53 protein-coding genes, 1 tRNA gene and 2 rRNA genes (2 of these 56 cut by a window edge) are annotated in these 57,526 nt (G+C 60.6%); 16 read left to right on the top strand and 40 right to left on the bottom strand.

What is annotated here, in order from left to right; genetic code table 11:
* The 10 genes from M9924_11015 to M9924_10970 form a co-directional block, all read right to left on the bottom strand.
* On the bottom strand, positions 1–803 hold the 5' portion of the coding sequence (locus tag M9924_11015) for a branched-chain amino acid ABC transporter permease (GenBank protein ID MCO5064928.1). It extends 157 nt beyond the left edge of the window; only the first 803 of its 960 coding nucleotides appear in the window; its start codon is at positions 801–803; its stop codon lies off the left edge, out of view.
* A gap of 2 nt (positions 804–805) precedes the next feature.
* On the bottom strand, positions 806–955 hold the full coding sequence (locus M9924_11010; GenBank protein MCO5064927.1) for a DUF3096 domain-containing protein: 150 nt from the start codon (positions 953–955) through the stop codon (positions 806–808).
* A gap of 9 nt (positions 956–964) precedes the next feature.
* The gene (locus M9924_11005) at positions 965–1,792 is read right to left on the bottom strand and encodes an ABC transporter ATP-binding protein (GenBank protein MCO5064926.1); all 828 of its coding nucleotides are present in this window, start codon (positions 1,790–1,792) and stop codon (positions 965–967) included.
* The gene (locus tag M9924_11000) at positions 1,789–3,774 is read right to left on the bottom strand and encodes an AMP-binding protein (GenBank protein ID MCO5064925.1); all 1,986 of its coding nucleotides are present in this window, start codon (positions 3,772–3,774) and stop codon (positions 1,789–1,791) included. The genes M9924_11005 and M9924_11000 overlap by 4 nt, the downstream gene beginning before the upstream one ends.
* Positions 3,775–3,954: 180 nt before the next feature.
* The gene (locus tag M9924_10995) at positions 3,955–4,644 is read right to left on the bottom strand and encodes a Crp/Fnr family transcriptional regulator (protein ID MCO5064924.1); all 690 of its coding nucleotides are present in this window, start codon (positions 4,642–4,644) and stop codon (positions 3,955–3,957) included.
* A gap of 26 nt (positions 4,645–4,670) precedes the next feature.
* Positions 4,671–5,441: a hypothetical protein gene (locus tag M9924_10990; GenBank protein MCO5064923.1), complete on the bottom strand. Its 771-nt coding sequence runs from the start codon at positions 5,439–5,441 to the stop codon at positions 4,671–4,673.
* 139 nt (positions 5,442–5,580) lie between these two features.
* Positions 5,581–7,896, bottom strand: a complete 2,316-nt coding sequence (locus tag M9924_10985; GenBank protein MCO5064922.1) for an EAL domain-containing protein — start codon at positions 7,894–7,896, stop codon at positions 5,581–5,583.
* Positions 7,897–7,951: 55 nt separating this feature from the next.
* Positions 7,952–11,440, bottom strand: coding sequence for an indolepyruvate ferredoxin oxidoreductase family protein (locus M9924_10980; GenBank protein ID MCO5064921.1), 3,489 nt, complete (start codon positions 11,438–11,440; stop codon positions 7,952–7,954).
* A 112-nt stretch (positions 11,441–11,552) separates the two neighbouring features.
* Entirely contained in the window at positions 11,553–12,047 is a 495-nt protein-coding gene (locus tag M9924_10975) for a hypothetical protein (GenBank protein MCO5064920.1), read from the bottom strand.
* A 7-nt stretch (positions 12,048–12,054) separates the two neighbouring features.
* Positions 12,055–12,657: a CGNR zinc finger domain-containing protein gene (locus tag M9924_10970; GenBank protein MCO5064919.1), complete on the bottom strand. Its 603-nt coding sequence runs from the start codon at positions 12,655–12,657 to the stop codon at positions 12,055–12,057.
* A 66-nt stretch (positions 12,658–12,723) separates the two neighbouring features.
* Here M9924_10970 and M9924_10965 point away from each other — a divergent pair, with 66 nt between their 5' ends.
* Positions 12,724–13,602: a branched-chain amino acid ABC transporter permease gene (locus M9924_10965; GenBank protein ID MCO5064918.1), complete on the top strand. Its 879-nt coding sequence runs from the start codon at positions 12,724–12,726 to the stop codon at positions 13,600–13,602.
* Positions 13,603–13,664: 62 nt separating this feature from the next.
* Here the strand turns inward: M9924_10965 and M9924_10960 are convergent, their stop codons facing one another.
* Positions 13,665–14,771 carry a TRAP transporter substrate-binding protein gene (locus M9924_10960; GenBank protein MCO5064917.1) on the bottom strand — a complete coding sequence of 369 codons (1,107 nt, stop codon included), beginning with the start codon at positions 14,769–14,771 and terminating at the stop codon, positions 13,665–13,667.
* A 277-nt stretch (positions 14,772–15,048) separates the two neighbouring features.
* Here M9924_10960 and M9924_10955 point away from each other — a divergent pair, with 277 nt between their 5' ends.
* Complete coding sequence (locus M9924_10955; GenBank protein ID MCO5064916.1) at positions 15,049–15,822, top strand: gamma-glutamyl-gamma-aminobutyrate hydrolase family protein; 774 nt, start codon at positions 15,049–15,051, stop codon at positions 15,820–15,822.
* 18 nt (positions 15,823–15,840) lie between these two features.
* On the opposite strand, the gene M9924_10950 is transcribed toward M9924_10955, so the two are convergent.
* The 5 genes from M9924_10950 to M9924_10930 all read right to left on the bottom strand — a co-directional run bounded on the left by M9924_10950 (position 15,841) and on the right by M9924_10930 (position 19,993).
* Positions 15,841–16,269 carry a hypothetical protein gene (locus M9924_10950; protein MCO5064915.1) on the bottom strand — a complete coding sequence of 143 codons (429 nt, stop codon included), beginning with the start codon at positions 16,267–16,269 and terminating at the stop codon, positions 15,841–15,843.
* A gap of 78 nt (positions 16,270–16,347) precedes the next feature.
* Positions 16,348–17,328, bottom strand: coding sequence for a 2-hydroxyacid dehydrogenase (locus M9924_10945; protein ID MCO5064914.1), 981 nt, complete (start codon positions 17,326–17,328; stop codon positions 16,348–16,350).
* Positions 17,329–17,345: 17 nt separating this feature from the next.
* On the bottom strand, positions 17,346–18,368 hold the full coding sequence (locus M9924_10940) for a LacI family transcriptional regulator (protein ID MCO5064913.1): 1,023 nt from the start codon (positions 18,366–18,368) through the stop codon (positions 17,346–17,348).
* An 86-nt stretch (positions 18,369–18,454) separates the two neighbouring features.
* Entirely contained in the window at positions 18,455–19,393 is a 939-nt protein-coding gene (locus M9924_10935; protein ID MCO5064912.1) for a DMT family transporter, read from the bottom strand.
* An 84-nt stretch (positions 19,394–19,477) separates the two neighbouring features.
* Positions 19,478–19,993, bottom strand: a complete 516-nt coding sequence (locus M9924_10930; protein ID MCO5064911.1) for a MarR family transcriptional regulator — start codon at positions 19,991–19,993, stop codon at positions 19,478–19,480.
* Positions 19,994–20,153: 160 nt separating this feature from the next.
* Between M9924_10930 and M9924_10925 the strand changes: the two genes are divergently transcribed.
* Positions 20,154–21,251, top strand: a complete 1,098-nt coding sequence (locus M9924_10925; protein MCO5064910.1) for a GTP-binding protein — start codon at positions 20,154–20,156, stop codon at positions 21,249–21,251.
* Positions 21,252–21,267: 16 nt separating this feature from the next.
* On the top strand, positions 21,268–22,242 hold the full coding sequence (locus M9924_10920) for a WD40 repeat domain-containing protein (protein ID MCO5064909.1): 975 nt from the start codon (positions 21,268–21,270) through the stop codon (positions 22,240–22,242).
* On the opposite strand, the gene M9924_10915 is transcribed toward M9924_10920, so the two are convergent.
* The gene (locus M9924_10915; GenBank protein MCO5064908.1) at positions 22,239–22,727 is read right to left on the bottom strand and encodes a GNAT family N-acetyltransferase; all 489 of its coding nucleotides are present in this window, start codon (positions 22,725–22,727) and stop codon (positions 22,239–22,241) included. The two genes, M9924_10920 and M9924_10915, sit on opposite strands and share 4 nt — an antisense overlap.
* 100 nt (positions 22,728–22,827) lie before the next feature.
* Between M9924_10915 and M9924_10910 the strand changes: the two genes are divergently transcribed.
* Together M9924_10910 and M9924_10905 are read left to right on the top strand one after the other, a co-directional pair.
* On the top strand, positions 22,828–24,183 hold the full coding sequence (locus tag M9924_10910) for an aspartate aminotransferase family protein (GenBank protein ID MCO5064907.1): 1,356 nt from the start codon (positions 22,828–22,830) through the stop codon (positions 24,181–24,183).
* 36 nt (positions 24,184–24,219) lie between these two features.
* A complete protein-coding gene (locus tag M9924_10905; protein ID MCO5064906.1) occupies positions 24,220–25,608 on the top strand; it encodes a glutamine synthetase family protein in 1,389 nt (462 codons plus the stop codon).
* Positions 25,609–25,631: 23 nt separating this feature from the next.
* On the opposite strand, the gene M9924_10900 is transcribed toward M9924_10905, so the two are convergent.
* The 4 genes from M9924_10900 to M9924_10885 form a co-directional block, all read right to left on the bottom strand.
* Positions 25,632–26,894 (bottom strand): glycerate kinase, encoded by a 1,263-nt coding sequence (locus tag M9924_10900; protein MCO5064905.1) that lies wholly within the window; start codon positions 26,892–26,894, stop codon positions 25,632–25,634.
* Between the two features lie 3 nt (positions 26,895–26,897).
* Positions 26,898–27,395, bottom strand: a complete 498-nt coding sequence (locus M9924_10895) for a heme-degrading domain-containing protein (GenBank protein ID MCO5064904.1) — start codon at positions 27,393–27,395, stop codon at positions 26,898–26,900.
* Positions 27,396–27,457: 62 nt separating this feature from the next.
* Positions 27,458–28,774: a guanine deaminase gene (gene guaD, locus M9924_10890; protein MCO5064903.1), complete on the bottom strand. Its 1,317-nt coding sequence runs from the start codon at positions 28,772–28,774 to the stop codon at positions 27,458–27,460.
* Positions 28,771–29,985 (bottom strand): urate hydroxylase PuuD, encoded by a 1,215-nt coding sequence (locus tag M9924_10885; protein MCO5064902.1) that lies wholly within the window; start codon positions 29,983–29,985, stop codon positions 28,771–28,773. The genes guaD and M9924_10885 overlap by 4 nt, the downstream gene beginning before the upstream one ends.
* Before the next feature lie 148 nt (positions 29,986–30,133).
* On the opposite strand from M9924_10885, the gene M9924_10880 reads away from it, so the two are divergent.
* Positions 30,134–31,054, top strand: a complete 921-nt coding sequence (locus M9924_10880; protein MCO5064901.1) for a LysR family transcriptional regulator — start codon at positions 30,134–30,136, stop codon at positions 31,052–31,054.
* A gap of 110 nt (positions 31,055–31,164) precedes the next feature.
* Positions 31,165–31,650 carry a DNA starvation/stationary phase protection protein Dps gene (gene dps, locus M9924_10875; GenBank protein ID MCO5064900.1) on the top strand — a complete coding sequence of 162 codons (486 nt, stop codon included), beginning with the start codon at positions 31,165–31,167 and terminating at the stop codon, positions 31,648–31,650.
* 10 nt (positions 31,651–31,660) lie between these two features.
* Here the strand turns inward: dps and xdhC are convergent, their stop codons facing one another.
* From xdhC to uraH, 4 genes are read right to left on the bottom strand one after another with little or no spacing between them, the layout of a single operon-like run.
* Positions 31,661–32,506, bottom strand: a complete 846-nt coding sequence (xdhC, locus tag M9924_10870) for a xanthine dehydrogenase accessory protein XdhC (protein MCO5064899.1) — start codon at positions 32,504–32,506, stop codon at positions 31,661–31,663.
* Positions 32,507–32,518: 12 nt separating this feature from the next.
* Positions 32,519–34,864, bottom strand: coding sequence for a xanthine dehydrogenase molybdopterin binding subunit (xdhB, locus tag M9924_10865; protein MCO5064898.1), 2,346 nt, complete (start codon positions 34,862–34,864; stop codon positions 32,519–32,521).
* Positions 34,864–36,336 carry a xanthine dehydrogenase small subunit gene (gene xdhA, locus M9924_10860; GenBank protein ID MCO5064897.1) on the bottom strand — a complete coding sequence of 491 codons (1,473 nt, stop codon included), beginning with the start codon at positions 36,334–36,336 and terminating at the stop codon, positions 34,864–34,866. Before xdhA ends, xdhB begins: the two co-directional genes overlap by 1 nt.
* 55 nt (positions 36,337–36,391) lie before the next feature.
* Positions 36,392–36,745, bottom strand: a complete 354-nt coding sequence (gene uraH / locus M9924_10855) for a hydroxyisourate hydrolase (protein MCO5064896.1) — start codon at positions 36,743–36,745, stop codon at positions 36,392–36,394.
* A gap of 232 nt (positions 36,746–36,977) precedes the next feature.
* On the opposite strand from uraH, the gene puuE reads away from it, so the two are divergent.
* Genes puuE through M9924_10835 form a run of 4 tightly spaced genes read left to right on the top strand, consistent with a single transcriptional unit; the run spans position 36,978 to position 40,352 of the window.
* The gene (gene puuE / locus M9924_10850; protein ID MCO5064895.1) at positions 36,978–38,411 is read left to right on the top strand and encodes an allantoinase PuuE; all 1,434 of its coding nucleotides are present in this window, start codon (positions 36,978–36,980) and stop codon (positions 38,409–38,411) included.
* Between the two features lie 14 nt (positions 38,412–38,425).
* A complete protein-coding gene (locus M9924_10845) occupies positions 38,426–39,259 on the top strand; it encodes a bifunctional allantoicase/(S)-ureidoglycine aminohydrolase (protein ID MCO5064894.1) in 834 nt (277 codons plus the stop codon).
* Positions 39,260–39,264: 5 nt separating this feature from the next.
* Positions 39,265–39,759 carry an ureidoglycolate lyase gene (locus M9924_10840; GenBank protein ID MCO5064893.1) on the top strand — a complete coding sequence of 165 codons (495 nt, stop codon included), beginning with the start codon at positions 39,265–39,267 and terminating at the stop codon, positions 39,757–39,759.
* Positions 39,756–40,352, top strand: a complete 597-nt coding sequence (locus tag M9924_10835) for a nucleoside deaminase (protein MCO5064892.1) — start codon at positions 39,756–39,758, stop codon at positions 40,350–40,352. Before M9924_10840 ends, M9924_10835 begins: the two co-directional genes overlap by 4 nt.
* Here M9924_10835 and M9924_10830 read toward each other — a convergent pair.
* The 4 genes from M9924_10830 to M9924_10815 form a co-directional block, all read right to left on the bottom strand.
* Positions 40,349–40,582: a hypothetical protein gene (locus M9924_10830; protein MCO5064891.1), complete on the bottom strand. Its 234-nt coding sequence runs from the start codon at positions 40,580–40,582 to the stop codon at positions 40,349–40,351. The genes M9924_10835 and M9924_10830 overlap by 4 nt on opposite strands.
* Positions 40,583–40,696: 114 nt before the next feature.
* Positions 40,697–42,007: a xylose isomerase gene (xylA, locus tag M9924_10825; GenBank protein MCO5064890.1), complete on the bottom strand. Its 1,311-nt coding sequence runs from the start codon at positions 42,005–42,007 to the stop codon at positions 40,697–40,699.
* A complete protein-coding gene (xylB, locus tag M9924_10820; GenBank protein ID MCO5064889.1) occupies positions 42,004–43,458 on the bottom strand; it encodes a xylulokinase in 1,455 nt (484 codons plus the stop codon). Before xylB ends, xylA begins: the two co-directional genes overlap by 4 nt.
* A 121-nt stretch (positions 43,459–43,579) precedes the next feature.
* Positions 43,580–44,203 (bottom strand): LysE family translocator, encoded by a 624-nt coding sequence (locus tag M9924_10815; protein MCO5064888.1) that lies wholly within the window; start codon positions 44,201–44,203, stop codon positions 43,580–43,582.
* A gap of 459 nt (positions 44,204–44,662) precedes the next feature.
* On the opposite strand from M9924_10815, the gene M9924_10810 reads away from it, so the two are divergent.
* Positions 44,663–45,388 (top strand): L,D-transpeptidase, encoded by a 726-nt coding sequence (locus M9924_10810; GenBank protein MCO5064887.1) that lies wholly within the window; start codon positions 44,663–44,665, stop codon positions 45,386–45,388.
* Between the two features lie 86 nt (positions 45,389–45,474).
* The gene (locus M9924_10805) at positions 45,475–46,641 is read left to right on the top strand and encodes a diphosphate--fructose-6-phosphate 1-phosphotransferase (protein MCO5064886.1); all 1,167 of its coding nucleotides are present in this window, start codon (positions 45,475–45,477) and stop codon (positions 46,639–46,641) included.
* 5 nt (positions 46,642–46,646) lie between these two features.
* Here the strand turns inward: M9924_10805 and purU are convergent, their stop codons facing one another.
* The 8 genes from purU to M9924_10765 form a co-directional block, all read right to left on the bottom strand.
* On the bottom strand, positions 46,647–47,537 hold the full coding sequence (purU, locus tag M9924_10800) for a formyltetrahydrofolate deformylase (protein ID MCO5064885.1): 891 nt from the start codon (positions 47,535–47,537) through the stop codon (positions 46,647–46,649).
* 144 nt (positions 47,538–47,681) lie between these two features.
* Positions 47,682–48,101, bottom strand: a complete 420-nt coding sequence (gene hpxZ, locus M9924_10795; protein MCO5064884.1) for an oxalurate catabolism protein HpxZ — start codon at positions 48,099–48,101, stop codon at positions 47,682–47,684.
* 32 nt (positions 48,102–48,133) lie between these two features.
* On the bottom strand, positions 48,134–48,817 hold the full coding sequence (locus tag M9924_10790; protein MCO5064883.1) for a cysteine hydrolase: 684 nt from the start codon (positions 48,815–48,817) through the stop codon (positions 48,134–48,136).
* Positions 48,818–48,819: 2 nt separating this feature from the next.
* On the bottom strand, positions 48,820–50,298 hold the full coding sequence (locus M9924_10785; protein MCO5064882.1) for an ABC transporter ATP-binding protein: 1,479 nt from the start codon (positions 50,296–50,298) through the stop codon (positions 48,820–48,822).
* 65 nt (positions 50,299–50,363) lie between these two features.
* A complete protein-coding gene (locus M9924_10780; protein ID MCO5064881.1) occupies positions 50,364–51,086 on the bottom strand; it encodes a cysteine hydrolase in 723 nt (240 codons plus the stop codon).
* Between the two features lie 7 nt (positions 51,087–51,093).
* Positions 51,094–52,014 carry an ABC transporter permease gene (locus tag M9924_10775; GenBank protein MCO5064880.1) on the bottom strand — a complete coding sequence of 307 codons (921 nt, stop codon included), beginning with the start codon at positions 52,012–52,014 and terminating at the stop codon, positions 51,094–51,096.
* On the bottom strand, positions 52,011–53,120 hold the full coding sequence (locus M9924_10770; protein ID MCO5064879.1) for an ABC transporter permease: 1,110 nt from the start codon (positions 53,118–53,120) through the stop codon (positions 52,011–52,013). The genes M9924_10775 and M9924_10770 overlap by 4 nt, the downstream gene beginning before the upstream one ends.
* Positions 53,121–53,222: 102 nt before the next feature.
* Positions 53,223–54,329 carry a BMP family ABC transporter substrate-binding protein gene (locus M9924_10765; protein MCO5064878.1) on the bottom strand — a complete coding sequence of 369 codons (1,107 nt, stop codon included), beginning with the start codon at positions 54,327–54,329 and terminating at the stop codon, positions 53,223–53,225.
* Between the two features lie 324 nt (positions 54,330–54,653).
* Here M9924_10765 and M9924_10760 point away from each other — a divergent pair, with 324 nt between their 5' ends.
* A complete protein-coding gene (locus tag M9924_10760; GenBank protein MCO5064877.1) occupies positions 54,654–55,559 on the top strand; it encodes a LysR family transcriptional regulator in 906 nt (301 codons plus the stop codon).
* 84 nt (positions 55,560–55,643) lie between these two features.
* Here M9924_10760 and M9924_10755 read toward each other — a convergent pair.
* Positions 55,644–55,720 (bottom strand) — tRNA-Met (locus M9924_10755).
* Positions 55,721–55,827: 107 nt separating this feature from the next.
* Positions 55,828–55,942, bottom strand: a 5S ribosomal RNA gene (gene rrf, locus M9924_10750).
* 12 nt (positions 55,943–55,954) lie between these two features.
* Between rrf and M9924_10745 the strand changes: the two genes are divergently transcribed.
* On the top strand, positions 55,955–56,092 hold the full coding sequence (locus M9924_10745; GenBank protein MCO5064876.1) for a hypothetical protein: 138 nt from the start codon (positions 55,955–55,957) through the stop codon (positions 56,090–56,092).
* Between the two features lie 150 nt (positions 56,093–56,242).
* On the opposite strand, the gene M9924_10740 is transcribed toward M9924_10745, so the two are convergent.
* A 23S ribosomal RNA gene (locus M9924_10740) occupies positions 56,243–57,526 on the bottom strand; it runs 1,513 nt beyond the window's last position.

Below are 57,526 nucleotides of genomic sequence, written 5' to 3'. Positions count from 1 at the left end.
AGTCCGCCGATGATGGCGCCCAGAACGCTTTCGAGCCCACCAAGCATCAGCACCGGCAGCGCCTTGTAGGCGATCACTTCGAGCGCAAAGGAAACGCCCGCGCGCGCGCCCCACACGATGCCCGTCGCCAAAGCGATGATGCCGGCGATGAACCAGACCAGCACCCAGATCGTCGAAAGCGAAATGCCGACCGAAAGGGCTGCCTGATGATCATCTCCAAGCGCACGGATGGCGCGGCCCATCCTCGACTTGTTGAGGAACACCAGCAGCGCGGCCACCAGCACCACCGCACCGATCACCGCCGTCAAATCCTTCTGCTCGATGGAAACGAATCCTCCAAAGGGCTCAAAGGTGAAGCTGCCGGTCGGAATGCCCAACTGCTCGGTGATCATCACTTTGTTCTCGCCGCCGAAAATGAGTTCCCCGAAGCCGACCAGAAACAGCGTGATGCCGATCGTGGCCATGAAGAGGATAATGTCCGGCTGATTGACCAGGGGTCGAAGCACCACGCGTTCGATGGCGATGGCGAGGATCAGCATGACCACCAGGGTGAGCGGAACGGCCAGCAGCGCGGGCACGCCCTTTTCATGCAGGCCGACCAGTGTCAGCGCGGCGAACACCACCATGATGCCCTGCGCGAAATTGAAGATGCGCGAGGATTTGTAGATCAGCACGAAACCGAGCGCGATCAGCGCATAGAGCACGCCCGCGACGAGACCTTCCCACAGCACCTGCAACAGGAAATCCGGGGCCGCGACCATGTCCTGAAACGGTTTGACGAAGACGGAATCAAGCCACTCCATGGTCAGCCGGCCAAATTCGGAAACAGGCCAACAAGGCCGATCAGGATCAGGTAGATCGCCACGATGTAGTTGAGCAGGCGCGGCATGACGAGAATGAGTATGCCGGCGATCAACGAGATGAGCGGCGTAATGGTGAGTGACGAAAAGATCATTTCCTGCTCCTAATGCGCCACGCCGAGATAGGCATCGATGACCTGCTGATTGGACTTCACCTCATCCGGCACGCCGTCGGCGATTTTCTTGCCGTAGTCCAGCACGACCACTCGATCCGAAAGGTCCATGACGACGCCCATGTCGTGTTCGATCAGGCAGATTGTCGTGCCGCGCTGGCGGTTCACATCGAGGATGAAGCGGCTCATGTCCTCCTTCTCCTCAAGGTTCATGCCCGCCATCGGCTCGTCGAGAAGAAGAAGGGACGGCTCCATCGCCAGTGCGCGGCCAAGCTCGACCCGCTTTTGCAATCCGTATGGCAGCTTGCCGACGGGCGTTCTGCGAATGTGCTGGATTTCGAGGAAGTCGATGATCTCCTCGACCTTTTCGCGGTGCTCGATCTCTTCGCGTAACGCGGGACCATGCCAAAGCATCTGCCAGCCAAGTCCGCGGCTCATCTTCACGGACCGACCCGCCATGATGTTGTCGAGCGTGGACATGCCCTTGAACAGCGCCACGTTCTGAAAGGTTCGCGCAATGCCCTGCCGCACGGCGTGATGCGGCTTCATTGCGCGCCGCTGCACGCCCCTGAAAGTGATCGTGCCTTCCTGCGGCGTGTAGAACCCGTTGATGACATTCAGCATCGATGTCTTGCCAGCGCCGTTCGGCCCGATGATGGCGCGGATTTCGCCCTTCCTCACATTGAAGGAAATGTCGGTGATCGCCTTCACGCCCCCGAAGCGCAGGGATACGTTGCGCACATCCATGAGCAGTTCGCCGGGCGCAATACCGTCATCATGTGCGGCGACGATTTCGGTATGTTCGGGATGCATGTTCATTCGGCGGCCTCCCGTATCGGTGCCTTCCCGCCATAGGTGGGGGCATCATCGATCCGCACTGTCGCGCGGATGCGCCCCTTGCGCCCGTCTTCATAGGTCACCTCGGTTTCGACGCTCTTCTCAGCGGAGCCGTCGTAAAGCGCGTCGATCAACGGCTCATAGCGGTCGGCGACAAAGCTGCGCCGCACCTTTTGCGTGCGCGTCAGTTCGCCGTCATCCGCATCGAGTTCCTTGTGCAACACGAGAAATCGCCTGATCTGTGCGCCCGCCATCATCGGCTCCTGCGCCAGCCGCCGGTTGGTTTCGTCGACATGCCCGGCAATCATTCTGTAGACTTCCGGATGTCCGGCCAGCTCTTGGTAAGACGCATAGGCGATGTTGTTCTTCTCCGCCCAGTTGCCCACCGCCTGAAGATCGATGTTGATGAAGGCAGTCACGAAGTCCTTGCCGTGACCGAACGCCACCGCTTCCTTGATGTTCGGGAAGAATTTCAGCACGTTCTCGATATACTTCGGCGCAAACAGCGCGCCGTCATTGAGCTTGCCGACATCCTTGGCACGGTCGATGATCCTCAACTGACCGTCCGCTTCGAAGAAGCCTGCATCACCTGTTTTTACGAAACCGTCGTCTGTGACCGTCTCCCGAGTCGCCTCATCCTGCTTGAAGTAGCCGGAAAACTGTCCCGGCGACCTGAACTGGACCTCGCCCGCGTCGGACACCCGGATTTCGACATTCGGAGCGGCAGGCCCGACCGCATCGGAGCGCACCGCGCCGTCCTTCTGGCAGGTCACGTAGAGGAATGCTTCCGTCTGCCCGTAGAGCTGTTTCAGATTGATGCCGAGCGAGCGAAAGAAGGAAAACAGGTCCTGCCCGATCGCCTCGCCCGCAGTGTAGGCGACGCGGATATTCGACATGCCGAGCACGTTCTTCAGCGGCTCATAGATGAAAAAGCGCCCCAGCGCATATGACAGCCTTGCACCAAGCGGCACAGGTCTGCCTTCCAGTATGGATTCTCCGTGCTTCCGGGCAACACCGATGAAATAGCGATACAGGCGCTGCTTTAGCTTGCTAGCGTCTTCCATACGGATGGTCACGCTCGTCAACAGCCCCTCAAACACCCGCGGCGGCGCGAAATAGAAGGACGGTGCGATTTCGCGCAGGTCCTGCGCGACGGTTTCCGCGCTTTCGGGACAATTCATGCAGAAGCCGGACACGTATCCCTGCGCATAGTTCATATAGTGGTCGCCAACCCATGCCAGCGGCAGGTAGGCCAACACGCTGTCCTTCTCGGTGAGGTGATCGAATACAACCGTATCGCTTGCCGCCGCGACGGAGCCTTTCGCCGTCAGCATGACGCCCTTCGAACGTCCGGTTGTGCCGGACGTGTAGAGCATCACGGAGATATCGTCGCCGCTCGCTGAACGAATGCCTTCCTCCCAGCGCGTGCCAAGCTGCGGATCTCCGGCAAGCCGCGAACGTCCCTCCGCCTGCACATCGGCGAAGGAATGAAGATGCGTGTGATCGTAGTCGCGAAGGCCCCGCGGCTCGTCATAGACGATGGTGTGCAACAGCGGGATGCTGCCCGCGAACGACTGGATCTTGTCCACCTGCTCCTGGTCCTGCACGACCGCGAAGCGCACTTCGGCGTGATCCAGCACATAGGCAAGCTCTTCGGCCACGGCGTCGGCGTAGACAGGCACCGGGATCGCGCCGAGCGACTGCGCCGCGCAAATGGTCCAGTAAAGCCGGGGCCGATTGGCCCCGATGACCGCAACACGCTCGCCATGGGACAAACCCATGCCTTGCAGCCCAATCGCCAGGGCACGCACTTCATCGAGTTGTTCGGCCCAGGTCCAGCTTTGCCAGATGCCGTAGTCCTTGTGCCGCAGTGAAGGCCTGTCACCGAAACGCCGGGCGTTCAGCAGAAGGTATTTCGGGAAAGTGTCGAGCGTTATGCCGGCGGGCAACGCCGTCGCATTCATGCCATTCTCCTCCCTGCCGCCTTAAGGCGGTCTGTATCGATACTGCCACCTGAAGCGCCAAGCGCAAATAGGCAGTTGGTCTATCGCGAGATTAGGAGGCGACGTTGCCGAATATCAATCCCGGCCTTGACAGACAGACCCCGCCGTTGTCATGTGCGCTACCCGTGCCAGTTCCGGGTCTCAGCCGACATCCTCCGACGCGCCATAATCACCCAGCTTCTGCCGGTTGAGAATGGTGATCGATCCGTGAGCGAAGCTCACGAGCCGCTCCTGCGCAAGCTCCTGCAGGCTGCGGTTGACCAGCGGGCGCGACACGGTCGCCAGCAGCGCCAGCTCGTCCTGCGTGATTTCGATGACGTCGCCCACATGTGGGCACAAGAGCGGATTGCTGAGCCACGACAATTGGCGCGCAACGCGGGCCTTTGGGTCCAGCAGCCGTTCATATTCGGTGGTGGCGATGAACTGGGCCAGGCGTTCGTTAAGTTGCCGGACCAGAAAGCGATTGAAACCTGCGCTGTTTTCATAAAGCCAGATGAAGGTGGCCCTGTTCATCATCAATATATGCGTGTCGCGGATTGCCACCAGATCGTACTTGCGCGGCTCATCCTTCAGCACCGACCCTTCGCCGAACCAGCCGCCTGCTCCGATACCGGCAAATGTGATCGCTTTGCCGCTTTGCGACACCGAACTCATCTTGACGAGGCCGGTCACGACGCCGTGCCAGTAGGCCACCTTGTCGCCACGATGGCACAGATAGTTGCCCTTGCTGAAACGCCTTTCGGTGACGCCGCGCGCGGCGCGATCCAACTCCACCGCCTCCAGTTCGGGCGCCCACACCGTCGATTGGATGATTCCCGTTCTTTCGCTCATGCCCCCTTATGGCACGTGCGTCCGCCTCATGCAGCTTTTGCGAAGCGTGCGGTCGGCAGGATCGTCAGCGGTTCCGGTTCACCCATCGCCGGTTTTGCAAACAGCATCCGGCGCTCCATCGGCGTGGAACGGAAAAAGGGAAACCGCGAGAAAAATGCTTCCTTGTCCGTATGCGCGTCCGTCCGGTAGAGAACGACCGTCGACAAGACGCCCGGATAGGGACGCGGCCCGCTGATACATTCCGAACGATAGATGCGCTTGTAGAATCCGGCGTGATCCTCACGCACCGTCGAGAGCCCGTAGGGCACATTGAAATGCAGGCAGGCCATCCCGGCCAGGCGCAGCGTCACAAAGGGCAGCTGCGGATAGTGGCGCGTCCATTCCGGATCGGAGGCAAAGCGGCTCATGCAGACAAAGGTCAGCCCCTCGTCGAGCATGGGCAGCACGATGTCGCCGAATGCACGCGTCGATGTGGACCAGGGCATATCGGCGGTCACATGATGGATACGCAGGGTGCTCAACAGCCGCCCGTCAACGAAAACGCCGAACAGATGCGCGTTTGGCGTGTCGTCCAGATCGTCGCTCAGCATGTGGTTTTCACTGTCAGTGACGATGCCGTTCGCTAGATAAGCCTTGTAGCGCAGCCGGAATATATCCTCGCGGTCATCGCCGCGATCGCTCCGTCGATACTCTGTTCTATCCAGAAGGGCCTCTACATGGCTCGAGAACGTCTCACCATGGGTCCCCGAATCCTGATCACCACTCTTTGCACGCAAAATCGGACGCTGCTCAAGCATTCCCTAAAACTCCGCCGCCCGGTTTCAGGATTCACGAAGCTTAACAAACAGTAAAGGGATAAATGCGAATTTAAGCAATTTACGTTCTGTTAACGTTAACGCAATTGCCATTGCCCGCCGGTTTGCCATCGACGGAATGCTAGCGCGCTTTGCCGGCTCGCTTGGAATTTTGCTTTGAGGAAGGGCCGAACTGCCACACGGCCGTCGACATGGTCTTGATGCCGTTTCCCGTGAGGGCCGCACCGAAAAGGAAACCTTGAAGCGTTTCCGGACGGGCTTCCGGCATCAGGGAGGACAATTGGTCGAACGTCTCGATACCTTCCACCGTGACGCTTTTTCCCAGGGAATGGCACAGGCCGATGATGCCCACAATGAGTTTCAGCGAATGCTTGTTGGTCGCGATGTCCGATACGAAACTGCGATCGATCTTGATCTTGTCGATCGGCAGACGGTGCAGATAGCTCAACGCGGAATAGCCGGTACCGAAATCATCAAGTGCGGTGCGTACGCCCTGCTCCCTGATTTTTGCCAGCTTCGCAGCCGTATCCAGCTTGTTGTTCAGCAGCGCAGTCTCCGTCACCTCAACAATGAGCCGTGCCGGATCGAGCCGGGAATTTGCGAGAGCCTCGCGCACCGTTTCGACGACGCCATCGTCCTGAAAATCCTTGGCCGAGAGATTCACAGAAACCCCGATCCGGTCGGGCCAGCTTGCACATTCTTCGGTAGCCGCCATGAGCACGTGGCGGCTGATCGCCGATATGAGGCCGATCTCCTCAGCCAGCGGAATGAAGATCGAAGGAGCGATCATTCCAAGGTCAGGATGGTGCCACCGGCAAAGGGCCTCGCAACTCACCACCCTCATCGTTTTTGAGGAGATGATCGGTTGATAGACGACGCTGAGCCCGCCCTTCTCGATGGTCGAACGCAAATCCTCGATCAGGCGTTGGCGCGTACGGAACGCTTCGTCGATGCGTGGTTCGAAGAGCTGCCAGCGCGCCTTGCCGTTCTTTTTCGCCACATGCAGGGCAAGGTCGGCCTTCACGATCATCGTATCGATGTCGAAGCTGGAGGCAGGCTCGCATGCAATGCCGATGCTCAGCTTGATACGAAACTCATTGCCCGCAACCAGTGTCCTGCCTTCGATTGCGGCGAATGTGCGCTCCGCGATGGAAGGCAACTGATCGGCATTGCTGATATTGTTGTAGAAGATCATGAACTCGTCGCCGCCGAAACGGCAGCAAACGACATCGCCGGAAATCTTCGCGATGCGCTTTCCGACTTCATAAAGCAGCCCGTCGCCGACCGGGTGCCCGAACTTGTCATTGACGCTCTTGAAGTCATCGAGGTCGATGACCATCAAGGCGCAAAGCCGCTGCGGATTTCCGTCAGAAAGCAGCCCGCCGACAAGCTCCTGGAAATAGTTGCGGTTCGGCAGCGCGGTGAGATCGTCATATCGCGCCATGGCCCGGATGCGCTCTTCGGCGCGCACGCGCTGCGTCACATCCTCGAAGGTAATGACACCCAGTTCGAAACTGCCTTCGCGAGCCGACATTTCGAAAAAGCGGCCATCGGACAGCCCGATCATGATCTTGCGATCTGTCCCTTCATGCAGATTCTTGGAAAGCTGCACGTTGACATATTCGGAATCGGCTCGGTCAATCAGCCCGGAAGCTGTCATGCGGCGCAGCAGCGAACCCGAAGAACGGCCAAGCAAAGCCTCGGCGGACGGCATTCCGAGCATGCGCGCGGCCTGCGCATTGGCCACGACCACGCGTCCTTCCTTGCTCAGCATGATAAGGCCGTGCGACATGGTGTTGAGCGCGCGGTTGAAGCGCTCGGCCAATCCGTTTGCGCGATTCTGCGCGGAAATCGCGGCGAACAGCACGTCGCGCACATTCGTCGCATAGCGCTGGATCGCCAGCAGGAACGGTATCGATAGCAATCCGAGCGCCACATGGAAGAAGTCGCCACGCAGAATGAAGCCCACGGCCATCGGCAGGGTAAGCGCGATGACGAGGATGTTGACCATCCTCGGCGAGCCGTAATTGCGCCCTGCAATGCCGGTGGCTGTCGCAAGCGCGATACAGACGGCAGCCGTCTCCGAAAAACTGTCTTCGCCCGCATAGATGGCGACCAGGCTGAAACAGCCTAGAGCGGCACCATGCATCGCGCCAAACAGGATGTAATAGTTCTCCCGTTTTTGCGCTTCGGCGCGCGTCGTTGCGGGCGGCTTCGCATTGATATGGCGCATGTTGATGAGCCGTATGGCGCCGACGGCCAACAGGCAGGTCATGACCGTGAGATAGGTACCGTTACCGGTGTTGAGCCACACAAGTGTGATCAGCGCCGATTGGGCAAAGATCCCCATGGCCAAGGTGAAACCGTCGCGGAAAAGGGTTTCCACGAAAGGAAGATAGATATCGTCCGATATCTTGTCGGATTTTGCCTCTGCCATCGCCTCAGCACTGGTGCCACAAGGCGATTAAGAAAGTTTTAGGGCGGCTCGTCGCTCAGCCAGATTTGCCGGCAACAGCCACCGCTTTTGCACTCTTTTCCACAGGAGCGACGGGAGTGTTCCAGCGTTGCAGCAGGCGCTGCCTTTCCTCAAGTGCCGCGCCAAGGTTCCGGGCCTTGACGTGGCCGTAGCCACGCACGATCGACGGGATTGACGCCAGACCCACCGCCGCTTCCAGCCTTTCCTCGGTCAGCTCACGCGCGATCATTTCAAGATCGGCCTCGTATTGTTTAAGGAACGCGCGCTCCTGTTTTCGCTCTTCCGTATGGCCGAACGGATCGAACCAGCGTCCGCGAAGTCCTTTGAGGGCGGCCATCATGGCGAAACCCTTCATCATCCACGGGCCGAAGCGCGATTTGACCGGAATGCCTGCCGCGTTCCTGCGCCCGAGAATGGGGGGAGCAAGATGAAACTCCAGCCTGTCGAACGACTCGAACTCCGCACCCAACTGGCGACGAAATTCCGCCCCGGTGTAGAGCCGCGCAACCTCATATTCGTCCTTGATTGCCATCGCCTTGAACAGGTTGCGCGCCACCGCTTCCGCCAGAGCCGAAGATGATGCCCCGATCTCCTCTGCTGCGCGCCGTATGCGCTCGACCGCCCTCCGGTAGCGCTCCGCATAGGCCGCATTCTGATACCCGGCAAGAAACTCCGCCCTCAACTTCACGATCTCGTCCAGCGAAGACGCCGGCGGATTGAGCCGCGCGCCCTGCCCGGCAATCAGCCCGCGCACGAAGTCCGGATCATGGGCGGCGCGACGCCCCCAGCGAAAGGCGGAAATGTTCATTGCGACCGCCTCGCCGTTCAGCTCGATGGCCCGTTCGATCGCATCCACCGAGACGGGCAGCCCGCCGCGCTGGGCCGCCATGCCGAGGATCAACATATTCGCGCCGATCGCGTTGCCGAACAGCACGTTGGCCGCGCGCGTCGCATCAAAAAATACAGCATTCTCTCCCGCCGCGTGGCGGATCGATTTCTTGAGGCGCTCGACGGGCAGGGAAAAATCCGGCGACCGTGTAAACTCTCCCGGCATCACCTCCGCCGTATTCGCAATGAAAAGCGTGTGCCCTTCCCGCACGGCGGCGAGCACCTTTCGCGCGCCCGAGACAACAAGGTCGCAGCCGAGCACGACGTCGGCTTTTCCAGCGGAAACCCGTATCGAACGGATATCGGCAGGCGTGCGGGCAATGCGGACATGGCTGAACACGGCCCCGCCCTTTTGGGCCAGACCTGCCATGTCGATCATGCCGCATCCCTTGCCTTCCAGGTGCGCCGCCATGCCAAGGATCGCGCCCAACGTGACGACACCGGTTCCACCCACGCCGTCGATGATGGAGGCCCAGCCGGCGGAATCGAGCGCAAAGAGCGGGGCCGCCGGCACGCCGTCCAGCGGATCGAAACCGCCCGCCGCGCCCGAGGCCTTTCGCAGCTTCGGCCCATGCACGGTGACAAAGGAAGGGCAGAATCCGTTGACGCAGGAAAAATCCTTGTTGCAGCTCGACTGATCGATGCGCCGCTTGCGCCCGAATTCGGTCTCGACCGGCTGGACGGACACGCAATTGGATTGCACGCTGCAATCGCCGCAACCCTCGCACACCAGTTCATTGATGATGACGCGCCTGTCGGGATCGGGAAACGCTCCGCGCTTGCGGCGACGACGCTTCTCCGCCGCACAGGTCTGGTCATAAATCAGCACCGACACGCCGGGCACTTCCCGCAATTCCCGCTGCACCGCATCCATCTCGTCCCTGTGATGGACCGTAGCGCCGGACGGAAATGCAACACGATATTTCTCAGGCTCGTCGGTCACCACAGCGATCCGCTCGACGCCTTCCGCGCGCACCTGATGCGCAATCATGTCAACGGTCAGGTTGCCCTCGTGCGGCTGGCCGCCGGTCATGGCCACCGCGTCATTGTAGAGTATCTTGTATGTGATGTTTGCGCCTGAGGCGCGGGCAAAGCGCAGCGCCAGCGAACCGGAATGATTGTAGGTGCCGTCCCCCAGATTCTGGAAGATGTGGTCCCTCTTCGAGAAAGGCGCCTGCCCGATCCACTGCGCGCCTTCGCCGCCCATTGCCGTGAAGCCGACAGTTGAACGGTCCATCCATAGCGCCATGAAATGGCAGCCTATGCCTGCCGCCGCCAGCGAACCGTCGGGCACCTTGGTCGACGTGTTGTGCGGACAGCCCGAACAGAAATAAGGCGTTCGATGCGCGACATCGACCGTGTCCGCCAGCATCGCCTGGAACTGCTTCAGGCGATGGACGCGCGCGGCGATCTCGTCGTTGCGCCCGATGACCGACTGGACCCGCTCGCCGATGGCAATGGCGATGTCGTTCGGGTCGAGCGCTCCCTTGGGCGAGAACAGCCAGTTGCCCCGCTCGTCACGCTTGCCGACGACGGTGGGCTGGAAAGCCGTTCCGTACAGGTTCTCCCGCACCTGCGTCTCGATCAGGGACCGCTTTTCCTCGACGACGATGACAAGCTCAAGCCCCTTGGCGAAATCCTTCAGATGATCATAGTCGAGCGGCCACGGACAGCCGACCTTGAGCAGCCGAATCCCGAGCCTGTTGGCCTCACGTTCGCCGATGCCAAGATCGTCGAGCGCCTGACGCACATCGAGAAAGCTCTTGCCAGACGAAACAATGCCAATTTTCGCCTGCCGACCGCCGGAATAGACGATCCGGTTCAACCCGTTGGCGCGAATGAAGGCCGCGGCTGCGGCGCGCTTGTATTCGTGCAGGCGCGCTTCTTGCCCCAACTGGTCGAGTTCCTGCCGGATGTTCAATCCCCCGGGGGGCATGTCGAATTCCGGCAGCTTGATCGTCACGCGGTCAAGCGCCGCATTCACCGAAGCCGTGGATTCAACATTGTCCTTGACGCATTTCATCGCCGCCCAGGTTCCTGCGAAGCGGGACAACGCAAATCCGAGGAGGCCGTAGTCGATGATCTCCTGGACCCCGGCAGGGTTGAGAATGGGAATCATCGTATCCACGAACAGAAATTCCGTCGCATGGGCATTGGTCGACGATTCTGCCGTATGGTCGTCGCCCATCAGTGCAAGCACGCCGCCATGCCTGGACGAACCGGCCAGGTTCGCGTGGCGAAAGACATCGCCCGAACGGTCCACGCCCGGCCCCTTGCCGTACCACAGCGAAAACACGCCGTCGTACCTGCCCTCTCCTAGCAGCTCGGCCTGCTGCGATCCCCAACATGCGGTCGCGGCGAGTTCTTCATTGAGCCCCGGCTGAAACACAATGTCAGAGCCTGCGAACTGCCGCCTTGCCCGCCAGAGTTGCTGGTCGAGGCCGCCCAGCGGCGAACCGCGGTAGCCGGAAACGAAACCCGCAGTGTTCAGCCCCGCGCGCCGGTCACGCTCCTTCTGCATCAGCAGCATGCGCACGACAGCCTGTGCGCCGGAAAGAAAAACCTGATCCTTCGCCAGATCGAACTTATCGTCCAGCGAAACGTCGTGGAGTGTCATGTATCAGGTTCCTCTGCGGAGGCGTCAGGTCGCGAAACTTGCAGCCAACGTCGAGTCGGTAATGCTCCTATCTTCCCGGGCAGCGCCCCAACGTCAAACGAAATCGACTGGATCAGGGTTGCGGGCACCCCTCTCTGGCCGCTTTCGCCTGTTCCTCGACAGTCCGGCCCGCCATATCGGGATTTGGCGTGTAGAGCGGCCCGGCGACGAGCGGCTTGTCCGGCATGATCGTCTGGTCTTCTGACGAGGTGACGGTGGTATCGATTGTCTGAACGGTTTTGCCCGCGCTGTCCTCGATGACTATGGCGATCTTGTAAGGCCGATCTTTGACGATGCATCGCAATGGCGGCGTGGTGATCGTCGTTTTCTGCGTGGCAGGCCAGATTTTCTCGCGAACCTCGACAGGCGCACCACCGGCAGGATCTTCGAATTGCGCAATCGCGACTTCGCCTTCCGGCGGTGTGCGCAAGGATTTGAGATTGACGAGGAATCGCGCCGTGGCGACGCGGTAGTTAAAAACCACGAGCTTGCCATCCAGCGCATAGCGTTCCGCCTCGTCGCTGTCACGGCAACTGGCCAGCGTCCCGAGAAGCAGAATAGCCCACACGGTGCACCTAGAGCGTTTCCACATTGCCTGACCTGGCCTCCTTACGCCGCCCATAGTGCCTCGCCGCCTTTCGGCGATTGCCGCATACCGCCATATCGCACCAGACGCGGCTCGCATTTCGGCTCCTGTCGAGAAACAGCCAGCCGCAATTGGCGCAAATGCGAAGCCGCCCCAGCCTCTCCGGCTCCAGAAGTCGCAATGCCGACCTGGCTGTTGCCGCAGCGAGCCCCACAGTGCTGCCCTGCGGCGCACCTTCGGGCGAAAAGCGCCCTGCGCCTGCAAAAGCTCCGGCGCACGCACTCAGGAGACCGGACAGCCGATTGCCCTCCAGGCTGCCTTGTTCGACGGCATCCCGAAACAACGCATCCGTCGCCTCGCGCAAACGCAGGATCGACGCCTTCGCATTGGCCCCAAGGTCGGCAACAAGCCGCGCGCCGTGTAGTTCGCGGGCGCGGAACACGCTTGCGAACTCGGCAAAACGCGCGATCTCGCGCGGATCGTCAAAACGATCGAACCGTCGCGCGGGATCGATGCGCAGAACCACGGTGTTCGCGACATCGAGGGCCAACACCCCGCCCGAAAATCTGTGCTCGCTCCATTCGACGGCCATGCTTTTTTTCTAACTGGTAAAAGCTGATTTGCAAGTTAGAATATTCGCGATCTGAGGTCGGCCTCCATGTTCTATTTCCTTCAGCAGGCTCTGCTCGGCATTCACGCAGGCGCGATCTATGCGCTGCTCGCATTCAGCTATGTGCTGCTCAACGCCCTGCTCCGCCGTACAAATCTCGCGCACGGTCCTGTGTTCGCATTCTGCGGGCACACGATGATTCTTGCGACCTTGTTCGGCTGGAATGCGCTGTGGCTGACATGGCCCGCTGCAATTGCCTTCGGCAGCATGATCGCGCTTGCATATGCTGCACTCCTGGGAATGGTTCTGTCCCGGCATATTTTCGAGCCGCTGCGCGCGAGCGCGCCGAATACGATCGTCGCCGCGACGCTTGGCGTGGCCATCGTGCTGATGGAGGCGTCCCGCATTGCCGCTCATACGCGCGACTACTGGCTGCCGCCGATCCTGTCCGCCCCGCTGACGTTCGTGGAGTCCAACGGCTTCCGAGTCACGCTGACGCCAAACCAGATATTCGGCGTATTGACCGTTGCCCTGCTCCTAGGAGCAGGGTCGGTCTATCTCGCGCGTTCAAACTTCGGCCGATATTGGCACGCCGTCGCAGACGATCCGACCGCAGCCGCGCTGTGTGGCATCGACCCCGCGCGAGTATTCAGAAAGGCGTCCGTGCTCTCGGCACTGCTGGCAGCGGTCGCCGGCACCCTCGCCGCGCTGTACTATGGCAATATCAGCTTCGGCACCGGACTTGTTTACGGTCTGAAAGTGCTCTTCGTGACGGCCGCCGGTAGCTACACTTCTCCGCCGCTCGCGGCGCTTGGTGCTTTTGCATTCGGCATGGGAGAGACAATCTGGGGCGGCTATTTTCCTGTGGAATGGCGGGACGGATGGATGCTCGCATTCCTTGCCGCAACGCTCGTCCTGCGTCACTAGGTCATGAACGAAAAGGCCCGGAAGCTTTCGCCCCCGGGCCGAATTCCGAATTACGCAGACGATCAGAGCTTGCCGCCGCGCTGCTGCACCATCATGAACGTATCGTAGTTATATTCCGCGATCTGCATGTTGAGATAGTAATCCTTGCGGAAGGCAACGATCGACTCCCAGATCTTCTTGAAGCTGGCATTGGAAGCCATCAGTTCCGCGTACACGCCGTTCGCGGCATCGAAGCAGGCCGCGAGAATCTCCGGGCTGAACGGACGGAGCTGCGCGCCGTTGGCCACAAGCTGCTTGATCGCGGTCGGGTTGAGGTAGTCGTACATCTGCAACATGTTGGCGTCTGCGGCCTGTGCTGCGGTGCGAGCCAGGGATTGATAGTTCTTCGGCAATTCCTCGAACTTCGCCTTGTTGAAGAGCAGGTGCACCGTCGGGCCGCCTTCCCACCAACCGGGATAGTAGTAGTAGGGCGCGACCTTCTGGAACCCGAGCTTCGCGTCGTCATAGGGGCCGACCCACTCGGCGGCGTCGATGGTTCCCTTTTCCAGAGAGGGATAGATGTCCCCGCCAGCAATCTGCTGCGGCACGACGCCGAGCTTTTCCACGACCTTGCCCGCAAATCCGCCGATGCGCATTTTCAGGCCTTTGAGGTCGGCAACCGTGTTGATCTCCTTGCGGAACCAACCGCCCATCTGGACGCCCGTATTGCCGCCGGGGTAGCCGATAAGACCCTGAGTGGCGAGAAACTCGTTGAACAGGTCGATACCCCCGCCATGATACTGCCAGGCGTTCATGCCGCGCGCGTTGAGCGCGAAAGGAACGGCGGCGCCAAGGGCCCAGGTCGGGTCCTTGCCCCAAGAATAATAGGCAACCGTGTGGCATGCCTCCACGGTTCCCGCAGCAGCGGCATCGGCTGCCTGCAAGCCCGGAACGATTTCGCCGGCGGCGAAGACCTGAACCTGGAAATTGCCGTCGGTCGCTTCCGAAACCATCTTCGAAAAGACTTCCGCGCCGCCATAAATCGTATCGAGCGATTTTGGAAATGCCGACGCGAGACGCCATGTGACCTTGGGGCTCGACTGTGCGATTGCCGGAGCCGCGAGCGTGGTCGCAGCGGCGGCGCCAGCACCGGCAAGACCGGCTTTGGTTATGAATGAACGACGATCCAACTGGACCTCCCTTATTTTCCTCTCAAGTGAATCGGGCACACCGAAACCCGCTCTGCGGCGGCGCGCCGGTCGGGATCAATACACACCATGGCCCGCCTGTCCAGCACACCAGAGCGCGCGAAAGTCTGTTTCGATAGCCAGAGCGCGCCGCATAAAACTAATGTATAAGACCCATCGCAAATGCCGCCGGGCAAATGCCTGAAAGCCATGGAAAATCGACGTGATTTCGCCTATTTTATAGGCAAATCAACCGGCTGCCTCACAGGAACCTCCCAGAATGCGTCAACCGCTCGTAGCCGTCTCGACCGACGTCCGCCAGTTTGAGAACTACACCTGGCATGCCGCGCCGAAGCAATACATCGAAGCCGCCATTGTTGGCGCGAATGTCTTTCCCGTCCTGATTCCATCCTTTGGCGACCGCCTCGATTTCGACAGCCTGTTGAGTTCGGTCGATGGGGTCATGATCACCGGCTCGAAGTCGAATGTTCACCCCTCACTCTATGGCGCCGAGGCCACCGAAACAAACGGCCCCTACGATCCCGACCGGGACGCGACCACCCTTCCCCTGATCCGCAAGGCGATCGAACACGGCGTGCCGCTGCTTGCGATCTGCCGGGGCATACAGGAACTGAACGTCGCGCTTGGCGGCTCGCTCGCGACGGAGATTCAGGAACTTCCCGGCAATATGGACCATCGCGCACCGTCGAGCGAGAACCAGGACGAGCGTTTTGCAATCCGGCAGGCCGTGACGATCAAGCCCGGCTCCTGCCTCGCCGGCGTGTTCGGCGCAGGCGACATTCAGGTCAATTCCGTGCACCGACAGGCAGTCGACCGACTGGGGGCAAATCTGCAAGTCGAAGCTGTGGCACCGGATGGAACGGTCGAGGCGGTGTCTGTGCGCAACGCACGCGCTTTTGCGGTGGGCGTACAGTGGCATCCCGAATACTGGGTTCATTCGGACCGCACTTCTGCAAGGATATTTGCCGCCTTTGGCGATGCGGTGCGCGAACATGCGCGTCGCTTACACCCGGTTCAGGCCGCAGCCGAATAGTTTGTTTTGTCGGCGGATTTATTCAGCCCACATCGACAGATGCGGGCCGCGCGGCTGATCCGTTTCATAGTCGACATCGTCGCCGACGACAAATTCCACGACCGACGCATTCTGGCTGTCAACAAAGGCCACTGAACCGTCCGCGCGTTCGCGCCAGAAACGCGCAGCCGTCAGACCCTTTGAAACCGTCTCGCAGGCCGGGTTCACCTTCAATTCGGCATAGCCGGGCGAAAGCGTTTGCCCTTTGACCACCATGCACGCACCGGATGAGTCCGCGGATGACAATTTGAACACCTGAATCGCCGGTCGCGCGGTTTGCTCAAACGTGGGTATTCCCGCCGTCGTGAAGCTCCGGTCGATCTCCTGCGTATTCCGCAATGCGGTTGCTGCAACCCATGCCACGCTCATTGCACCCGCAATCAACACCACAATGAACGCGCTGCGCATTTCGATCTCCGTGTCTCCGTCCTCCCGATACGGAGACTTCCTTATCCGGGCGTTAATGTTGACGAAGTGTGAACAAGTTTAGGCTTTTACGTGAATTGTTTCAGGCACAGGGGTAAGCGCCCTTCCCTTCGAGAACCATTCGATCAGGTTGTCGACGACGAGATCGGCCATCGCATCGCGCGTATGAACCGAGCCCGAGCCGACATGCGGCAACAGCGTGGCGTTGGGCAGGTCCAGCAATTCCTGCGGAACGTTCGGCTCGTTTGCGAACACGTCCAGTCCGGCGGCCCTGATGGTTCCGTTCCTGAGCGCAGCCGCAAGTGCTGCTTCGTCGACCGTGCTTCCGCGCCCGATATTGATGAACACGCCCTCCGGACCAAGTGCGGTCAGGATACGCGCATCGACAGCCTTCTCGGTCTCCCTGGTGCCCGGCAGGACCGAAATCAGTATATCGACCGCGGACGCCAGCCCTTCGAGCGTTGGAAAATACGCATGGGCAAGCCCGTCTACCTTGCGGCGATTATGATAGGATACGGACAACCCGAACGCTTCAAGCCGACGCGCGATCGCCTGCCCGATCCGCCCCATCCCCGCGATGCCCGCCTTGCGTCCCTGCAAGGACGCCGTCAGCGGATAGGCGCCGTCGCGGGCCCACCGTCCCGCACGCAGATAGGTTTCCGCGCGCGAAAGCTCGCGCACCGTATTGAGCAGCAAACCAATCGTCGTGTCGGCCACCTCTTCGGTGAGCACATCTGGGGTGTTTGTGACCATCACCCCCTGCTTGCCCGCATGGACCGCGTCCACACCGTCATATCCGACACCAAAATTGGAGATGATCTCGAGATTCGGGAAAGCATCGATGAAGGACGGACCGACCAAAGTGCCGCCCAGCGCCGGAGAAACGGCAATCCCGCGCACACGCGCCTTCAAAGCCTCGCCAAGACCCGAGGCGTCGGTAGACTCGACAGCGACAAGGTCGAATGCTTCTCCGATGCGTCGCACCGAAAGCGGATGCAACTCGCCGGGAACCAGCACAGTGATTGCTTTCAGTTCGGTCATGCTTGCAATGCCTCTGTTTATGAACGCTCGACAGGACGTCCCGTAGATTGTCGCACATGCAGTTCGGGTCGGATCAGTTCCTGTGAAGGCTTGACGGGCTCGCCCGACAGCTTGTCGAGCAGAGCGCGCGCGGCCTGCCGCCCCACTTCGCGCTGGCCGTTCCAGACCGTTGTCAACGCCGGGGTCGCAATCGCCGCTTCCTCAAGATCGTCGTAGCCCGTTACGGAAACATCCACGCCCGGCACGAGACCGGCGCGGGCAATGCCGTTCATCAACCCGATCGCGACAAGGTCGTTCCAGCAGCAGGCAGCGGTCGGCTTGTCCTTGAGAGCGAGAAACTGACCCGCCGCCTCGAACCCGCCCTGCTTGGTGCGGGGTCCGGGAACACGCCACGCGGGATCGACGGGCAGGCCAGCCTTTTCCATCGCAGCCAGATATCCCTGATAGCGGTCGCGCCCCGTCGACGTCTGGTCTGTGCCGCCAACCATGGCGATCCTCTTGTGGCCAAGCGAAATGAGATGGTTCGTCGCAAGCCCGGTGCCGTAGGAATCATCTCCTCGAAAAACAGGTACCCCCGCGCCCTCCACGGTGCGCGCGATCAAAACGGCAGGCAGGCCGTTTTCCTCTGCGACAATGATGTCTTCCGGCGGTGTTCCGATCGCGGGGGACATGATGACGCCGTCGGCGCCGAGTTGCAGCAGCGTATCGATAAAGGTGCGCTGCTTTTCCAACTGGTCATAGTGGTTCGAGAGGATGAATGTCTGCCTGCTGCGGTCCAGCTCACTTTCAATCGCCCTCAGAATTTCGGCAAAGAACGGATTCATGATGTCGTGCACGACGACACCGACAATACCGGATCGCGAGGTGCGCAGGCTGGCTGCGCGCCGGTTGTAGATATAGCCGATTGCGCGCGCATGTTCCTTGATGCGCTCACGCGTCTGTTCGGCAACCAGTGGACTGTCACGCAACGCAAGAGAAACCGTTGCCGTCGATACGTTCAGGGCATCAGCAATCGTGGACAGCTTGATTTTCTGTGCCAGCTTCCCCTCCCTGGCGAAAATCGCTCACTGAGCGCTTAAAATCTTTAAATAGTTTAATTCATGTTTAGACCAACTGGCCCGGCAAATCAAAGCCTTTTTGCCAGGGTCTCGTTCTCGCTCGTCGGCGCGCTTCTGGCCACGACCCGCAAACGATGTTCGCGATGCACAATGTAGAGGCCGCTCGCCACGATGATTGCCGCACCGACTATCGTCCACCTGTCCGGCAACTGGTCGAACACAAGATAGCCCAGCAGGATCATCCAGATCATTTGAAGATACGGATAGGGCGCGAGCGCCGTCGTCGTAGCAATGCGATAGGCGCGAATGATCATCCAGTGACCGAGGCCGCCATATATTCCAAGTGAGAGGAGCAGGACCCAGTGAAACAGGTCGGGCGGCATCGAGGCGCTTCCCGGCAGGACGGGCGCCATCAGCAGGGTCGGCGCCAGGGCCGAATAGAAGATCATGCTCTCAGGCGTTTCGCTGGTGCTCATCGCCCGCGTCATCAGCACATAGAAACAATAGCTCAAAGTGGTCATCAGCGCGAAAACATGGCCAATATTGAAGCTTACGAAGCCGGGCCGGGTTATCACCAGCACGCCGGCAAAGCCGAAGAGGATTGCCAGCCAGCGCCGCCATCCTGCCCATTCCCCAAGGAACGGCCCGGCAAGTGCGGTGATCAACATTGGCGCAAAGAAGCTGATCGACATCGTTTCCGCCAGTTGCAAGGTGCGCAATGCGTAGAAATTGAAGATTGTGGAGCCGAACAGGAATATGCCCCGCAGCAACTGGCGCGGCAGGCTGGACACACGATAGACCGAGGCGTTGCGCCAGCCCTTGAGCAGTATGAAGGCGAGCAGCGTATGCTCTGCCAGTCGCATCCATGAGACGAACTGGGGCGAAAGTCCGGACAGAACCAGATATTTCGCGCTCGTATCGAGGACGGTGAAAAGTAGTCCTGACCCGCAGATCAAAAGGATCGCCGGGACGGGCGTTGCATGATCCTGATTTTGGCTTGGCACCACAGAAACTCACGGACGGTATGTGCCGTCTTCGCGCAGAGCGCTCCCTAAAGCAACCCGGAAACGCGGGTTCCTATAAAGCTGCGGTTATTCTTCGGCGGTCGCTGCCGGTTCTCCGGGCTTCGCGGCGGGCGTGTCGTCCTCGTCCGCATCGTCGTCAGGCTCGACCGCCGTGGCGCCTGCGAGGTTGGCCTCGATCTTCGCAAGATAGCGGGAGAGCGACTTCTGGTCCTTCTTGTCCAATCCGCGCAAAGCCTGCTTTTCGGTCTTTTTCACCGATTTCTCGATCGACTTGATCGTTTCCCGACCGCTTTCGGTGAGGAAAATATGCGTCTGCCGCGCATCGTCCGTCGAGGCGCGCTTTTCCAGCACGCCCTGCGCCTGCAAGCGATTGATGGTTTTGGTGATCGTTGGAGGACGCACGCCGAGGCGCGTGGCGAGTTCGCTTGGCGATTGGCCGTCGAGATGGTTCAGCGCAAGCATGATCTGATCCTGTCCGGCGTAGAATCCGTGGCCGTTAAGCCGTGCGGCCAGTACCGTGCGCGACAGGCGCGCAGTGGACTGCAAGCGGTTCATCACGACGTTCTTGCGTGATTTTACCATCGAAAGACCCCCAAAATCAGATAGCCGGCTGCCTTTACGCCAATCATATTTCAGGAGTGTGACAGCTCACAAATTCGACAGTTCGAATGGAGATCGCGCACCTTTCCATTCCGGCCCAAGCGCCCTATATGAAGCGCAACCAGCCCTCAGGAAGAGCATCATGAGCGACGCCCAGACGCAAACACCGGCCCAGATACCCGTCACAGTGCTCACCGGCTATCTCGGATCGGGCAAGACCACATTGCTCAACCGCATACTGTCCGAAACGCACGGCAAACGCTACGCCGTCATCGTCAACGAGTTCGGCGAGATCGGGATCGACAACGACCTGATCGTGGAGTCGGACGAGGAAATCTACGAAATGAACAATGGTTGCGTGTGCTGCACGGTGCGCGGCGACCTGATCCGCACGGTGGAAGGGCTCATGCGCCGCCCCGGGCGCTTCGACGCCATTCTGGTCGAGACCACAGGCCTCGCCGATCCTGCCCCCGTCGCGCAGACTTTCTTCATGGACGACGACGTGCGGTCCAAGACGAGGCTGGATGCGGTGGTCGCGCTCGTCGATGCCAAGCATCTGCCGCTCAGGCTGAAGGACTCGCAGGAGGCCGAGGACCAGATCGCCTTCGCGGACGTGATCCTTCTCAATAAGACGGACCTCGTTTCTCGCGAGGAACTGCGCGACATCGAGGCTACGTTGCGCGCGATCAACCCGACCGCCTATATCCATCGCACGGAGCGCGCTTCGATACCGCTCGACCGGGTGCTGGATCGCGGTGCGTTCGATCTCAAGCGCGTGCTGGAGAACGATCCTCATTTCCTCGACGCCGACGAACACGACCATGATCATGACCATGTCTGCGGCCCGGATTGCGACCACGACCATCATGACCATGATCACCACCATCATCATCATGGACACGATCACCATCACCATCATCACGGCGAGGCTTCGCCCATACATGACGTGACGGTCCAGTCGGTGTCACTGCGCGGCGGAGAGATGGACCCGAAGAAGTTCTTTCCGTGGATAGAGCGGATCACCCAGAATGACGGGCCGAACATCCTTCGCCTGAAGGGCATTATTGCTTTCAAGGACGACCCCGACCGCTATGTTGTTCAGGGCGTCCACATGATCATGGAAGGCGACCACCAGCGCGCGTGGAAGGACGATGAAAAGCATGAGAGCCGGCTGGTCTTCATTGGGCGCAAGCTCGATGCCGAGGCGCTGAAGCGCGGTTTTGAAGCCTGCCAGGCGTGACACGTTCCTTTCACTGATGCCGACCGTCGCGCCTCTCGATCTCGCCGGACATTGCGTCTCCGCGGATTTCGTTTCCGATATCCCTTTCTTTTCACTTGCCGAAGGTTCGGTTCACAGGCTGGACAACGGCGAAAAAGCCGTCTCTGTCCATGACGGGCTGCTGGCCGCGACCGTTTTGCTCGACGGCAAGAGCCTGATCACCTCCGGCGAGGACGGCCGCGTTTGCGCGACGGCGACCGATGGCACAGTCACCGAACTCGCCCGGGTCGCGCGCAAATGGATCAATTGCGTCGCCGCAGGCCCGCAAGGCGCCGTCGCCTACGGATACGGTCCTAATGCCGAGGTCCGGTTCTCGGACGGCAAGACGCGCACGCTCGCGCACAAGCGATCCATCGAGGCTGTGGCGTTCGCGCCAAAGGGGATGCGCCTTGCCGCGGCCCACTATGGTGGTGCGACGCTTCACTTCCCGGCTTCCGAGGGAAAACCGACCGAACTTACATGGCAGGGCGCACATACCCGGGTGATGTTCTCGCCCGACGGAAATTTCCTTGTCACGGCCATGCAGGAGAACGCACTGCACGGTTGGCGACTGGCCGATGCACGGCATATGCGCATGAGCGGCTATCCCGCCAAAGTCAAATCCATGTCGTGGAGCGTGAAGGGCCGTTGGCTCGCGACCTCCGGCGCACCGGCTGCCATTGTATGGCCGTTCCAGTCCAAGGATGGTCCGATGGGCAAGACCCCGCTGGAACTCGGCACGCGCGGCGACGCGCTGGTGACTTCGGTTGCTTGCCACCCCACCGACGAGATCAGCGCAATCGGCTACAATGACGGCATGATCCTCGCCGTTCGGTTCGCTGACGCGAAGGAAGTCGTGCTTCGCCGCGCCGGCAAGGGCGCCATTACGTCGATGAGCTGGGACCGCGAAGGCCGCAGGCTGGTGTTCGGCTCGGAAGCAGGCGATTGCGGCGTGGTGGATATATCGGCCTAGAGGCTCTTGACGAAGTACCGCACCGTCTTGCTGCCGCCATGGATGGCGGCCCCGCCCACGTCCCGGAAGCCCAGCCCCGCATGAAACGCATCTGACGCCGGATTGGGCGGCTCGGCATTGACTTCGCATGTCACAACCGTATGGCCGGCGGCCCGCGCCACCTCGAACAAATGCTGGTAGAGACGGCGGGCGTGTCCGAGCCCGCGCGCCCGTTCGTCGGTGACGATACGGTCCACATAGACGAAGCGCCGGTAGCGCTGCCTGAACCAGATGAAATTCGGGCTGTCATAGTCAGCGTCCTGATCGAAGGCCAGCAACAGGGCTTCGACATCTCCGACCTTCCGCGCAAGGAACGCGTGCGCCAGCAGGTGGTCGAGCCGCGCCTCGTCAAGCTCCGAAAGCTGTTGCGCATGGGCGTTGTTCAGCGCCAGCACCATTTCCCGGTCGTCCGCCGAGATGGGGAGCAATTCGGCCAGTATCCGCATGCCTTCCTCCCAAAGCACAGTGCCAAGTCTGTCGGCAAGATCGCACGATTGACCTTGCGGCTCCAACCAATACAACCACTGCCATTGAGGGGAAACGGCAATGACGGTCCGTATATCGCATTCTGCAATCGCCGCACTTCGCGCAGCGGAGGCCCGCCGCTATTCCGCCGCGCGGCCGAAATCGGAAAAAGCGCTGGCGCAAGGCATTCCGCATTTTCTTGATGGCGTGCCCATGCACTGGATGCGCGACTGGCCGATGCCGTTCCCTTTCGTTGTCCGTTCGGCAAAGGGCGCGACGATCACGGATATCGACGGAAACACGCTCGACGATTTCTGCCTTGGCGACACTGGCTCCATGTTCGGTCATTCTCCAGCTCCCGTCGCAAGGGCGATCCGCGCGCAAGCCAATCGCGGATTGACCTACATGCTCCCCAGCGAGGACGCGCTCGAACTCGGCTCCATGCTGACAGCAATGTTCGGTCTGCCCGAATGGCAGATTGCCACCACCGCCACCGACGCCAACCGCTTCGCGCTGCGCATTGCACGCGCCGTGACGCGCCGTGACAGGATACTCGTTTTCAACGGCTGCTACCATGGCGCGGTGGATGAGACGATGGTTCGCATCCGCGACGGCAGTCCGGTCAACCGGCCCGGTCTGGCGGGCGAGTTCCGCGACCTCACCGAGCGAACTCGCATCGTGGAGTTCAACAACCTCGATGCGCTTGAGGCCGCCCTTTCGCACGAGGATGTTGCCTGCGTCATTACCGAACCCGTACTGACAAATTCCTGCATGGTACTGCCCGACCCCGGTTTCCATGACGGGCTGAGGGAGCTTACCCGAAAATTCGGAACGCTGCTCCTGATCGATGAAACGCATACGATTTCGTCGGGCCTTGGCGGCTACACGCGGGTCCATGGACTTGAGCCCGACCTGTTCGTGCTGGGCAAGCCCATCGCAGGCGGTGTCCCGGCGAGCGCCTGGGGCATGACACGTGAGGTTGCAGAACGGTGGCGGCGGGATTGCAGGGAGCGCGAACCCGGCTATTCCGGCATGGGCACGACGCTCTCAGCGAATCCGCTGCAATTCGCGGCCATGCGCGCCACGCTTTCGCAGGTCATGACAGCGGCGAACTACGCCCGAATGGAGCGCGGCGCGGTGCGGCTGCAAGTAGGCATTGCCGAGGCAATCGACCACTTCGCCCTGCCCTGGCATGTCACGCGTGTCGGGGCGCGCGTCGAATTTATCTGCGCGCCCGGTCCGCTGCGCAACGGCGGCGAGGCCGAACGCGCCCATGCGCCGGAACTTGAAGCCGCGTTCCAGCTCGCGCTGATCAATCGCGGCTGCCTCATCGCGCCCTTTCACAACATGATGCTGGTATCGCCGGCTACAACGGCCAGGCAGGTCGACAGGCTAGTTGCCGGTTTCAGTGATATTGCACAGCAACTTGCGGCGTGAGAAAACTTCGACTGATCAATCCGGTACCAGCACATCATGACATCGCCATCCGGCTCAACCTTCGAAGAAGCCAAGCAATTTCTCGCCCTCTACCCTGAAATAGAAGCCATCGACATTGTTCTCGTGGATTCAAATGGAATTGGCCGGGGCAAGATCATCCGACGTCATGAACTGGAAGCCGTCTACAAAAGCGGCCGACCCATGCCGACCTCGATTCTCGGCCTCGACATCTGCGGCGAGGATGTCCACGAGACCGGGCTGACATGGGATACGGGTGACGGCGACGTTCGCGCATGGCCGGTTCCCGGCACGCTTGTGCCTCTGCATGGCACCACTCCGCCGCGCGGCCAGATTTTGATGAGCATGTATCATCTCGACGGCCAGCCGATGTTGAGCGATCCACGCCACGCGCTCAGCCGCCAGATCGCGGACATGGACAAGCGCGGGTTCGTTCCCGCAGGCGCGTTCGAGCTGGAGTTCTTCCTTCTCTCCAACAAGCGCGATGCGGATGGGCGCGTGCGCCCCGCCGAAGCCGTTCTCGATGGCCGCGAGAGCGGCAAGACAGAAGTTTATTCCGTCGACCATCTTCACGGAATGGAGCCGTTGTTCTCGGACCTCTATGCGGGCGCAAAGGCACAAGGGCTGCCGGTTGAAACCGTCATTTCCGAATATGCGCCGGGACAATACGAACTCACGCTGAACTATCGCACCGACATCATGCGCGCCGCCGACGATCTCACCATGCTCAAGCGTCTGGTGCGCATGCAGGCGCGGCGGCGCGGCGTGACCGCCTGCTTCATGGCAAAGCCGTTCGAGGATTTTTCCGGATCGGGCATGCACCTTCACGTCTCGATGCCGGATCGCAACGGCAAGAATCTCTTCTCGGAAAAAACGCCGGGCGCTTATGAGCCGGCCCTGCTCACCGCGATCGGAGGGCTGCTGGCGACCATGCCCGAATCCATGCTGGTGTTTGCTCCGCATGCAAATTCATGGCGACGCTTCGTTGCACAATCCTACGCGCCGATGGCGCCCACATGGGGCACCAACAACCGCTCGGTGGCGCTGCGCGTTCCGGAAGGAGACGCACGCGCCCGGCGCATCGAACACCGGCCCGCAGGCGTGGACACCAACCCGCATATGGTGGCGGCCACGGTTCTGGCGAGCATCGCCAAAGGATTTGACGAGAACATCGATCCGGGACCGGCAGTCACCGGGAACGGCTACGAGAGTGCGCCAAAGCTGGGAGGCGATACGCCCGCCGACTGGCGCTCTGCAATAGAGGCCGCCAAGGCATCAGATTTCCTGAAAAACGCGCTCGGCGCGGAACTGCACCGCACTTTCACGGCGATCAAGCAAGCGGAATATTTGCGGGTTGCCCGCACTGTCAGTGAACTCGACTATCGTCTCTACCTGCACGAGGTCTGATCCGGTCGCGTTGTTCGAGCGCGTCAGCGGATTAGGATCGCGCGCAGATCGTTGACATTCGTGCCGGTCGGTCCCGGCACGAAAAGATCACCGACGGCGTTGAACGCCGTCCAGGCATTGTTACCCTGCAACATCGCCTTGGCATCCAGCCCCGCTGCCCGCATCCGCGCAACCGTCGCGCCATCCGCGAAGGCGCCGGCATTGTTCTCCGAACCGTCGATCCCGTCCGTATCCGCCGCCAGCGCGTCGATGCCTTCCACGCCATCAATACCCAGTGCAATGGCCAGGAGAAATTCGCTGTTGCGCCCTCCTTTGCCCTTGTGGCGCAAGGTCACTGTCGTTTCGCCGCCCGAGAGCATGAGAACGGGCTTCTGGAACGGCCTGTTGCGCATCGCGACCTCCCGCGCAATCGCGGCGTGAACCGCGCCCACATCGCGCGCTTCGCCCTCGATCGCATCGGACAGGATGACAGCCGGTATTCCTTTCGCGCACGACGCTTCTGCCGCCGCCTCCAGCGAGACCGCAGCGGATGCGATCACATGAACGACATTGCCCTCGAAACGCGAGTCGTCGGGCAACGGCGCATCTGCATCCAGGCTGGAGAGATGCGCCATCACGGCCTTCGGCAGTTGCATGCCATAGGTCCGCACAATCTCCAGGGCGTCGGCCCTCGTCGTCGTGTCGGGAACCGTGGGGCCAGACGCGACGAGCGCGGGATTGTCGCCGGGAATGTCCGACACCACGAGCGAAACGACGCGCGCGGGATGCGCCAGCGCCGCCAGCCTTCCGCCCTTGATCGCGGACACATGCTTGCGGACGGCATTCATTGCCGAAATCGGCGCACCGGACGCCAGCAAAGCTTCATTGACCGCAATTTCGTCGGCAAGGGACAAATTTCCCGCAGGAGCCGGGAGCAGAGCCGACCCGCCGCCACAGACCAGCGCAATCACGAGATCATCGGGAGTGAGCCCGGTCACCAGATCCATCAAGCGACGAGCAGCTTTCAATCCGTTTTCGTCGGGAACGGGATGCGACGCCTCAAGCACTTCAATCGTCCTGCACGGCGCGGCATAGCCGTAACGTGTGACGACAACACCCGCGAACGGCCCATCCCAGACTTTCTCGAAAGCCTGCGCCATTTGCGCGGCGCCCTTGCCAAAGCCGACGACCACGGTGCGCCCCTTCGGCCTCGCCGGCAAATGCGTGGCTATGGTCTTTTCAGGGTCGGCGGCAGCCACCGCCGCGTCAAAGATCGAAGTCAGGAACGACCTGGATTCTGCCTCCACGTCTCAGGCCTCCGGCCCAAGGGCAAGCTTTGCCACGTCATGTCCGAGATACGCCGCCACCGTGCCGACAATCACCTCATGGTCCTGGCGCTGCGGCAATCCCGAGAGGCCGATGGCGCCAACCACGCCAGTGCCCTTCACACGGATCGGAAAGCCACCACCCGCCAACACATAGTCGGCAGGGTCGAGACCATAGTCCGGCTTGAACAGCTTGTCGGCCGACCCCTGCTCCAGCGCAATCCGGTAGGTGCTTCTCTGGAACATCTGAACCGTATTCATCTTGCGCCTGACCCAGTTCGCGTTCGAGGCGGTGGAACCCGGCATCGCGGCATAAAACAGCAGGCGGTCCCAGAAACGAACCTCGATCACGACGGGCAGCTTTTCGGCCACCGCCCGCGCGTGCAGCTTCGAGCCGATGTCAAATGCAATTGCTTCGTCGAAGCGGTCGAAGACCAGCGCCTCCTCCTGCTCCATTATCCTGGCAATGTCGGCTGCGCTCATCGGCTCCATCCCCGTCTTGACTAGCGTGCCATGCCTATCCGGCTTTTTGCCGGATGCAAGCCTCAAGCGTTGAGAATATCGCTTTTTGCGCACACACCGGCGACATAAACCTCGGCCACCGCCCGATCATCGCCAAGCGTTTGCAACACGAACAGCTCTTCCGCGAGCGACGCTACCGTCTCCATGCGAAGGCTCATGACCGGCGTCGCCCGCGCGTTCAGTACGACGATGTCCGCGTCGCTCCCGGCTTCGAGCGTGCCGATCCGATCGCTCAGCGAAAGTGCTTCGGCATTACCTCTGGTGATCTGCCAGAACGAGGCGAACGGGTTCAATTTCTCTCCCTGCAGGGCAATGATCTTGTAGGCTTCGTCCATGGTGCGCAGCATCGAATAATTTGTGCCGCCGCCGACATCCGTCGCCGTCGCGATGCGCAAGGGCTTGTCGCGCTTGCGGTTCTCCAGATAGGGGAACAGCCCCGAGCCGAGGAAGAGGTTGGAGGTGGGGCAGAAAACGGCAATCGAGCCGCTGTCCGAAAGGGCGTCGCGTTCCCGCTCCGACAGGTGGATCGAGTGCCCGAACAGCGCGCGCGGTCCGAGAAGGCCGTATCGCGCATAGACGTCGGTGTAGTCCTTCGCCTCAGGATAAAGCTCGCATGCATATGCGATCTCGGCGTGGTTTTCCGAAAGATGCGTCTGCATGTGCAGGTCCGGATGCTCGCGCATCAGCGCGCCCGCCATTTCCATCTGCTCGGGTGACGAGGTGATCGCAAAGCGCGGCGTCAAGGCATAGTGCTGGCGGCCTTTGCCATGCCACTCGGCAATCAGCGCCTTGGTGTCGTCATAGCTCGATTGGGGAGTGTCCAGCACGCCCTTGGGCGCGTTGCGATCCATCATGACCTTGCCGGCAATGTTGAGCATGTTTCGCGAATGGGATTCCGCAAAGAAGGCTTCTGCACTGGACCTGTGAACCGAGCAATAGGCCGCCACACTCGTCGTTCCGTGGCGGATCAACTCATCGAGGAACAGCCGCGCAATGCGCCTCGAATGCTGCGGATTGGAAAACTTCGTCTCCTCAGGGAATGTGTATTTGTTGAGCCAGTCCAGCAGTTCCGCGCCATAGGACGCGATCACCTGCATCTGCGGATAGTGGGCGTGACAATCGATGAAACCCGGGAGCAGCAGGTGAGGCCGATGATCGACGATCTTCGCATCGCCGGATGCCTTGCGCGCGACATCGGCATAGGAACCGGAGGCGAGGATGCGGCCGTCCTCGATGAGAATGGCGCCATCTTCCTCGTAGTCCAACGCGCCGAGGTCCCCTGCGGATTCCGGCCAGCGGCGAAAGGAGAGCGTACGCCCACGCAGCAGCGTCCGGCTCATCGCGCACCCTCATACCAAGCCACCAACAAGGCGCGTTCCCCAGGCGTTATTTCAGTTACGTTTCCGGGCGGCATCGCATGGCTGCGGCCTGCGTTCAGGTAGATTTGCTCAGCGTGCTCGGCAATTTCAGCATCGTTCTCAAGCTTGACGCCCTTCGGCGCGAAATAGATGCCTTCATAGAACGGTTCGCTCGAATGACACATTGAACACCGTCCGAGGACCGTATCCCGAACCTTCTCGAAATGCGCGTCCGCCACCAACCGTTCAGCCTGCGCGGACATTTTCGGCTCGCCGGTCAGCACTTTCGGCACCGTCGACAGCCAGATGATGATGATGAACAGGATGCCAGCCAGCAGCCAGGTCCAATAGGGCGGGTTCTTGCCCGTATGACTGGTATTGAAGAAATGCCGGATCAATACGCCGATGATGAAAACCAGCGAGGCGATGACCCAGTTGAACTGCGTCCCGAACGCCAGCGGATAGTGGTTCGAAAGCATAAGGAACACGACCGGCAGGGTCAGGTAGTTGTTGTGGGTGGAGCGCAGCTTTGCGATCTTGCCGTATTTGGGATCGGGCGTGCGCCCTGCTTTGAGGTCGTCCACCACGATCTTCTGGTTGGGAATGATGATGAAGAACACGTTTGCCGTCATGATCGTGGCAGTGAATGCGCCAAGATGCAGGAACGCCGCGCGGCCCGTGAAAAGCTGAGTGTATCCCCAGCTCATCGCCACCAGCATGGCGTAGAGCAACAGCATCAACAGCGTCGGGCTGTCGCCAAGCTTTGATTTGCACAGGAGATCGTAGATCAGCCAGCCGACGCCGATCGACGCCAGCGAAATCAGGATGGCGGTCGTGCCCGAAACATCGAGCACATTGCGGTCGACCATCACAAGATCGGCGCTGCCGTAATAGACCAGCGCCAGCAGGAAAAATCCCGAAAGCCAGGTCATGTAGGATTCCCATTTGAACCAGACCAGGTGCTCCGGCAGCGCTTCGGGGGCGACGAGATATTTTTGAATGTTGTAGAAGCCGCCGCCGTGAACCTGCCATTCCTCGCCGTAAGCGCCCTTCGGAAGTCCGGGCCGCTGCTTCAATCCGAGATCGAGCGCGACGAAATAAAAGGACGAGCCAATCCATGCCATGGCGGTAATGATGTGGAGCCATCGCACCGCGAAACTTGCCCAGTCCCAGAAGATAACGAAATCCAGCATCGAGTTGCTCCACGCCCGGTCGGCTAACCGACTTTGACGCATCGAAAAGCAATGCGAAAGAGAGGTGACGGTCGATGACTTTCAAAAAAACATATAAAATGGATGCGCTATAGTACCGGCGGGCCATAGGAATGAGGAGGACGTTCAAATGGCATATCTGGACAATGTCGCGGTTTTCGTCCGCGTCGTCGAATTGGGGAACCTGTCGGCGGCGGGGCGCGATATGCGCATTTCCCCGGCGGTGGCGTCCAACCGCATAAAGGAACTGGAAAAGCATCTCGGCGTGCGGCTGTTCAACCGCACGACACGCCAGCTCATGCCCACCGAACACGGAGCGGTGTTCTACGAGGGCGCGAAGAAGGTGCTGGATGCGATCGTGGAGGCCGAGGCTGCGGTGTCCGCCTTGTCGGGCCAGCCGCGCGGCACGATTCGCGTCACCGCGCCGCTCGGCCTCGGCCGGCGTTTCATCGCATCCGGCATACCGGATTTCCACGACAAATATCCCGACATCCAAGTGCGGCTGCGCTTGTCGGATCACAATGTCGATATCCTGAAGGAGGGCATCGATGTCGCGTTCCGACTGGGCATAATCGAGGACTCGAGCCTTCGAATGCGGGGCATCATGCAATGCGAACGCGTGCTTGTGGCGTCGCCGGACTATCTGGCCGCACGCGGCGAACCGAAGACGCCGGAAGACCTCGTAGACCAGAATCACGATTGCCTTATGCTGCGATTTCCCGGCACGAAGGAGCATTACTGGATGCTCCAGACAAAAAACGGCCCCTCGAAATATGAAGTTACCGGACCTTACGATTCCGATGATGGCGACGTGCTTACAAACTGGGCATTGAGCGGACGAGGCATCATTTCCAAGCCACGGTTCGAAATCGAATCCTTCCTGCGCGACGGACAGCTTCGTCTCCTGCTGCCGGATTATCCACCAACGCCAATTCAGCTCGCGGCAGTTTTTCCGCATAAGAAACTGCAAGACCCGAAGGTGCGCCTATTGCTGGATTTCATGGCCGAGCGCTGCGAAAAACTGATACGCGGAGCGCTGTCAGGGAAATGAGACGCAAATTTCGCCTTGGCCGCATGTCTCGGCGCAACAGTTTTGGTTACACAAGCGTTGTAAAGCGTGATTAAACTCTGCTCCGCATGCAAGCAGGAAGGACCCGCCAGATGGCAAAACTGGAAACCCACAACGACCTTAAATCCAACACCCGTAAAACGGTAATCGACATCCTCAACGCCCGGCTGGCGGACGCCATCGACCTCGCGCTCATCACCAAGCAGGCACATTGGAACGTCAAGGGTCCGACCTTCATCGCGGTCCACGAATTGCTCGATACGCTGCGCACCGGCCTTGACGAGCATGTCGATACGATCGCGGAGCGCGTTGCGCAACTCGGCGGCATGGCGCTGGGCACCTCGCAATCCGTTGCCGGCCGCACGCCGCTTGCGCCCTACCCCACCGACATCTCGAAGGTCAGCGATCATCTGGAAGCGCTTGTGGAGCGCTACGCCGCGACGGCCAAACTCGTGAGAAAAGCGATTGAAGATTGCGACGAGGCGGGCGACGCCGACGCCGCCGACATCTTCACCGCATATTCGCGCACGCTCGACAAGAGTCTCTGGTTTCTCGAATCCCACCTTCAGCCGGGCTGAGCGGATTCGATCAGGAAGTGGCGGCGGTGCTATGCGTTTGCGCCGCCTCGGAGCGCACAAGCGCGGTCATAACCTCGGCGGCAGCGAGCGCTGCGATGACAGGCGGACGCTTGTCCCGCAGCCCATCCCCGCCGATCGGTGTCACGAGGCGCTTGAAGGACTGCTCCGAGCCTCCGGAAACCTTGAGATACCAGCTTCGGAAGGTCGCCTTCTTGGTCTTTGACCCGATCATGCCGACATAGGCGGCATCGGTGCGCCTGAGCGCCTCGGCGACAATCAGGAAATCCAGCGCATGGTCGTGGGTGAGCACCAGGAATGCCGATCCCGCAGGGGCCTCGCGAATGGCTTCCTCGGGAACGGAAGTCAGTCTTGGCTCGACGCCCTCAGGCAGATCCTTCAACTCTTCCGCGCGTGTTTCAATGACGATGGTCCGCACGGGCAGCAGCGACAAGGCCGCCGCAAGCGCCCGCCCGACATGGCCGCCCCCGAAAATATGGACATGCGGCAGCGCCGCATCATCGCGCGCCATCCGCCCGATAAGGTCCGCGCGCAGAGCCGCATCGACGCGACGCAACGAGACCTCGACCCGCCCGCCGCAGCATTGGCCGATGTCCGGGCCAAGCGGGATGTCGAGCCTCACCTCACCGCCATCCGAAGAAAACAGGCTACGCGCCTTGTCGATGGCCATATATTCAAGTTGCCCGCCGCCGATGGTGCCGAAGATCGCGGTGGGAGACACCAGCATCCACGTTCCAGCCTCGCGCGGCGTGGAACCCATCGCGGACTCGACGGTCACGAGGGCGACTGGCCTCGCGTGATCTAAAAACCCGGCAATGTCATTTGTCCAGGATTGCATTCCCGCACCATATCACGGTTTGTGCCGTAACGCCTTCATCCGCTCGATGGCCATCAGCACCCGCTCGGGCGTTGCCGGCGCGTCCATTTGCGGATGGATCTTGTGATCGGCGACGCTTGCCACGGCATCAGTGAGCGCGTGATAGACCGACATGCCCAGCACGAAAGGCGGCTCGCCCACGGCCTTCGAGCGGTGCACGGTTTTCTCGCGATTTTCCGACCAGTTGGCCAGCTTCACGTTGAATATTTTCGGACGGTCCGACGCCAGCGGAATCTTGTAGGTCGAGGGTGCGTGCGTGCGCAGGCGTCCCTTGTCGTCCCACCACAGCTCTTCCGTCGTCAGCCAGCCCATGCCCTGGATGAACGCGCCTTCCACCTGCCCGAGATCGAGCGCAGGATTGAGCGAGCGGCCCGTTTCATGCAGGATATCGACGCGCTCGACCATATACTCGCCCGTCAGCGTGTCGACCGAAACCTCTGCGCAGGCCGCACCATAGGCAAAATAGTAAAAGGGGCGACCCTGCCCCTTCGAGCGGTCCCAATGGATCTTCGGCGTCTTGTAGAACCCCGCCGCCGAAAGCTGGATACGCGCAAAATAGGCCTGCTTGATGAGTTCGGTGAACGGAATCTCCTGGTTGCCGACGCGCACCCTGTTGGGCAGGAACACAATCTGGTCAGGCTCGACGCTGTATTTCTCGGCAGCGAAATCAACCAACCTCTTCTTGATCTGCCGCGCGCCATCCTGCGCTGCCATCCCGTTCAGGTCGGCGCCGGAGGATGCCGCCGTCGCCGACGTGTTCGGCACCTTGCCGGTGGTCGTTGCCGTGATCTTCACCTGATCGACATCGATCTGGAATTCCTCGGCCACTACCTGTGCCACCTTGGTATTGAGGCCCTGTCCCATCTCGGTGCCGCCATGGTTCAGGTGGACTGACCCATCCGTGTAGACATGGACGAGCGCGCCCGCCTGATTGTAGTGCGTGGCGGTGAACGAGATGCCGAACTTGACCGGCGTCATGGCCAGCCCGCGCTTGATGAACCGGCTGTTGTTGTTGAAGGCGCGGATTTCGCGACGCCGCCCCCAATAGTCGGCGTCCTGCTCCAGCTCGTCGAAAATGCGCTGGATGATGTTGTCCTCGACGGTCTGGTGGTAGGGTGTGACGTTGCGATCCGTGGTGCCGTAGAAATTCTTCCGCCGGATTTCGAGCGGGTCCTTGCCCGTGGCGATCGCCACCTCGTCGATGATCCTTTCCGCGCCGATGATGCCCTGTGGCCCGCCAAAGCCGCGAAAGGCCGTGTTGGACACTGTGTTGGTGTAAAAAGGTGCCGAAACCGCCTTCACTGCAGGATAAAAATATGTGTTGTCGCAGTGGAACAGCGCGCGATCTGTCACGGGCCCCGACAGATCCGACGAGAAGCCGCAGCGCGCCGCAAAGGTGAAATCCACGCCGTGGATGTTTCCCTCGTCGTCGAAACCAACTTCGTAGTCGATGAGGAAATCGTGGCGTTTGCCGGTGGCCGTCATGTCGTCGTCGCGGTCGGGACGGATTTTCACCGCACGCCTGAGCCGCTTGGCGGCAATGGCGGCCAGCGCGGCAAACTGGTTGCCTTGCGTTTCCTTGCCGCCGAAGCCGCCGCCCATGCGGCGAACCTCGACGGTGACCGCATGGCTGGGCACGCCGAGCGCATGGCCGACCATGTGCTGGACCTCGCTCGGATGCTGTGTCGAGCAATAGACGGTAACGTCGCCATCCTCGCCGGGAATGGCCATTGAAATCTGGCCCTCAAGGTAGAAATGATCCTGACCGCCGTTGCGCACCTGCCCCTTGAGGCGGCGCGGAGCGTTGCGGATAGGCTCGGCCGGATCGCCTTTCAGAAGCGTCAGGTTCGGCGTAACGAGCTTGTCCTTCGCCACATCCAACGCGCCGATGTCGGTGACGAAGGGCAGTTCTTCATAGTGGATCTTCGCCAGCTTGCAGGCGCGCCGCGCCTGTTCGCGCGTCTCCGCCACAACGCAGAAAACGGGTTGGCCATAGAACTGCACGATGCCATCGGCCAGCACAGGCTCGTCATTGCGGCCGGTGGGTGAAATATCGTTGACGCCCGGAACATCGTTCGCGGTCAGCACGTCCACAACGCCAGCCGCGAGGCGCACGGCGGAAAGGTCCATCTTGACGATCCTGCCATGGGTGACCGTGGATAGTCCGAGGCAGCCGTGCAGAGTCCCGTTCGGCTCAGGCATATCGTCAATGTAGATGGCCTCGCCGGTGACATGCTTGTGCGCCGAATCGTGATGCAGGTCCGTATGGACGCCACCCTTGATCTTCGCCGCCTTCACACTCGGCTGATGTGCTGTCATCACGCGGCCCTCGAAACCTGGATCGGCTCTTTCGTGCCGGTCGTCTCCGCATGGAAGCGGACGAGCAGATTGCGCGCGGCAAGCGCGCGATAGTCGGCGGTCGCCCGCATGTCCGTCAGGGGCTGGAAATCATCCGCATAAGCGTCGAGAGCAGCCTCGACATTCGCGTCCGTCCATGGCTTGCCGACAAGTGCGGCTTCAACCGCGCTGGCGCGCTTCGGGGTCGCCGCCATGCCGCCATAGGCGATGCGGATGTCCTTCACCACACCACCCTTCAACTGAAGAAGGAAAGCGCCAAGTGTCGAGGTAATGTCCTCGTCGCGGCGCTTGGACACCTTGTAGACGGCGAAATGGCTGTCCGGAGCGGGAACAGGCACATGCACCGCTTCGACGAACTCGCCCGGCTGGCGATCCTGCTTGCCGTAGGCGATAAAATATTGCTCAAGGGGGACCTTGCGGCGCTTGCGACCCTTGCGAAGCGTCAATGTGGCGCCAAGCACGATCAGCGGTGGCGGCGTGTCGCCGATGGGCGAGCCATTGGCAATGTTCCCGCCGATCGTTCCCATGTTGCGAACCTGCTCGCCGCCGATCCTGTCGATGAGCGCGCCGAGCGCGGGGACTCGCTTCGCCAGCGTCTCGAATGCTTCCGTGTAGGTCACGCCCGCACCGATCGTGATGCCGCCCTTTTCCTCCCGGATCGATTTCAACTCCTCCAGCCCGGAGATGAACACCGCCGGCGAAATATCGCGCATGTGCTTCGTCACCCACAGGCCGACATCGGTGGACCCCGACACGATTGTCGCCCCGGGCTCCGCCTCAAGCACCTTCGCGAAATCATCCACGGTGGCAGGTATGATAAGCCTATCCTTGTTGGAGCCCATTTCGACACGCAGGCCGTCGCGCATCGCCGCCAGCCGCTCCATCACCGAATTGCGCTCCGCCAGAAGCGGGTCTTTCGTAACCTTGCCATAGTCGGAAATCGCGCGAGCCGCGCGCAGGATGGCCTCATATCCTGTGCACCGGCACAGATTTCCCTGAAGCGCCTTTTCAATCGCGGCATCGGAGGGATTGGCTTCCCGCATCCACAGGCCATAGAGCGACATCACAAAGCCGGGGGTGCAGAAACCGCATTGTGAACCGTGGAAATCCACCATTGCCTGCTGGACCGGGTGGAGCTTGCCATCAACACCCTTGAGGTGTTCGACCGTCACCACATGCGTGCCGTCGAGCGATCCCAGAAAGCGGATGCAGGCATTGACACTTTCATAGACGAGCCTGCCCCCGTGCAAACGCCCGATCAGCACGGTGCATGCGCCGCAGTCGCCTTCCGCGCAGCCCTCCTTCGTTCCGCGCAGATTGCGGCGCAGGCGCAGATAGTCGAGCAGCGTCTCGCCCGGCGCGACCTCGCGCAGGGCGACGTCCTCGCCGTTGAGCAGAAAGCGGATTTCGGACCTGGGTTGCACCTTGGCCATGTTCGACGCCCTATCGTTTCAGTTCGGACAAATGCGTTCTCGTGTCCATTCGCCATCAACTCCCGCGATAGGTTGAATAGCCATAGGGCGAGATCAACAGTGGCACATGGTAGTGCCTCTCCTCGGCGATGCCGAAGCGCAGCGGAACAATGTCCAGGAACGCCGGTTCGGGCAGTTCCTGTCCGGAAGCACGCAAATAATCGCCGGCGTAGAATATGAGCTCATACACACCGGTCGCGAACTCGGCTCCCGCGAGGAGGGGCGCATCGCAACGACCGTCGGCATTGGTCGTGACATCCTTGATCTTGCTGTGCGAATTGCCGCTGACGCGATACAGCGAGATTTTCAGGCCCGCCGCCGGCAGGCCCCGAGCAGTGTCAAGAACGTGGGTGGTCAACGTGCCTGTCATCTCATTCCCCTCGCCACCTTTTTGATGGTCACACTTTTGCTGATTAAAGCCCAATGCGACGCCTGCTGGAAGCACATGGCCCCAAAAAGCATTTTCAAATTTTTTAGGGGGAATGTCGAAGACTTGTCACGCTATTCTTGAAACAGATCATCCAAACTGCCGGTTGAAAGCGCCCGCCTATCGGATAAGGGTTGCATCATGCGGGAGGATCTGAGGCTTGATGGAAAAAACGATGCGATATGTACGTGACATGCGCGGCTACGGCCCGAACCCGCCCGATCCGAAATGGCCGGGCGGTGCATATGTCGCCGTGCAATTCGTGCTGAACTACGAAGAAGGCGGCGAAAACAACATCCTGCACGGCGACGCCGCATCCGAAGCCTTCCTCTCCGAAATCGTCGGCGCCGCTCCCTGGCCTGGATTGCGCCACTGGAACATGGAATCCATTTACGAATATGGCGCACGCGCGGGGTTCTGGCGGCTGCACCGCATGTTCACAGAAGCGCAAGTGCCCGTCACAATATATGGAGTGGCTTCCGCATTGGCCCGTTCGCCTGACCACGTCGCGGCAATGCAGCAGGCCGGCTGGGAAATCGCCTCACACGGCCTGAAATGGATCGACTATCGCGAATATTCGATCGAAGACGAGCGCAGGGACCTGCAAGAAGCCATCCGCCTGCACAAGGAAGTGACCGGCGAACGCCCCACCGGCTGGTATACGGGGCGCACTTCGGTCAACACCGTGCGACTTGTTGCCGAGGAAGGCGGTTTTGCCTATCTCTCGGATACCTATGACGACGACCTGCCCTATTGGCTCGACCATGACGGGCATGGCAACGCCATCGCGCCGCAACTGGTGATCCCCTATACGCTCGACGCCAACGACATGCGCTTCGCCACCGCGCAGGGCTTCAATACGGGCGAACAATTCTTCACCTATCTCAAGGATTCCTTCGACACGCTCTACGCCGAGGGCAAGGCCGGGCGGCCTGCGATGATGAGCGTCGGCCTCCACTGCCGACTTGTCGGGCGACCGGGCCGCGCGGCATCGCTCAAGCGCTTCATCGATTACGTGCTGTCGCATGAAAATGTCTGGCTGCCGCGACGCATCGACATCGCGCGCCATTGGCACGAACATCATCCTTACAAACCGCACGATCTGCGGCCCTCGCGCATGAACAAGGACGACTTCGTCAAGGTGTTCGGCGGCATATTCGAGCATTCGCCATGGATCGCCGAGCGCGCCTATGATCTGGAGCTTGGACCGGCGAATGACAGCGCGGGCGGATTACACAATGCGCTTGCCCGCGTTTTCCGCTCCGCCGACGAAAAGGAGCGGTTTGGCGTGCTCACCGCCCATCCCGATCTCGCGGGAAAGCTGGCGCAAGCAAAACGGCTGACCGCTGAATCGACGTCGGAGCAGGCGAGCGCGGGCCTCGACGCACTGACCGATGAGGAACGCGAAACCTTCACCCGGCTGAACTCCGAATATGTCGGGAAGTTCGGCTTTCCCTTCATCATTGCAGTGCGTGACAACACCAAATCCAGCATCCTCGATGCCTTCAGGAAGCGCATCGCCAACAGCCGCGAGGAAGAATTCGCCACAGCATGCCGCCAGGTGGAGCGGATCGCGTGGTACCGGCTCAAGGATCTGCTGCCGGCATGAAACAGGAACACCAGATGAAGCTTCGCAACTACTACGCACCAAAGGGCGGATTGCCGCCGCAAAGTGACCTCGTCACCGACCGTGCGATCTTCACCCATGCCTATGCGGTAATCCCGCGCCGCCAATTCTCGGACATCGTCGCCAGCTACCTGCCGCATTGGGACCGCACCCGCCTGTGGGTCATCGCGCGTCCGCTTTCCGGCTTTGCGGAAACTTTTTCGCAATACATCATGGAAGTGCAGCCGGGCGGAGGCAGCGACAAGCCAGAACCCGACACCAGCGCCGAAGCCGTGCTGTTCGTGGTGGACGGTGTTGTGTCGCTGGTCATCGAAGGCGAGCAATACGACCTCGCCCCCGGCGGCTATGCCTATCTGCCGCCCGCGCGCCACTGGACGCTGCGCAATCGTTCGGACGAACCCGCGCGCTTCCACTGGATTCGCAAGGCTTATGAATATGTCGAAGGGCTGGAAGCGCCCGACCCGCTCGTTATGAACGAGCAGGACATCGATCCGGTACCCATGCCGGACACTGAGGGCAGATGGGCCACGACGCGTTTCGTGAACCCTACAGACCTGCGTCACGACATGCAGGTCACAATCGTCACGCTGCAGCCCGGCGGCATCATCCCCTTCCCCGAGACCCACGTCATGGAACACGGGCTCTATGTTTTGCAGGGCAAGGCCGTGTACCGGCTGAACAATGACTGGGTGGAGGTGGAAGCCGGCGATTTCATGTGGCTGCGCGCATTCTGCCCGCAAGCCTGCTACGCAGGCGGCGACCGGCCCTTTCGTTATCTGCTCTACAAGGACGTGAACCGCCATCCCCGGCTCGGGCACTTCCTGCGGTGACCCGTATGACGAAACAAATCACTGCCGTCCCGCTGACGCGCAAGAGCTTCGCGCCCTTCGGAGACGTGATCGACACGGAAGGCGGCAATCACTATCCAATCAATGGCGGGCGCTGCGAACGCTACCATGACCTTGCCCGTGTCGAGGCCACAGGCCCCGGCGCTCGCGTGCTGATCTCGCTTTTCAAGGCAATGCCCTACGATTTCCCCCTCGCATTGACCATGGTGGAGCGCCACCCTTTCGGCAGTCAGGCTTTCATTCCGCTGTCGCCACGGCCCTTTCTCGTGATCGTCTGCCATGACACGCCGGACGGGCCAGGCATACCGAACGCCTTCCTCACCAGGCCCGGACAGGGCGTCAACTATCCACGCAATCTTTGGCACGGCGTGCTGACGCCAATTGGCGAGCCGCAGGATTTTGCGGTGGTGGATCGGGGCGGTGAGGGCAAAAACATCGAAGAGTTTTTCTTTCCCGAGCCATATGAGGTTCACTTGCCATGACAAACAGCACCGAGCTGGCCGACCGTTTGCTGGACGTAATCGAGCACGACATCGTTCCCAAAACCGCTGTCGGGGTTTCTCACGGCAACAAGCTGTTCGGTGCGGCGATCCTGCGCAAGGATGATCAATCCTTGGTTCTGGCCGAGACCAACAATGAAATGGAGAACCCGCTCTGGCATGGCGAGATACATTGCCTGAAGCGCTTTTACGAAATGCCGAAAGCCGACCGGCCAGATACGGGCGAGTGCATTTTCATCGCCACGCACGAGCCGTGCTCGCTGTGCCTTTCGGCCATCACGTGGACGGGCTTCGACAATTTCTACTACCTGTTCAGCCATGAGGATTCGCGCGATTCCTTTGCGATTCCCCATGACCTTCGCATTTTGAAGGAAGTGTTCAGGCTCGATCCCGGTGGATACAACGCCGAGAACGCCTATTGGAAAAGCCATTCAATACGTAAGCTTATACGAACGCTCCCGGAGTCGGACCGGGAGCGTCTTGAAGCGCGCGTTCGTGACATCGCAACCAAATATGACGACCTTTCCGAAACCTATCAGGCCGGGAAAGACACGAACGACATTCCTCTAAGTTAAGCTGCCTCGCAGGAGGTTCCTTCGAGCTGTTCGCGCATCATTTTCGCGATGCGCGTCTGTAAGCGACTGGTTACCGCACGCTCCCATTCATTGGGGGCGTCAAAATCGTGGGGCCGGGGAATGGCCAGCAGGCGGTCCACGATGGAAGCTGAACCGCACATGGAAAGCAGCGCCTCGATCTCGGGAACCGGGGTTGCTTCGGTGAAGTGATTTGCGTGTTCTTGAACCATGCGCGGACTTTACTCCACAGTCCGTGACAGCTTGAAGGCAGCAGCTTGGCGATTGCGCGACCAAGCGTGACAAATTTTTGCTTATTCCGTCCGCGTCGCCGAAAACCGCCACAATCAGACATAGCGGTTGACGATATTCTCCAGATATTCCTGACGCCCCGAACGCGGCTCAGGCTCGATGCCTTCCGCGACCACGCGCTTTGCGATCTCTTCCAGCGTGCGCTTGCCTGAAAGCATCGCCTTGGCCTCGGCGCTGTCCCATCCCGCATAGCGATCGTCCAGCGGTTTTGACAATGCTTTGTCCTCGACCATCTTTGCGGCGGCCTTCAGTCCGCGCGCACAGCAATCCATGCCGCCAACATGCGCGACCAGAAGATCCTGCGGGTCCAGCGATTGGCGGCGCAGCTTTGCGTCGAAATTTGTGCCACCGGTCGTGAACCCGCCATTCTGAAGGACATAGTAGTAAGCGAGCGCCATCTCCGGCACATTATTCGGGAACTGGTCCGTATCCCAGCCCGATTGGTAGTCGTTACGGTTCATGTCGATGGAGCCGAAAACGCCGAGCGCCCCGGCCAGCGCGAGTTCGTGCTCGAATGAATGACCGGCGAGAATTGCGTGTCCCTGCTCGATATTGAGCTTCACTTCCTTCTCCAGCCCGAAATCCTTGAGGAAGCCATATACCGTAGCCACATCGTAATCGTATTGATGCTTGGTGGGCTCCTGCGGCTTCGGCTCGATCAGGATGGTGCCCTTGAAGCCGATCTTCTTCGCATAGTCCACAACCATGCAGAGGAAACGGCCCGCCTGCTGGCGCTCGCGCTTCAGGTCGGTATTCAGTAGCGTCTCATAGCCCTCACGCCCGCCCCAAAGCACATAGTTCGCACCGCCAAGCTTTTGGGTCACGTCGATGCATTTCTTCACCGTCGCGGCGGAATAGGCAAAGACATCGGGATCGGGGTTTGTCGCGGCCCCCGCCATGAAGCGGCGATTCGAGAACAGATTGGCCGTGCCCCACAACAGCTTGACGCCGGTTTCCTGCTGCTTTTGCGCAAAATAATCGGCAATTTCGTCGAGGCGCTCCGCGCTTTCGGTGAAATTCTTGCCCTCGGGGCGGACATCGGCATCGTGGAAGCAATAGAAAGGCACGCCAAGCAGCGAAAACATCTCGAAGGCGACGTCGGCCTTGTGTTTTGCGTGCTTCATAGTGTCACCAAACCACGGCCGCTCGAAGGTCTGGCCGCCGAAAGGATCGCCGCCCGGCCAGGCAAAGGAATGCCAATAGGCGACTGAGAAGCGAAGGTGATCTTCCATGCGCTTGCCGAGCACCTTCTCATCCGGATTGTAGAAGCGATAGGCGAGAGGGTTTGTGCTGTCCGGCCCTTCATACTTCACCGGCTTGATGTCGCCGAAGAAACGCGTCGTCATAAAGCTGCTCCCTTTATCGCTGGATAGAGCGCGACATAGCGCTGATATGCGTCCTTGTAGGCATCGGCCAGACCAGTGACCGGCTCGATCGTTTCGGCGGTGCGCGGCGGCGTCAGCACGCTTGCCGGATCGGCATTTTCGGCAGCGATCAGCCCAAGCCGCGCCGCACCGAATGCGGCGCCGAAATCGCCGTCCGCCGGCACATCGACCGGAATCCCGAGCGCCGTGGCTATGGATTTCAGCCAGTAGCGCGAACGGGACCCGCCGCCGATGGCAGTCACACGATCAAGCGTCGTTCCTGCCTTACGAAGCGCTTCAAGGCTGTCGCGGAACGCGAACGAAACGCCCTCCAGCACAGCCTGCGTCAGCGCCTTTCGGTCGGACTGGTGCGCAAGCCCGACAAACACCCCGCGGATCGCGGCGTCATTGTGCGGGGTGCGCTCCCCTGAAAGATAGGGCAGGAACAGCACCGCGCCCGGCGCATCGAGGTCTTCGCCCAGTTCGGCGGTCAACTCGCCCGGCTTCCGGCCCGTAATTCCGCCCAACCACGCCAGCGAGTCCGAAGCCGAAAGGATCACCCCCATCTGGTGCCAGGCATTCGGCAGCGCGTGACAAAACGTATGCACCGCGCTCTCCGCATTCGGCAGATAAGCACCATTCGCCGCGAACAGGACGCCAGACGTTCCGATCGACACAAAGGCCTGCCCCGGCAGGACGGTGCCCATGCCTGCGGCAGACGCGGCATTGTCTCCCGCGCCCCCGGCCACGACCACGCCGGGCCGCATGCCCCATGCGGCGGCCAGTTCAGCGCGCAGCGTCCCACCCCGCTCGGTGCCTTCAACCAGCGTTGGCATCTGGCCTTCCGTCAGGCCCGTGGCGTCAAGAAGCTCTTTCGACCAACGGCGCTTCGCAACGTCGAGCCATGAGGTGCCCGCGGAATCCGACATTTCGGATATATGCTCGCCGGTCAGCCAGAGCCTCAGATAATCCTTCGGCAGCAGCACCTTTGCCACACGCCCGAACAGTTGCGGCTCGTGCTTCGCCACCCATGCCAGCTTGGGCGCGGTGAAACCCGGAAACACGATATTGCCTGTGATTCTGCGGAACATCGGGTCCGCGTCCAGCGCGGCAGCTTCGGCATGGCTGCGCGTGTCGTTCCAGAGAATGCAGGGACGCAGCACGGTATCCGATGCATCGATCAAAGTCGCGCCATGCATATGTCCCGAAAGGCCGATGCCCTTGACCGCTGCAAGTTCTGTGGAATGCGAGGCCTTAAGGGCCGCAATCGATGTCTCGACCGCCTTGATCCAATGCGCAGGGTCCTGTTCCGACCAACCCGCATGCGGACGTGACACGTCCAGCGAGGCATGACCCGACGCGACGGCGGTCTGGTCGGCGTCGATCAGGAGCGCTTTGACGCCTGACGTACCGAGGTCAATGCCAAGATACATATACCTGTCCTCCTTGCGGGCTGCCGAGCCGAAGCCGGTTGTCCCACGTCGTCTTCATAGCAAAAATTTTCAATGGAAGAAGCTGGTCCTACCAGATTCTTTTTGGCTTGGGAGCGTGCCCTTATCCACTGGTGCGAGCCGCTGCAGTTGCAATACCTGCGCCGATCAGCATCGTTCCACCCGCGCGATTGAAGATGCCGATCGCACGCGGGCTCGCAAAAACCCTGCGGGCACGCGCCGCCGCGAGCGCATAACCCAGCGCATTCAGAAAGGCGAGCACGAGAAAGGTGGATTCGAAAATCAGCATCTGGGTCCAGAAATCCGCATGGCGGTCGAGGAACTGGGGAAGGAATGCCACGAAGAACGTGATGCTCTTTGGATTGAGCGCGGTTACCACCCAGGCATGGCTGATCATCTTGAGCGCGGACGCCGCAGCCGTTCTCGGTTCCGCCTTGAAAGTCCCTCCGGACCTGAAGAGCTTGACGCCGAGATAGATCAGGTAGGCCGCGCCCGCGAGCTTGAGGATCGTGAATATGGTTGCCGACGCAGCAAGCAGCGCGCCCACGCCGAGCATCGAAAGCGTCATCGCAGTGAAGTCGCCCAGCGCGACACCCACCGCCGTCGGCAAGGCGGTTCGCCAGCCCTGTCCGAGGCCGTAGGATACCACGAGAAGAATCGTCGGTCCGGGGATGACCAGCAATACTGCCGACGCCGCACAGAATGCCAGCCAGGTTTCAAAACTCATGCGCGCCTCTCAGCGGGCGTGACCTCGAACGGCAGCCGCCCTTTCCCGACGCATAGCATGGCGCTCGCGGGGTGCAAACGCTTCGGCGAAGCCGTGCACCTCGGCACCCACCATGATGCCGGGAAACGAACAACGTTTCGCGGTGGCGGACAATACGGCTGTCATAGCGCGCATCCTTCTGCTGCATCTCCATTGTGCAATGCAACATAGCCTACGCCCGAACTCGGGACGGCTTTGTGACAGAATGCGGGAAAAGTTGCGTCATGGCCCGCCGACGATGCGCGACCTGCCCGCCAGACGCGGAATATGACCTTGAAACAGAAGCATTTTCTCCCTTCACGCTTTGTCAACCATAAGCCGCGAAAATGCGAACCAAGGCGGGGCGGGCCGCTTCCGCGTGTATCAGTTGTGTGGGTGTGTACCTTGGCGAAGCAAACTTCCGAAAAATCCGACATTGCCGTGAGCGACGCTCCAGTTTCGCGGCGGACTGCGCTGCTTGGGGTGGGCTCAACCTTGCTCGCCGTGGCGGGCTGCTCCACGATCGACCTGGGCTCGAGCGAACCGTCTATGAATCTGGACATGGTTCCGACAGGCGCCATCCGCCCGCAGATCAGCATTGACCGCAATGTCACAAATCCTGACCTGATGTATGCCTCAATGGAAGATTCGGGATTTGTGCTGCCCGCGATCCCCTACCAGAAAGTGAAGCCGGAATTCCGACGTCAGATCGTGGTCGACCCGACCGGCGAAGCGCCCGGAACGCTCGTTGTGGATACGAAAAATCGCTATCTCTATCTGGTCCAGCCAGGCGGCGAGGCGCTTCGCTATGGCGTGGGCATCGGCAAGGCGGGGTTCGAATGGTCGGGGCGCGGCGTGATCCAGTATGGCCGCAAATGGCCGACCTGGACGCCGCCGAAGGAAATGATCGCGCGCAAACCCGAAGTCGCGAAATGGGCGGGCGGCCAGCCGGGCGGACTCGACAATCCGCTGGGGGCCAGGGCGCTCTATATCTTCCGCGACGATCAAGACACCGGCTACCGTGTGCACGGCTCCCCGGAATGGTGGACCATCGGCCAGGCGATGTCGTCGGGCTGCGTGCGCATGATGAATCAGGACGTGATAGACCTGTTCGACCGCGTCAATTCAAATACGCTCGTCAGCAAGACCCCCATCGTCGTGATGTGAGCACAAGATTGATACTTTTCCTCTCTCCGCTTGCGGTCTAAAACGATTAGATTGCAGACCTTGATTTGACGGCGGGAGGAAACCTCATGCCCCGGACTTTCGTGATCGCACAGGGCGGCGGCCCCACCGCAGTCATCAACCAGACGCTCGCGGGCGCGGTTGCGGAGATCGAACGACGCTTTCCCGACGCCCGCATTCTAGGCGCGAAGCACGGCGTACGCGGCATCCGTGACGGCGACTACGTCGAACTTTCAGATGTTCCGCCGGAGCGCATGCGCCGCATCGGTCACACGCCAAGTGCGGCTCTCGGCTCCACGCGCGACAAGCCCGACGCCGCCTATTGCGAACTGGTCCTGAAAGGGCTGAAAAAGGTCGATGCCGACGCCTTTATCTATATCGGCGGAAACGACACATCCGGCACGCAGCAGATCCTCACCGACGCGTCTGGCGGATCAATGGCCTTCGTCCATGCGCCAAAGACCATCGACAACGACCTCATGGAAAACGACCACACGCCGGGCTTCATCTCGGCGGGTGAGTTCGTCGCCGGGGCCTTCCGGAGCGTCGATCTGGATTTTCGAGCGCTTCCGGGCATCTATGTGGGGATCGTCATGGGCCGCCATGCCGGCTTTCTCACAGCCGCCGCAGCCGCATGGCGCGACGGCGAGGACGATGGCCCGCACCTCATCTATGTGCCGGAGCGTGCATTCTCCACGGCGCGCTTCATCGATGACGTGAAGCGCACCATGGACAAATATAAGCGCTGCATCGTTGCCGTCTCGGAAGGCGTCGGCAGCGAGGACGGAAAGTCGCTGGTCGAAAGCATCGTCGGGTCGGACAAGGTCGAGCGCGACGCCCACGGCAACGTCAAGCTCTCCGGCAGCGACCTGAACCGCGCCTTCGAAACCGCGCTGGCCCAAGGCTTGCCCGGAAAGCGGGCGCGCGTCGATGCGCTGGGCTACATGCCGCGCGGCTATGTCGGCGCGATCAATGCAACGGACGCCCGCGAAGCATATGAAGCCGGCAAATATGCTGTGCAGGTCGCGGAGGAGAGCGGCGGCTCGGTTGCCCTGAAATATGAAGGCGGCAAGACGGTCATGCGTAAGGTGCCGCTATCGGCTGTCGCGGCAAAGACACGCCATATGCCGGATGATTTCCTGACGGCGGAGGGGACACAGCTTGCCCAACCGGGGATCGACTATTTCAACCGCCTCATTCCGCGCAAATACGAAATCGCCAAACCGTTCGTCTGACCGGCCTACCCCATGCGCTCGGAGACGTAGCTGCCGGGGCTTGCCGGAAACACCACCGTCCGATTTCCGTTGATGAAAGTCCGGTGATGGATATGCGCGTGGATCGCCCGCGCCAGCACCTGGCTTTCCACATCCCTGCCGATGGAAACATAGTCCTCCGCGCTTTGCGCGTGGGTGATGCGCGCAATGTCCTGCTCGATGATCGGCCCCTCGTCCAGGTCGGCGGTGACATAGTGCGCCGTCGCCCCGATCAGCTTTACACCGCGCTCATAGGCCTGCTTGTAGGGGTTAGCACCCTTGAAGCTCGGCAGGAAAGAATGGTGGATATTGATGATCCTGCCTGACATTTTCCGGCACAATTCATCGGACAGCACCTGCATGTAGCGCGCCAGCACGATCAACTGCGTGCCTGTGTCCTCGACGATGTCCATCAACTGGCCTTCCGCCTTGGCCTTGTTTTCCCTGGTCACGACGATGCGGTGGAAGGGAATGTCATGGTTCACCACGACTTTCTGGTAGTCGAAATGGTTCGACACCACGCCCACGATGTCGATGGGAAGCGCGCCGATCGTCCAACGGTACAGAAGATCGTTGAGGCAATGGCCGAAACGCGACACCATCAACAACACCTTCACCCTGTCGCGGCTGCTGTGGAATTCATGGTCCATCTCGAACTTTTCGGCGATCGGCTTGAACCCTTCGAAGATGTCGTCGGCGCTCACCCCGGCTTGAGAAGTGAAGGATACGCGCATGAAGAATTTCTTGGTGCCGAGATCGTCGAACTGCGAAGAATCCACGATGTAGCAGCCTTTATCGGCGAGATAGCCGGAGATGGCCGCAACGATGCCGCGCACCGAGGGGCAGGTGACGGTCAGGACGTAGTGATCGAGGATCATGAGGCAATCTTTCCCGCAGCAAACCGGCCAATACAGCCGTCGAGCTACATCACCTATCGGTCGGGGCCGCGCCCCGCTAGCCCTTTTGCGACCAGCCGACGACGCTGTAGCGCCACGGGCGCGCCGGGGCGTTCGGGGCGCGCCCTACCGCACTGCCTTCTTGAGTGTCGGATAGCGGGCGTCGACCTCAGCGTCGACGGTCACGCTGACATGGGCGGCGACCACGCGCCAGCCTTCATCCGTCCTGATCCAGGTCTGCATCTGCCTGCCCAATTGGCCGGGCGAGTCGGTTCGCCTGAAAAGCGTCGATGCCACCGCCACGTCGCGGCCATAGGTGGTGATGAGCGTGCGTGACAACGACCGTTCGAAAGGCGCTTGCACAGCCCGGAAACGGCGCACTTCGTCTATGCCGTATTGAACGTCGGCAACGCCATATCGCACGGTCACTTCGGAGTGCAGAAACATGGCATCGAGCGTCGCCGTATCGTTCGCAAGCAACGCTGCCTCGTAGGCATGGAAAATCGCGCTGATCTCGGCCAGCGTCTCGGGATCGTCGACGACCACGCTAGCCTCTTTTCACCATAAAACAGCTTCGGTCAGCCATGAGCCATGGCGTCCTCGAACGCGGTTTCGAGCGCGGAGAGCGGCGTCACCCAGCCGACAATGCCGCCCTGCGCCACGATCATCTCGATGGCGCCTGCCTTGAACTCGGGGAAATAGCTCGCTGTCGCGTCCTCGACCAGCAGGCATTCATAGCCACGGTCGTTCGCCTCGCGCATCGAGGTCTGGACACAGACCTCCGTGGTGACGCCTGCGAACACGAGCTGAGTTATGCCCATATCCGTCAGTGTCTCGTGCAGGCCGGTTGCCCAGAACATGCCCTTGCCGGGCTTGTCGATGGCAATCTCGCCGGACAATGGAGCAAGTTCGGGCAGGATCTGGTTACCCGGCTCGCCCGCAATGAGGATGCGGCCCATTGCGCCCTCGTCTCCGATCCGAAGCCCTGGCTTGCCGCGCAGCCGCTTGGCCGGCGGACAGTCCGAAAGGTCCGGCCGGTGCGCCTCGCGGGTATGGACGATCGGCAGCTTTGCCTTGCGAAACAGGCCGATCAGGGACGCAACCGTCGGGACGATCTCGGTCAGCCGCGACACATCGTTTCCAAGCGTGTCGCCGAAGCCGCCGGGCTCGATGAAATCGCGTTGCATGTCGATGACGACCAGCGCGACTTTCGCGGGGTCGAGGGGAAAGTCATAGGGGCGCGCGGATACGGCAAACGTCATGGTCAATGCCCCGCCATGTGCTGGCCGATCGTGTTTCGATCCGTCGCGTCGATGGGCGCGACATAATCGATCCTCCCGCCAGACATCACCGCAACGCGATCCGACAATTCAAGAATTTCGTCGAGGTCTTCGCTGACGAGCAGCACCGCCGCGCCGCGGTTGCGCTGCTCCATGATCTGCCCCCGAATTTCCGCGACCGAGGCGAAGTCGAGGCCGAAGCAGGGGTTGGCGACGATCAGCACGTCAACGTCACCGGAAAGCTCGCGCGCCAGCACGGCGCGCTGGACATTGCCGCCCGACAGCGCTTCGATCGGCGATTCCGGCGAGGTCGTCTTGACGCGATATCTGGCGATGAGTTCTTCGGCCTTCTTCTTCATCGGGCCGGGCGACAGCCACCAGCCAAGGCTTGCGATGGGCGGCTTGTCGAAGGAGCGGAAGGCGATGTTCTCCGCCACGCTCATTCGGGGAACGGTGGCGTTCCTCAGCGGCTCCTCGGGCAGGCCAAACACCTTGAACCGGTCGAAATCCTTGCGCTTCGGCTCGAACGGCTTGCCCTGTATGAAGATGCCGCCGCTCGTCAGGTCCTTCTGGCCCGCCAGCACCTCCACCAGCGCGCTTTGTCCATTGCCGGACACGCCCGCAATGCCGACGATCTCGCCGGAATGAACCTTCAGGTTGACGGCCTTGACCACCTCCCGGCCCTCCCCGTCCACCGCGCACAAACCCGCGAGATCGAGGACCGTTTTTGTTTCGTTGTGTTTTCGGCGCTCGGCGCGCTCACGCACTTCCGTGTCACCGATCATCATGCGGCTCATTTCGGCGACCGTCGCGGCCTGTGCATCTCCCGTTCCGGTGAGCTTGCCGCGCCTGAGCACCGAGAAGGAATCGCAGAACGCCTTCACCTCCCGGAACTTGTGGCTGATCATCAGGACGGTTACCTCGCCCCGCCGCGCCATTTCGCCGAGCAGCCCGAGCACTTCGTCGGCCTCGCCCGGCGTCAGCACGGAAGTGGGTTCATCCAGGATCATGAAGCGCTGTTCGAGATAGAGCAGCTTGAGGATTTCGAGCTTCTGCTTCTCCCCTGCGGAAAGCGAAGAGACCTGCTCATCGAGGCGCACGCGGAACGGCATGCGGTCCATGAACTCCTCAAGGCGCGGGCGTTCCTTCTTCCAGTCGATGATGGCGGGCACGTCCGCGCGCGAGATGACGAGGTTCTCGGCAGCCGTCAGACACGGCACCAGCGTGAATTGCTGATAGACCATGCCCACGCCGAGGTCACGCGCATCGCGCGGAGACCTGATCGCCTGCTCTTGTCCATTGAGCATCACGCTGCCGCGTGTGGCGTTGTAGAAACCCATGATGCACTTGACGAGCGTGGACTTGCCCGCGCCGTTCTCGCCGAGCAGGGCGTGGAAAGATCCGGCCTTCACATCGATCGAAACGTCGTCCAGCGCGGTGAAATTGTCGAATATCTTCGTCATGCCAAGCGTCTGGAGCGCGGGTCCGCGCTGCGAGGGCTGGGCGCCGACGATTGCGGCGGGCGCGTTCATGGCAGGGCCTCCAGAAAATCCTTCGACGTCGCCACCGCGCCGAACACGCCGCCCTGCATCTTGATCATGTCGAGCGCGGCGAGATGGTTCTCCATCTTGGTCGCCGCACAGCAGTCGGACAGGAGCAGGCATTCATATCCACGGTCATTGGCGTCGCGCATCGTGGTGTGGACGCAGACATCGGTGGTGACGCCCGTAAAGACGATGTTGCGGATATTCTTCATGCGCAACACCAGCTCGAAATCGGTGGCGATGAACGTCCCCTTCCCCGGCTTGTCGATAATCATCTCGCCGGGTTCGGGACTTAATTCCGGGATAATTTCCCATCCCGGCTCGCCCCTCACGAGAATGCGCCCGCATGGCCCCTGGTCGCCTATGCCCGCGCCAATGCGCTGCGAGCGCCAACGTTTGTTCGCCGGAAGGTCCGACAGGTCGGGCTTGTGGCCTTCGCGCGTGTGGATGATGGGATAGCTCTTCGCGCGCATGGCTTTCAGCACCGACTGGATCGGCTCGATCGGCGCGCGTGTGAGCGAAATGTCATATCCCATCGAGTCGACATAACCGCCCGGCGCGCAGAAGTCGGTCTGCATGTCGATGACAACCAGCGCGGTGTTGTGCGGTCCGAAATCGCCGTCGAAGGGCCATGGATAGGGATCGGATGCGACCGTCACCCCGTTGGCGACACGGGCGGCTGCGATGCGTTCGTCGACAAGGCTCATACGATCCTCACTTAACGATTGAGAGTTCGCCCGGCGCCTCGCGGGCAGCACCCTTCGAGCGGGCCGATGCGATCATGATGAAGAGCGTTACGATGTAGGGGGCGGCATTGAAGAAGTAGTACCCCTGGCTGACGCCTATTGACTGAAGCGCGGGGCCGAGCGCGCCCGCCGCGCCGAAAAGCAGCGCCGCATAGATGCACCGTATCGGGTCCCAGCGCGCAAAGATGACCAGCGCGACCGCCATCAGGCCCTGCCCTGAGGACAGGCCCTCGTTCCAGCTGCCGGGATAATAGAGCGAGAGGAACGCACCGCCGACGCCGGCAAGAAAGCCGCCCGCTGCGGTGCAGAGCAGGCGCACGAGGTCTATCGATACGCCCATCGCGCGGGCCGAAGCGGCGCTGTCGCCGGTCATCCGCACGATCAATCCCCAGCGTGTGTTGGCGAGCGCCCACCACATGAAAACAGCAAGCGCGATGCCCACGAAGAACAGCGGGTTGACCTGAAGCGCCTGCGCGACCGAAGGGTTCGAGGACCACCAGCCAAGCGGAATGGCCTCCAGCCGCGGCGCCGTCGGCTGGATGTAGGGCTTGCCGAAGAAGAAGGCGAGACCGATGCCGAAGCTCATGAAGGCGATGCCGACTGCAATGTCGTTCACCTTCGGCAGCTTACAGATATAGCCGTGCATCGCCCCAAGCACGAGGCCGGAAAGCCCTGCGAAAAACACCCCAAGCCATGGGCTGCCGGTGAGATAGGAGCCCGCATAAGCAACCATCGCGCCGAGCACCAGATTGCCCTCCAGGCCCAGATTGATGCGACCTGATTTTTCGGTAAGGCATTCGCCGAGCGCCACGAACATGAAAGGCGTCGAGACCCTGATCGCGCCGCCGATCATGGCGATGAAAACGATAAACAGGCTGCTCTCGTTCATGTGCGGTCTCCCGCATTTCGGGGTTTCAGGAAGGGGATGCGGCCATAGAAGGTCTCGCTCACAAGCAGCACCACGAAGATGATGCCCTGAAGCACAAGGATCGTCGCGTCCGGCATCGCCATGCGGCGCTGCACCAGCCCGCCCGCAGCGTCCAGCGCTCCGAAGAGGATCGCCACAGGCACGATGGCAAGCGGGTTCTGCCGCGCGAGAAAGGCGACGAGAATACCGGTAAAGCCATATCCGGCAACGAGCGAGGCATTCGCCTGCCCGTGTATGGCCGCCACTTCATAGAATCCCGCAAGGCCCGCGCATGCGCCCGCAATCGCGCAGCATGCGACGACGAGGAAGCCGACCGGCAGGCCCTGGGATTGGGCGGCGCGCACGTTGCCGCCGGTCATCCGCGCTGCAAAGCCGAAAGTGGTGCGGCTCATCAATATGTAAAGCAGGACCGCAAGCACCAGCCCCGCCGCGAAGCCCCAATGAACCGAGGTTCCGGGTATGGAACCTATCCGATAAGCATCGCCTATCGGCATGGTCGACGGCTTGTTCGCCGAGGCGGGATCGCGCAGCACACCCTCGACGAAAAAGTTCATGATCGCGATGGCGATATAGCCGAGCAGCAGCGAAGAAATCGTTTCGTTGACGCCCCGATAGTGCCTCAGCCATCCCGCCAGACCGATCCAGAACCCGCCGACCGCCATTGCGCTGATCGCCATGATTGGCAGTCCGATGAAGGCCGGCCAGCCAAATGTAACCAGCGGTATCGCAATCGCAGCCGCCGCGAAACCACCCAGCACCAGCGCACCTTCGGCACCGAGCAGGGTGAGTCCGATGCGGGCGGGAATTGCGAAGGCAAGGCCGGTGAGGATCAGCGGCGCTGCGCGCTGAAGCGAATTCTGAATGGAAAAGGCCGAGCCAAATCCGCCTGTCCAGACGAGCGAAAAAAAGACGAGCGGGCTTTTTCCAAGCGCCAGCAGGAACACCGAAAACAGCGCAGCCGAGACAAGCAACGCGCCTATCGGAATAAGGACTGCCTCGATTGCGCGGCTCGCGCGCTGGTCAAGCCCGAACGAAGCGACAGACGCGGGAGACACGACGACGCTCATGATCCTGCACCAAATTCACGTCTTGCTTGAATGCTCATCTTTCGGCCCATCTGTCGGTTGGATGAAGCAAGGCGCGGGCGGCGGGCCGCCCGCGATGCGTCGTCAGGTCGTCGAACCCACGACGCCATCGAGCAAATAGTCCATCCCGTCGAGGACCGGATCGTAATTGTCCATCGACCCTTCGATGACGACCTTGCCTGTGTTGCTCTTGAGCGGGCCGACATAGATCGGCTTTTTCGCCTTCAGCCCCTCTATGGCGGCTTCAGCTGCCTTGATCCCCTCGGGCGTTGCGCCCGCACCGAACGCCGTGTTGCGCAGCATGTCGTTGTGGTAGCCGCCCGCAATGAAGTTCGGAAGCGACTCACCCTTGGCAAGCGCGTCAGCATAGATCTTGTAGATCGTCTCCCATTTGTATTCCGCGCCGGTGATGAAACCCTTGGGAGCAAGCGGAGCCTGGCTCGCATTGTGGCCGCAGCTCTTGACCCCGCGCGATTCCGCCGTCTCTACCACGACCTTCGGGCCATCAACATGGCAGGTGATGACATCGCAGCCCGCCTCGATCAACGCATTGGTTGCCTCCGCCTCGCGGACGGGAAGCGACCACTCACCGGTAAAGATTACCTGCACGGTCGCATTCGGGTTCACGCTCCTTGCGCCGAGCAGGACCGAATTGACGTTGGAAAGCACTGATGGAATTGGCTTTGCGGCAACGAAGCCGATCTTGTTCGATGTGGTGGACAGCCCGGCGGCGACGCCATTCACATAATGCGCCTGGTTGAGATAGCAGAAATAGGAACCGGCATTCGCAGGGTCGGTATCCTTGTTCCAGAGCGGCGCGGCGTGGCGAAACTGGACGTCCGGATATTTCTTGGCCGACTCGATCACGAACGGCTTGTAGTAACCGAACGACGTCGCAAGGACGAGATTTGCACCGTCGAGATTGATCATCGATTCCATGGACTTGGAAACCGCGTCGGTCTCCGGGACGTTTTCTTCCTCGACCACGGTCACGCCCGGCACCTGTTTCAGAATATCCATGGCGACGGCGTGCGCCTGGTTCCAGCCAAAATCGTCACGAGGACCGACATAGACCGCGCCGAGCACGATGGGGTTTTGCGCCCGCGCAAGGCCGGATGGCAGCGCGGAAGCTGCAAGACCGGCAGCGCCAGCCTTGAGCAAGGAACGACGGGTCAATGAGGAACTAATCATGGCAGGCTCCTGCAGCTAGGGTTCGGGTACGACCGCCGGTCGGCGGCTGTTGAATCGGGCGGAAAACGGCAAAGGCTGTGCGGTGGGGGCATGAGACGCCCGAATGCTTCGGCGATCACGTCGCGCGGCCCGACCTCTTCGGAGCATGCCTGACGCAACTCTCCCAGCGTGAATGGCAGGTTATCGGTCATTGATCGTTCTGGGTTCCCGACGGGACAACTGACGCATCCCTGACCCAAACAATGCAGCTTTTCGCGTTGGCGAAAAATGCTATGATTTCACCAACGCGTTGCAAAAAATGCACCACGCGAGAGGAGCGCGCGAATGCGGCACCTGTACACTTTCCAGATGATCGAAGCCGTCGCGAGGGCAGGGTCCATGCGCCGTGCGGCAGAGGACATGAACATCACCGCCTCCGCGCTTGTGCGCCGCATAAATCGCTTTGAAGAGGAGTTTGGCACAGAGCTTTTCGAGCGCCTGCCGGGCGGAGTTCGTCTCAATCCTGCCGGTGAACTGGTGCTGCATCATTATCGCGCGACCGCGTCCGATTTGTCGCGCGTCCAAAGCCAGGTTGCCGATCTGATCGGTGAACGGCGCGGACACGTCTCAATTGCCTGCTCGCAGGCACTGCTGCCCTCATTCCTGCCCCGGCAAATCGCGCAATATCGCGCAGAGCATCCGCGCGTGACCTTTTCAGTGAACATTCGCGACCGCGCGCAGGCCGAGCAGGAACTCGCCGCCTATTCGAGCGATCTCGCGCTTGTATTCGAGCCCGTCTATCTCGTGGACTTCGAAGTCATTGAAACGATCCCGCAGGCGGTGAACGTGGTCATGCGTGCGGACCATCCACTGGCGTCAAACCAGGATTTACGACTGCGCGATTGTCTCGACATGCCACACATCGCACCAGCGGCCAAATATGGCGTGCGCCACCTGCTGGATTTCGCTGCTCGCCGCAGTTCGAGGCGTGTCGCGCCCGTGGTCGAAACAGAGAGTTTCGAGTTAATCCGGCACTATGTCTTGTATGAGAGGGTGATCGGCTTCCAGATTCCGATCGGGCTGCATGGCTTTGGGGACCCCCGGCTCGTCTTTCGACCGGTATCAGAACGCGATCTGCCGCCCGGCAACTTGATCCTTGGGCAGATGCGAGGTCGCACATTGCCGGTGGCTTCGGCGCGTTTTGCGATGCAGCTTGCTACCGCATTGAAGGATCACATGGCCGAAGTTTGAATTCAGGCGCCATGGGAACGCTTTGCTACAGCGCCATTCGGGCTATCGGATTTTCTGACACGAAAGAAAGGCTCTTCCAGGTTTTGGTTGCGGGGGCAGGATTTGAACCTGCGGCCTTCAGGTTATGAGCCTGACGAGCTACCGGGCTGCTCCACCCCGCGCCGTTTGTTATGTTTGGGTTATGCTTTGTATTAGTATTGGTATTGGTTTTAGGTATTGTTTTTGGGTTTGGTTTGTAGAGAGAAGATTGTTTTCATGCGTTTGGCAGACCTGGCAGCGACCTACTCTCCCGCGTCTTGAGACGAAGTACCATTGGCGCTGGAGCGTTTCACGGCCGAGTTCGGAATGGGATCGGGTGCAGCCGCTCCGCCATAACCACCAGGTCGGCGAAACGCATGAATGAGAAGCTGGATTTTGATGTGCCTTTGGCGATTGTGACCCTCGAAGCCTTCAGGCTTCGCAAGGCCGACTGGCCGTCGGACCTTATGGTCCGCGCCCGCGCAGTGCCGGCCGTAAGGCCGAACAGCACGTGAGCGATATACGAAGCTTTGCTTCGCAAGCGCGACTGCGCGTCGCCGGTCGTCCGACGCCCTCGCGGAGCATAGGGCCGCAGGCCTGCTCATGCGTGAGCGCTAGGGTCTTTCCATCTTCGCTTTGAGCGAAGATGAGCATTGCAAATGGGAACGATCAAGCCGATCGAGTTATTAGTACCGGTAAGCTTCAAGCGTTGCCGCTCTTCCACACCCGGCCTATCAACGTGGTCGTCTTCCACGGCTCTCAGGGAATACTCGTTTCAAGGTCGGTTTCCCGCTTAGATGCCTTCAGCGGTTATCCGTTCCGTATATAGCTACCCTGCTATGCGGCTGGCGCCACAACAGGTCCACCAGAGATACGTCCATCCCGGTCCTCTCGTACTAGGGACAGATCCTTTCAATATTCCTACACCCACGGCAGATAGGGACCGAACTGTCTCACGACGTTCTGAACCCAACTCACGTACCGCTTTAAATGGCGAACAGCCATACCCTTGGGACCTGCTCCAGCCCCAGGATGCGATGAGTCGACATCGAGGTGCCAAACAACCCCGTCGATATGGACTCTTGGGGGTCATCAGCCTGTTATCCCCGGCGTACCTTTTATCCGTTGAGCGATGGCCCTTCCACACGGGACCACCGGATCACTATGACCGACTTTCGTCTCTGCTCGACTTGTCAGTCTCGCAGTCAGGCAGGCTTATGCCATTGCACTCAGCGAACGATTTCCGACCGTTCTGAGCCCACCATCGCGCGCCTCCGTTACTCTTTGGGAGGCGACCGCCCCAGTCAAACTACCCACCATACATTGTCCCGGACCCGGATGACGGGCCGCGGTTAGACATCCATAGAGATAAGGGTGGTATTTCAAGGGTGGCTCCACAGAAACTGGCGTCCCTGCTTCAAAGCCTACCACCTATCCTACACATGCCACTACGAATGCCAATGTAAAGCTATAGTAAAGGTGCACGGGGTCTTTCCGTCTAACCGCAGGAACCCCGCATCTTCACGGGGAGTTCAATTTCACTGAGTCTATGCTGGAGACAGCGGGGAAGTCGTTACGCCATTCGTGCAGGTCGGAACTTACCCGACAAGGAATTTCGCTACCTTAGGACCGTTATAGTTACGGCCGCCGTTTACTGGGGCTTCGATTCAGAGCTTGCACCCCTCCTCTTAACCTTCCAGCACCGGGCAGGCGTCAGACCCTATACGTCGCCTTGCGGCTTCGCAGAGCCCTGTGTTTTTGATAAACAGTCGCTACCCCCTGGTCTGTGCCACCCCCCACTGCTTGCGCAATGAAGGGTCACGCTTCTTCCGAAGTTACGCGTGCAATTTGCCGAGTTCCTTCAGCATAGTTCTCTCAAGCGCCTTGGTATACTCTACCAGTCCACCAGTGTCGGTTTCGGGTACGGACTATAAGGAGGAGCTATTTCC

This window comes from Rhizobiaceae bacterium (assembly GCA_023953835.1).
Lineage (GTDB): Bacteria > Pseudomonadota > Alphaproteobacteria > Rhizobiales > Rhizobiaceae > Mesorhizobium_G.
Note: the sequence above shows the minus strand (reverse complement) of the source record. Positions and strands in the feature narration are given on the sequence as shown.

Bases quoted from the DNA above. Each gene is read 5' to 3' on its own strand.
- M9924_11010 (MCO5064927.1), bottom strand. From the start codon at position 955: ATGATCTTTTCGTCACTCACCATTACGCCGCTCATCTCGTTGATCGCC.
- M9924_11005 (MCO5064926.1), bottom strand. From the start codon at position 1,792: ATGAACATGCATCCCGAACATACCGAAATCGTCGCCGCACATGATGAC.
- M9924_11000 (MCO5064925.1), bottom strand. From the start codon at position 3,774: ATGAATGCGACGGCGTTGCCCGCCGGCATAACGCTCGACACTTTCCCG.
- M9924_10995 (MCO5064924.1), bottom strand. From the start codon at position 4,644: ATGAGCGAAAGAACGGGAATCATCCAATCGACGGTGTGGGCGCCCGAA.
- M9924_10990 (MCO5064923.1), bottom strand. From the start codon at position 5,441: ATGCTTGAGCAGCGTCCGATTTTGCGTGCAAAGAGTGGTGATCAGGAT.
- M9924_10985 (MCO5064922.1), bottom strand. From the start codon at position 7,896: ATGGCAGAGGCAAAATCCGACAAGATATCGGACGATATCTATCTTCCT.
- M9924_10980 (MCO5064921.1), bottom strand. From the start codon at position 11,440: ATGACACTCCACGACGTTTCGCTGGACGATAAGTTCGATCTGGCGAAG.
- M9924_10970 (MCO5064919.1), bottom strand. From the start codon at position 12,657: ATGGCCGTCGAATGGAGCGAGCACAGATTTTCGGGCGGGGTGTTGGCC.
- M9924_10965 (MCO5064918.1), top strand. From the start codon at position 12,724: ATGTTCTATTTCCTTCAGCAGGCTCTGCTCGGCATTCACGCAGGCGCG.
- M9924_10955 (MCO5064916.1), top strand. From the start codon at position 15,049: ATGCGTCAACCGCTCGTAGCCGTCTCGACCGACGTCCGCCAGTTTGAG.
- M9924_10950 (MCO5064915.1), bottom strand. From the start codon at position 16,269: ATGCGCAGCGCGTTCATTGTGGTGTTGATTGCGGGTGCAATGAGCGTG.
- M9924_10945 (MCO5064914.1), bottom strand. From the start codon at position 17,328: ATGACCGAACTGAAAGCAATCACTGTGCTGGTTCCCGGCGAGTTGCAT.
- M9924_10930 (MCO5064911.1), bottom strand. From the start codon at position 19,993: ATGGTAAAATCACGCAAGAACGTCGTGATGAACCGCTTGCAGTCCACT.
- M9924_10925 (MCO5064910.1), top strand. From the start codon at position 20,154: ATGAGCGACGCCCAGACGCAAACACCGGCCCAGATACCCGTCACAGTG.
- M9924_10920 (MCO5064909.1), top strand. From the start codon at position 21,268: ATGCCGACCGTCGCGCCTCTCGATCTCGCCGGACATTGCGTCTCCGCG.
- M9924_10915 (MCO5064908.1), bottom strand. From the start codon at position 22,727: ATGCGGATACTGGCCGAATTGCTCCCCATCTCGGCGGACGACCGGGAA.
- M9924_10910 (MCO5064907.1), top strand. From the start codon at position 22,828: ATGACGGTCCGTATATCGCATTCTGCAATCGCCGCACTTCGCGCAGCG.
- M9924_10905 (MCO5064906.1), top strand. From the start codon at position 24,220: ATGACATCGCCATCCGGCTCAACCTTCGAAGAAGCCAAGCAATTTCTC.
- M9924_10895 (MCO5064904.1), bottom strand. From the start codon at position 27,395: ATGAGCGCAGCCGACATTGCCAGGATAATGGAGCAGGAGGAGGCGCTG.
- guaD (MCO5064903.1), bottom strand. From the start codon at position 28,774: ATGAGCCGGACGCTGCTGCGTGGGCGTACGCTCTCCTTTCGCCGCTGG.
- M9924_10885 (MCO5064902.1), bottom strand. From the start codon at position 29,985: ATGCTGGATTTCGTTATCTTCTGGGACTGGGCAAGTTTCGCGGTGCGA.
- M9924_10880 (MCO5064901.1), top strand. From the start codon at position 30,134: ATGGCATATCTGGACAATGTCGCGGTTTTCGTCCGCGTCGTCGAATTG.
- dps (MCO5064900.1), top strand. From the start codon at position 31,165: ATGGCAAAACTGGAAACCCACAACGACCTTAAATCCAACACCCGTAAA.
- xdhC (MCO5064899.1), bottom strand. From the start codon at position 32,506: ATGCAATCCTGGACAAATGACATTGCCGGGTTTTTAGATCACGCGAGG.
- xdhB (MCO5064898.1), bottom strand. From the start codon at position 34,864: ATGACAGCACATCAGCCGAGTGTGAAGGCGGCGAAGATCAAGGGTGGC.
- xdhA (MCO5064897.1), bottom strand. From the start codon at position 36,336: ATGGCCAAGGTGCAACCCAGGTCCGAAATCCGCTTTCTGCTCAACGGC.
- uraH (MCO5064896.1), bottom strand. From the start codon at position 36,745: ATGACAGGCACGTTGACCACCCACGTTCTTGACACTGCTCGGGGCCTG.
- puuE (MCO5064895.1), top strand. From the start codon at position 36,978: ATGCGATATGTACGTGACATGCGCGGCTACGGCCCGAACCCGCCCGAT.
- M9924_10845 (MCO5064894.1), top strand. From the start codon at position 38,426: ATGAAGCTTCGCAACTACTACGCACCAAAGGGCGGATTGCCGCCGCAA.
- M9924_10840 (MCO5064893.1), top strand. From the start codon at position 39,265: ATGACGAAACAAATCACTGCCGTCCCGCTGACGCGCAAGAGCTTCGCG.
- M9924_10835 (MCO5064892.1), top strand. From the start codon at position 39,756: ATGACAAACAGCACCGAGCTGGCCGACCGTTTGCTGGACGTAATCGAG.
- M9924_10830 (MCO5064891.1), bottom strand. From the start codon at position 40,582: ATGGTTCAAGAACACGCAAATCACTTCACCGAAGCAACCCCGGTTCCC.
- xylA (MCO5064890.1), bottom strand. From the start codon at position 42,007: ATGACGACGCGTTTCTTCGGCGACATCAAGCCGGTGAAGTATGAAGGG.
- xylB (MCO5064889.1), bottom strand. From the start codon at position 43,458: ATGTATCTTGGCATTGACCTCGGTACGTCAGGCGTCAAAGCGCTCCTG.
- M9924_10815 (MCO5064888.1), bottom strand. From the start codon at position 44,203: ATGAGTTTTGAAACCTGGCTGGCATTCTGTGCGGCGTCGGCAGTATTG.
- M9924_10805 (MCO5064886.1), top strand. From the start codon at position 45,475: ATGCCCCGGACTTTCGTGATCGCACAGGGCGGCGGCCCCACCGCAGTC.
- purU (MCO5064885.1), bottom strand. From the start codon at position 47,537: ATGATCCTCGATCACTACGTCCTGACCGTCACCTGCCCCTCGGTGCGC.
- M9924_10790 (MCO5064883.1), bottom strand. From the start codon at position 48,817: ATGACGTTTGCCGTATCCGCGCGCCCCTATGACTTTCCCCTCGACCCC.
- M9924_10785 (MCO5064882.1), bottom strand. From the start codon at position 50,298: ATGACGAAGATATTCGACAATTTCACCGCGCTGGACGACGTTTCGATC.
- M9924_10780 (MCO5064881.1), bottom strand. From the start codon at position 51,086: ATGAGCCTTGTCGACGAACGCATCGCAGCCGCCCGTGTCGCCAACGGG.
- M9924_10775 (MCO5064880.1), bottom strand. From the start codon at position 52,014: ATGAACGAGAGCAGCCTGTTTATCGTTTTCATCGCCATGATCGGCGGC.
- M9924_10770 (MCO5064879.1), bottom strand. From the start codon at position 53,120: ATGAGCGTCGTCGTGTCTCCCGCGTCTGTCGCTTCGTTCGGGCTTGAC.
- M9924_10765 (MCO5064878.1), bottom strand. From the start codon at position 54,329: ATGATTAGTTCCTCATTGACCCGTCGTTCCTTGCTCAAGGCTGGCGCT.
- M9924_10760 (MCO5064877.1), top strand. From the start codon at position 54,654: ATGCGGCACCTGTACACTTTCCAGATGATCGAAGCCGTCGCGAGGGCA.
- M9924_10745 (MCO5064876.1), top strand. From the start codon at position 55,955: ATGAATGAGAAGCTGGATTTTGATGTGCCTTTGGCGATTGTGACCCTC.